At 63.2% G+C, this 53,674-nt stretch carries 62 protein-coding genes and 2 tRNA genes (1 of these 64 cut by a window edge); 46 read left to right on the top strand and 18 right to left on the bottom strand.

Features of this window, described 5'->3' with window-relative positions; translation table 11 throughout:
* Both AC4FS3_RS17480 and AC4FS3_RS17475 read left to right on the top strand, forming a co-directional pair.
* A protein-coding gene (locus tag AC4FS3_RS17480; protein ID WP_491021598.1) for a hypothetical protein crosses the window boundary here: on the top strand, positions 1-128 show its 3' portion. It extends 751 nt beyond the left edge of the window; 128 of the gene's 879 nt are visible here — the last part of the coding sequence; its start codon lies beyond the left edge, outside the window; its stop codon occupies positions 126-128.
* Between the two features lie 273 nt (positions 129-401).
* The gene (locus AC4FS3_RS17475; RefSeq protein WP_491021597.1) at positions 402-1,166 is read left to right on the top strand and encodes a hypothetical protein; all 765 of its coding nucleotides are present in this window, start codon (positions 402-404) and stop codon (positions 1,164-1,166) included.
* 118 nt (positions 1,167-1,284) lie between these two features.
* On the opposite strand, the gene AC4FS3_RS17470 is transcribed toward AC4FS3_RS17475, so the two are convergent.
* The 3 genes from AC4FS3_RS17470 to AC4FS3_RS17460 form a co-directional block, all read right to left on the bottom strand.
* Positions 1,285-2,079 (bottom strand): heme-dependent oxidative N-demethylase family protein, encoded by a 795-nt coding sequence (locus AC4FS3_RS17470; RefSeq protein ID WP_283177552.1) that lies wholly within the window; start codon positions 2,077-2,079, stop codon positions 1,285-1,287.
* Between the two features lie 167 nt (positions 2,080-2,246).
* Positions 2,247-3,581 carry a trigger factor gene (gene tig / locus AC4FS3_RS17465; protein WP_491021596.1) on the bottom strand — a complete coding sequence of 445 codons (1,335 nt, stop codon included), beginning with the start codon at positions 3,579-3,581 and terminating at the stop codon, positions 2,247-2,249.
* A 24-nt stretch (positions 3,582-3,605) separates the two neighbouring features.
* A tRNA-Leu gene (locus AC4FS3_RS17460) sits at positions 3,606-3,690 on the bottom strand.
* Between the two features lie 282 nt (positions 3,691-3,972).
* Here AC4FS3_RS17460 and AC4FS3_RS17455 point away from each other — a divergent pair.
* On the top strand, positions 3,973-4,455 hold the full coding sequence (locus tag AC4FS3_RS17455) for a Hint domain-containing protein (protein WP_491021595.1): 483 nt from the start codon (positions 3,973-3,975) through the stop codon (positions 4,453-4,455).
* Positions 4,456-4,508: 53 nt separating this feature from the next.
* On the opposite strand, the gene AC4FS3_RS17450 is transcribed toward AC4FS3_RS17455, so the two are convergent.
* Positions 4,509-6,182: an NAD(P)H-hydrate dehydratase gene (locus tag AC4FS3_RS17450; RefSeq protein ID WP_491021594.1), complete on the bottom strand. Its 1,674-nt coding sequence runs from the start codon at positions 6,180-6,182 to the stop codon at positions 4,509-4,511.
* Positions 6,183-6,359: 177 nt separating this feature from the next.
* Between AC4FS3_RS17450 and AC4FS3_RS17445 the strand changes: the two genes are divergently transcribed.
* Positions 6,360-6,698, top strand: a complete 339-nt coding sequence (locus AC4FS3_RS17445; protein WP_092896596.1) for a P-II family nitrogen regulator — start codon at positions 6,360-6,362, stop codon at positions 6,696-6,698.
* 91 nt (positions 6,699-6,789) lie between these two features.
* Complete coding sequence (gene glnA / locus AC4FS3_RS17440) at positions 6,790-8,199, top strand: type I glutamate--ammonia ligase (protein ID WP_092896598.1); 1,410 nt, start codon at positions 6,790-6,792, stop codon at positions 8,197-8,199.
* Positions 8,200-8,250: 51 nt separating this feature from the next.
* On the opposite strand, the gene AC4FS3_RS17435 is transcribed toward glnA, so the two are convergent.
* The 4 genes from AC4FS3_RS17435 to rpsF form a co-directional block, all read right to left on the bottom strand.
* On the bottom strand, positions 8,251-8,922 hold the full coding sequence (locus AC4FS3_RS17435) for a ZinT family metal-binding protein (protein WP_491021593.1): 672 nt from the start codon (positions 8,920-8,922) through the stop codon (positions 8,251-8,253).
* Between the two features lie 197 nt (positions 8,923-9,119).
* Positions 9,120-9,692, bottom strand: a complete 573-nt coding sequence (gene rplI, locus AC4FS3_RS17430; RefSeq protein WP_283177556.1) for a 50S ribosomal protein L9 — start codon at positions 9,690-9,692, stop codon at positions 9,120-9,122.
* Between the two features lie 13 nt (positions 9,693-9,705).
* Positions 9,706-9,933 carry a 30S ribosomal protein S18 gene (gene rpsR, locus AC4FS3_RS17425; protein ID WP_022704737.1) on the bottom strand — a complete coding sequence of 76 codons (228 nt, stop codon included), beginning with the start codon at positions 9,931-9,933 and terminating at the stop codon, positions 9,706-9,708.
* 28 nt (positions 9,934-9,961) lie between these two features.
* On the bottom strand, positions 9,962-10,354 hold the full coding sequence (gene rpsF / locus AC4FS3_RS17420) for a 30S ribosomal protein S6 (protein WP_092896604.1): 393 nt from the start codon (positions 10,352-10,354) through the stop codon (positions 9,962-9,964).
* Positions 10,355-10,655: 301 nt separating this feature from the next.
* Here rpsF and AC4FS3_RS17415 point away from each other — a divergent pair, with 301 nt between their 5' ends.
* Complete coding sequence (locus AC4FS3_RS17415; protein WP_491021592.1) at positions 10,656-11,237, top strand: YceI family protein; 582 nt, start codon at positions 10,656-10,658, stop codon at positions 11,235-11,237.
* Between the two features lie 200 nt (positions 11,238-11,437).
* Here AC4FS3_RS17415 and AC4FS3_RS17410 read toward each other — a convergent pair whose 3' ends face one another.
* Positions 11,438-12,670: a cytochrome b/b6 domain-containing protein gene (locus AC4FS3_RS17410; protein WP_491021591.1), complete on the bottom strand. Its 1,233-nt coding sequence runs from the start codon at positions 12,668-12,670 to the stop codon at positions 11,438-11,440.
* A 166-nt stretch (positions 12,671-12,836) separates the two neighbouring features.
* Between AC4FS3_RS17410 and fabD the strand changes: the two genes are divergently transcribed.
* The 3 genes from fabD (at position 12,837) to AC4FS3_RS17395 (ending at position 15,120) form a co-directional block, all read left to right on the top strand.
* Positions 12,837-13,769 (top strand): ACP S-malonyltransferase, encoded by a 933-nt coding sequence (fabD, locus tag AC4FS3_RS17405; RefSeq protein WP_491021590.1) that lies wholly within the window; start codon positions 12,837-12,839, stop codon positions 13,767-13,769.
* A gap of 150 nt (positions 13,770-13,919) precedes the next feature.
* Positions 13,920-14,657 (top strand): 3-oxoacyl-[acyl-carrier-protein] reductase, encoded by a 738-nt coding sequence (gene fabG, locus AC4FS3_RS17400; protein ID WP_092896612.1) that lies wholly within the window; start codon positions 13,920-13,922, stop codon positions 14,655-14,657.
* A gap of 229 nt (positions 14,658-14,886) precedes the next feature.
* Positions 14,887-15,120, top strand: a complete 234-nt coding sequence (locus AC4FS3_RS17395) for an acyl carrier protein (RefSeq protein ID WP_092896614.1) — start codon at positions 14,887-14,889, stop codon at positions 15,118-15,120.
* Here the strand turns inward: AC4FS3_RS17395 and AC4FS3_RS17390 are convergent.
* Complete coding sequence (locus tag AC4FS3_RS17390; RefSeq protein ID WP_491021589.1) at positions 15,101-15,682, bottom strand: hypothetical protein; 582 nt, start codon at positions 15,680-15,682, stop codon at positions 15,101-15,103. The two genes, AC4FS3_RS17395 and AC4FS3_RS17390, sit on opposite strands and share 20 nt — an antisense overlap.
* 206 nt (positions 15,683-15,888) lie before the next feature.
* Here AC4FS3_RS17390 and fabF point away from each other — a divergent pair, with 206 nt between their 5' ends.
* From fabF to AC4FS3_RS17275, 23 genes are all read left to right on the top strand, one after another.
* Positions 15,889-17,148, top strand: a complete 1,260-nt coding sequence (fabF, locus tag AC4FS3_RS17385) for a beta-ketoacyl-ACP synthase II (RefSeq protein ID WP_491021588.1) — start codon at positions 15,889-15,891, stop codon at positions 17,146-17,148.
* A gap of 3 nt (positions 17,149-17,151) precedes the next feature.
* Entirely contained in the window at positions 17,152-18,333 is a 1,182-nt protein-coding gene (gene mltG / locus AC4FS3_RS17380; protein ID WP_491021587.1) for an endolytic transglycosylase MltG, read from the top strand.
* Between the two features lie 159 nt (positions 18,334-18,492).
* Positions 18,493-18,921, top strand: a complete 429-nt coding sequence (locus tag AC4FS3_RS17375) for a permease (protein WP_491021586.1) — start codon at positions 18,493-18,495, stop codon at positions 18,919-18,921.
* Complete coding sequence (locus AC4FS3_RS17370) at positions 18,872-20,215, top strand: DNA-packaging protein (protein ID WP_491021640.1); 1,344 nt, start codon at positions 18,872-18,874, stop codon at positions 20,213-20,215. Before AC4FS3_RS17375 ends, AC4FS3_RS17370 begins: the two co-directional genes overlap by 50 nt.
* Before the next feature lie 128 nt (positions 20,216-20,343).
* Positions 20,344-21,576: a phage portal protein gene (locus AC4FS3_RS17365; RefSeq protein ID WP_491021585.1), complete on the top strand. Its 1,233-nt coding sequence runs from the start codon at positions 20,344-20,346 to the stop codon at positions 21,574-21,576.
* Positions 21,573-21,818 (top strand): GTA head formation protein, RCAP_rcc01685 family, encoded by a 246-nt coding sequence (locus AC4FS3_RS17360; RefSeq protein ID WP_198836494.1) that lies wholly within the window; start codon positions 21,573-21,575, stop codon positions 21,816-21,818. The genes AC4FS3_RS17365 and AC4FS3_RS17360 overlap by 4 nt, the downstream gene beginning before the upstream one ends.
* 9 nt (positions 21,819-21,827) lie before the next feature.
* The gene (locus AC4FS3_RS17355; RefSeq protein ID WP_491021584.1) at positions 21,828-22,391 is read left to right on the top strand and encodes an HK97 family phage prohead protease; all 564 of its coding nucleotides are present in this window, start codon (positions 21,828-21,830) and stop codon (positions 22,389-22,391) included.
* Between the two features lie 40 nt (positions 22,392-22,431).
* Positions 22,432-23,625 carry a phage major capsid protein gene (locus AC4FS3_RS17350; protein ID WP_491021583.1) on the top strand — a complete coding sequence of 398 codons (1,194 nt, stop codon included), beginning with the start codon at positions 22,432-22,434 and terminating at the stop codon, positions 23,623-23,625.
* 74 nt (positions 23,626-23,699) lie between these two features.
* A complete protein-coding gene (locus tag AC4FS3_RS17345) occupies positions 23,700-24,299 on the top strand; it encodes a head-tail connector protein (RefSeq protein WP_491021582.1) in 600 nt (199 codons plus the stop codon).
* Positions 24,296-24,634 carry a head-tail adaptor protein gene (locus tag AC4FS3_RS17340; protein ID WP_283177569.1) on the top strand — a complete coding sequence of 113 codons (339 nt, stop codon included), beginning with the start codon at positions 24,296-24,298 and terminating at the stop codon, positions 24,632-24,634. Before AC4FS3_RS17345 ends, AC4FS3_RS17340 begins: the two co-directional genes overlap by 4 nt.
* Complete coding sequence (locus AC4FS3_RS17335; protein ID WP_283177570.1) at positions 24,631-25,026, top strand: DUF3168 domain-containing protein; 396 nt, start codon at positions 24,631-24,633, stop codon at positions 25,024-25,026. Before AC4FS3_RS17340 ends, AC4FS3_RS17335 begins: the two co-directional genes overlap by 4 nt.
* A 31-nt stretch (positions 25,027-25,057) precedes the next feature.
* On the top strand, positions 25,058-25,471 hold the full coding sequence (locus tag AC4FS3_RS17330; protein ID WP_283177571.1) for a phage major tail protein, TP901-1 family: 414 nt from the start codon (positions 25,058-25,060) through the stop codon (positions 25,469-25,471).
* On the top strand, positions 25,471-25,791 hold the full coding sequence (locus AC4FS3_RS17325; RefSeq protein WP_491021581.1) for a gene transfer agent family protein: 321 nt from the start codon (positions 25,471-25,473) through the stop codon (positions 25,789-25,791). Before AC4FS3_RS17330 ends, AC4FS3_RS17325 begins: the two co-directional genes overlap by 1 nt.
* Positions 25,788-25,985 (top strand): rcc01693 family protein, encoded by a 198-nt coding sequence (locus AC4FS3_RS17320; RefSeq protein ID WP_491021580.1) that lies wholly within the window; start codon positions 25,788-25,790, stop codon positions 25,983-25,985. The genes AC4FS3_RS17325 and AC4FS3_RS17320 overlap by 4 nt, the downstream gene beginning before the upstream one ends.
* Before the next feature lie 12 nt (positions 25,986-25,997).
* Positions 25,998-26,651, top strand: coding sequence for a phage tail tape measure protein (locus AC4FS3_RS17315; protein ID WP_491021579.1), 654 nt, complete (start codon positions 25,998-26,000; stop codon positions 26,649-26,651).
* Between the two features lie 10 nt (positions 26,652-26,661).
* Positions 26,662-27,291: a phage distal tail protein, Rcc01695 family gene (locus AC4FS3_RS17310; protein ID WP_491021578.1), complete on the top strand. Its 630-nt coding sequence runs from the start codon at positions 26,662-26,664 to the stop codon at positions 27,289-27,291.
* On the top strand, positions 27,288-28,202 hold the full coding sequence (locus tag AC4FS3_RS17305; RefSeq protein ID WP_491021577.1) for a DUF2163 domain-containing protein: 915 nt from the start codon (positions 27,288-27,290) through the stop codon (positions 28,200-28,202). The genes AC4FS3_RS17310 and AC4FS3_RS17305 overlap by 4 nt, the downstream gene beginning before the upstream one ends.
* A complete protein-coding gene (locus AC4FS3_RS17300) occupies positions 28,189-28,644 on the top strand; it encodes an NlpC/P60 family protein (protein WP_491021576.1) in 456 nt (151 codons plus the stop codon). Before AC4FS3_RS17305 ends, AC4FS3_RS17300 begins: the two co-directional genes overlap by 14 nt.
* An 18-nt stretch (positions 28,645-28,662) precedes the next feature.
* A complete protein-coding gene (locus AC4FS3_RS17295; protein ID WP_491021575.1) occupies positions 28,663-32,562 on the top strand; it encodes a baseplate multidomain protein megatron in 3,900 nt (1,299 codons plus the stop codon).
* Between the two features lie 106 nt (positions 32,563-32,668).
* Entirely contained in the window at positions 32,669-33,475 is an 807-nt protein-coding gene (cysE, locus tag AC4FS3_RS17290; protein ID WP_283177575.1) for a serine O-acetyltransferase, read from the top strand.
* Positions 33,476-33,520: 45 nt separating this feature from the next.
* A complete protein-coding gene (locus AC4FS3_RS17285; protein WP_283177576.1) occupies positions 33,521-34,156 on the top strand; it encodes a lysophospholipid acyltransferase family protein in 636 nt (211 codons plus the stop codon).
* The gene (locus AC4FS3_RS17280) at positions 34,153-35,094 is read left to right on the top strand and encodes a phosphatidate cytidylyltransferase (RefSeq protein ID WP_198836509.1); all 942 of its coding nucleotides are present in this window, start codon (positions 34,153-34,155) and stop codon (positions 35,092-35,094) included. Before AC4FS3_RS17285 ends, AC4FS3_RS17280 begins: the two co-directional genes overlap by 4 nt.
* Before the next feature lie 18 nt (positions 35,095-35,112).
* Positions 35,113-35,799, top strand: coding sequence for a CDP-alcohol phosphatidyltransferase family protein (locus AC4FS3_RS17275; protein WP_491021574.1), 687 nt, complete (start codon positions 35,113-35,115; stop codon positions 35,797-35,799).
* Between the two features lie 101 nt (positions 35,800-35,900).
* On the opposite strand, the gene AC4FS3_RS17270 is transcribed toward AC4FS3_RS17275, so the two are convergent.
* The 7 genes from AC4FS3_RS17270 to AC4FS3_RS17240 all read right to left on the bottom strand — a co-directional run bounded on the left by AC4FS3_RS17270 (position 35,901) and on the right by AC4FS3_RS17240 (position 42,804).
* Positions 35,901-37,226, bottom strand: a complete 1,326-nt coding sequence (locus AC4FS3_RS17270) for a pyruvate dehydrogenase complex dihydrolipoamide acetyltransferase (protein ID WP_491021573.1) — start codon at positions 37,224-37,226, stop codon at positions 35,901-35,903.
* 13 nt (positions 37,227-37,239) lie between these two features.
* Positions 37,240-38,637 (bottom strand): pyruvate dehydrogenase complex E1 component subunit beta, encoded by a 1,398-nt coding sequence (locus AC4FS3_RS17265; RefSeq protein ID WP_491021572.1) that lies wholly within the window; start codon positions 38,635-38,637, stop codon positions 37,240-37,242.
* Positions 38,638-38,651: 14 nt separating this feature from the next.
* Entirely contained in the window at positions 38,652-39,638 is a 987-nt protein-coding gene (pdhA, locus tag AC4FS3_RS17260) for a pyruvate dehydrogenase (acetyl-transferring) E1 component subunit alpha (protein WP_198836512.1), read from the bottom strand.
* A gap of 131 nt (positions 39,639-39,769) precedes the next feature.
* Entirely contained in the window at positions 39,770-40,177 is a 408-nt protein-coding gene (locus AC4FS3_RS17255) for an NUDIX hydrolase (RefSeq protein ID WP_491021571.1), read from the bottom strand.
* A gap of 21 nt (positions 40,178-40,198) precedes the next feature.
* Entirely contained in the window at positions 40,199-40,501 is a 303-nt protein-coding gene (locus tag AC4FS3_RS17250; RefSeq protein ID WP_491021570.1) for an FtsB family cell division protein, read from the bottom strand.
* 123 nt (positions 40,502-40,624) lie between these two features.
* Positions 40,625-41,518: a fructose bisphosphate aldolase gene (locus tag AC4FS3_RS17245; RefSeq protein WP_491021569.1), complete on the bottom strand. Its 894-nt coding sequence runs from the start codon at positions 41,516-41,518 to the stop codon at positions 40,625-40,627.
* A 95-nt stretch (positions 41,519-41,613) separates the two neighbouring features.
* Positions 41,614-42,804, bottom strand: a complete 1,191-nt coding sequence (locus AC4FS3_RS17240) for a phosphoglycerate kinase (protein ID WP_491021568.1) — start codon at positions 42,802-42,804, stop codon at positions 41,614-41,616.
* A 185-nt stretch (positions 42,805-42,989) separates the two neighbouring features.
* Between AC4FS3_RS17240 and AC4FS3_RS17235 the strand changes: the two genes are divergently transcribed.
* From AC4FS3_RS17235 to AC4FS3_RS17210, 6 genes are all read left to right on the top strand, one after another.
* Positions 42,990-43,499, top strand: coding sequence for a peptidylprolyl isomerase (locus tag AC4FS3_RS17235; protein ID WP_092896672.1), 510 nt, complete (start codon positions 42,990-42,992; stop codon positions 43,497-43,499).
* Entirely contained in the window at positions 43,489-44,256 is a 768-nt protein-coding gene (locus AC4FS3_RS17230) for a peptidylprolyl isomerase (RefSeq protein ID WP_491021567.1), read from the top strand. The genes AC4FS3_RS17235 and AC4FS3_RS17230 overlap by 11 nt, the downstream gene beginning before the upstream one ends.
* 137 nt (positions 44,257-44,393) lie before the next feature.
* Positions 44,394-45,698, top strand: a complete 1,305-nt coding sequence (hisD, locus tag AC4FS3_RS17225) for a histidinol dehydrogenase (RefSeq protein ID WP_283177585.1) — start codon at positions 44,394-44,396, stop codon at positions 45,696-45,698.
* A gap of 158 nt (positions 45,699-45,856) precedes the next feature.
* Positions 45,857-46,336, top strand: coding sequence for a UPF0262 family protein (locus AC4FS3_RS17220; protein ID WP_283177586.1), 480 nt, complete (start codon positions 45,857-45,859; stop codon positions 46,334-46,336).
* A 2-nt stretch (positions 46,337-46,338) separates the two neighbouring features.
* Positions 46,339-46,800, top strand: coding sequence for an arsenate-mycothiol transferase ArsC (locus tag AC4FS3_RS17215; protein WP_491021566.1), 462 nt, complete (start codon positions 46,339-46,341; stop codon positions 46,798-46,800).
* Positions 46,801-47,002: 202 nt separating this feature from the next.
* The gene (locus tag AC4FS3_RS17210; RefSeq protein ID WP_491021565.1) at positions 47,003-47,551 is read left to right on the top strand and encodes a hypothetical protein; all 549 of its coding nucleotides are present in this window, start codon (positions 47,003-47,005) and stop codon (positions 47,549-47,551) included.
* 48 nt (positions 47,552-47,599) lie between these two features.
* On the opposite strand, the gene AC4FS3_RS17205 is transcribed toward AC4FS3_RS17210, so the two are convergent.
* Complete coding sequence (locus tag AC4FS3_RS17205; RefSeq protein WP_491021564.1) at positions 47,600-48,022, bottom strand: winged helix-turn-helix transcriptional regulator; 423 nt, start codon at positions 48,020-48,022, stop codon at positions 47,600-47,602.
* A gap of 105 nt (positions 48,023-48,127) precedes the next feature.
* Between AC4FS3_RS17205 and AC4FS3_RS17200 the strand changes: the two genes are divergently transcribed.
* The 8 genes from AC4FS3_RS17200 (at position 48,128) to AC4FS3_RS17165 (ending at position 53,108) form a co-directional block, all read left to right on the top strand.
* Positions 48,128-48,961 carry an SDR family oxidoreductase gene (locus tag AC4FS3_RS17200; protein WP_491021563.1) on the top strand — a complete coding sequence of 278 codons (834 nt, stop codon included), beginning with the start codon at positions 48,128-48,130 and terminating at the stop codon, positions 48,959-48,961.
* 114 nt (positions 48,962-49,075) lie between these two features.
* Entirely contained in the window at positions 49,076-49,486 is a 411-nt protein-coding gene (locus AC4FS3_RS17195) for a ketosteroid isomerase-related protein (RefSeq protein WP_491021562.1), read from the top strand.
* Positions 49,483-50,070, top strand: coding sequence for a GNAT family N-acetyltransferase (locus AC4FS3_RS17190; RefSeq protein ID WP_491021561.1), 588 nt, complete (start codon positions 49,483-49,485; stop codon positions 50,068-50,070). Before AC4FS3_RS17195 ends, AC4FS3_RS17190 begins: the two co-directional genes overlap by 4 nt.
* A gap of 184 nt (positions 50,071-50,254) precedes the next feature.
* A complete protein-coding gene (gene infA / locus AC4FS3_RS17185; protein ID WP_045389309.1) occupies positions 50,255-50,473 on the top strand; it encodes a translation initiation factor IF-1 in 219 nt (72 codons plus the stop codon).
* A 9-nt stretch (positions 50,474-50,482) separates the two neighbouring features.
* Positions 50,483-51,058, top strand: coding sequence for a Maf family protein (locus tag AC4FS3_RS17180; protein ID WP_491021560.1), 576 nt, complete (start codon positions 50,483-50,485; stop codon positions 51,056-51,058).
* Positions 51,055-52,095 carry a ribonuclease E/G gene (locus tag AC4FS3_RS17175; RefSeq protein ID WP_491021559.1) on the top strand — a complete coding sequence of 347 codons (1,041 nt, stop codon included), beginning with the start codon at positions 51,055-51,057 and terminating at the stop codon, positions 52,093-52,095. The genes AC4FS3_RS17180 and AC4FS3_RS17175 overlap by 4 nt, the downstream gene beginning before the upstream one ends.
* Positions 52,092-52,277, top strand: a complete 186-nt coding sequence (locus tag AC4FS3_RS17170) for a DNA gyrase inhibitor YacG (protein ID WP_491021558.1) — start codon at positions 52,092-52,094, stop codon at positions 52,275-52,277. Before AC4FS3_RS17175 ends, AC4FS3_RS17170 begins: the two co-directional genes overlap by 4 nt.
* Positions 52,278-53,032: 755 nt before the next feature.
* Positions 53,033-53,108 (top strand) — tRNA-Phe (locus AC4FS3_RS17165).
* Positions 53,109-53,674 lie beyond the last annotated feature (566 nt).

Below are 53,674 nucleotides of genomic sequence, written 5' to 3'. Positions count from 1 at the left end.
CCGATATCCTCGCGGCGGCGCCGATGCGGGCGCTGGCACTGGCCATTCTCGGCGGTCGCGACATGGGCGGGGTGATGCCGATATGCGAAACGCCCCCGGTGTGGCATTCGGAGATGGTGGCCGGGTAGTGTGCGCAAACTGATCCGGGTGTTGCTCGCTTTCGGACGGTAAGCCGGTCCGGCACGAACTGCCTGTAAGACCCGGAACAATGCCATGATTGTGCCAGTTTCAGGTCTTTTTCCAGGCGCATTCCTGCCGCCTGACTGATTTTTTCCGGATCTTGCCGCCTGACATTCCTGGCAGGAGGGGCCCTGGGCAGGGAACCGTCCGGGGCAATAAGTGATGCAAGGGCCGGGGCCGCTGGTGCGGTTTCGCGAGTTATGTGAGCGACGGATTTAAAGATGATGAAAAGTGACAGTGATGAGTCTCGTCCGGCAATCTGGGCCGAGGGCAGTCAGAAGCCCCCGTTTGAGCCGCGCGCTTTTGCCCGTGTCGCGCTGAAGATCGGGCGCGAAACCGTGTCCGGCATCCTTGCGCGCTGTGGCAGCAATGCCAAAGACATCGGCGGCGATCTGCGCGCCGGAAGACTGCGCATCCCTGAGGAGCGGCTCGGCCATACCGGGCGCTTTCTGCCTTCGGCATCCAGCACTGGGCGCGCGGTTCTGGGCGGGGCCGGAATTTTGCGCCGTGCGTCAGAGCTTACCCGGCCCAATGCTAATGTCAGCGTGCCGAAAGATATCGACGCCGCGTATCGCGATCTGTTTCGGGGGCGAGTCGCACCCGCCAGCGCCGCGCCATCGGCGCAGAACACAGCGCTCAGCGCAGGTCAGGCCGCCTCCACGGCCGGTCAGCCCGATCCTGCCGGGGGGCTGACCGACCCGTATGAGCTCGCCGCGATCCGGGATAAGCTGCGTAATCCGCAGCAAGGGGCGGAGGAGACCGCAAGAAAACCGGGCGGCAGTGACGAGGCTTTGGCACAGCCACATCGGGCAATGGCCAGGAGCCTCACTCTGACCCAAAGGCTGCGCCATGCGGCCGGGGAAGGGGCTGCGCGTATTCTTGGTTACTGGATGATCGCTTTTGCGATTCCCTATGGTGCGATCCGTGCCGGGCTTGCCCATTTCAGGGGCGAAGACCTGCGCGAGACACGCGGCAGCGGCGAATAATCCGCAGACTTTGCGGGCGGGGCGAGGGGCCCGTCCGCCGACACCGGAGCTTCAGGTGCCGGGCCCGCGTGTTTCTTGCCATTTCAAGAGGCAGATCCGGGCCTGAGCCTGACGCTGGTCAATGCACCGCCGCCAGCAAGGCCGCATGTTCATCGGCCGTCACCGTATCTGACCGGACCAGCCAGGTGTGAATCGCGAAGACCACCGCCCTGGTGACCGGCAGCCGGATCAGCGCCTGTTTCTCGCAGCGGATATAGCGATGCTCTTGTGGCCGCGGTCGCGGCTGGCTTTCGGGGCGCGGCTGATGCAGCTCCGGATCGTCATAGGTCAGGTAATTCATCCGCCAGAGCGGCTGCTCCGGCCGGATCGCATCAAAGAGCCGCTGCACCCCACGGGCAAGGCGCTCATCATAGGGCTCGACCGGCTCATGGATGCGCAAAAGAGAACGGCCGATCTTTTGCGAGAGCGTCCAGCCCGCCGGGAAACACAAAAGCGCGCCGGTCAGGCGATGGCTGTCCTCGCCGGTCTCTAAGATGCAGAGATCCTCCTGCACCAGCCGCCCGAGCGTCAGCAGCGGCTGCTCAGGATCGGGGCGGATCGTGCCGCCATCGGGGCGTGTGATCACGGCACCGTCCTGCGCAAAGCGGTAGCCGGGATCACGGCCAAGCCGCGCCAGCACCATGTCATAAAGCTCGCGCGCGGCTGGTTCTGCCTCGGGCAAAAGCGCGTGGACACGGTCGGGGATATCAGAGATCAGCGCGTCGCGTCGCGCCATCTGGCCGGCGAAAGCCTCGTCGCGGGCGATCCAGCTGTCATCGGTGAGGGGCTGGATGCCGGGCAGGCGGCTGCTGCGCGGATCCATCCAGGGCAAAAAGGGCAGGCGGGTCTGCAGGATGGCGGGATCGGCTGTCACTGGCGCGTCGGTCTCAAAGGGGCATCGCCGGAGACCCTAATCCGGCTGGCCGCGCCAGGGCAAGGCCAGAGCAAAGTCAGAGCCGGACCAGCAACCGGCATGGCCCCCGGCCAAAGAAAAAGGCCGCCCCCCGAAGGAGCGGCCCGTTTTAACCACTGACCGGAAGATCAGAGCTCGTCCAGAGCTTCGACCGCCTTTTGCAGGTCGTCTTTCGAGACGTCCTTCTCGGTCACTTTCGCGAGGCCGACGATGTGATCGACAACCTTGTCTTCGAAGATCGGCGCGCGCAGCTGCTGCTGGATCTGCGGGTTCTTCTGCACGAATTCGAAATAGGCGCGCTCCTGGCCCGGATACTGACGGGCGGTCTGGATCACGGCCTGGGTCATTTCGGCATCGGACACGGTGACCTCAGCCTTGCGGCCGATTTCGGCGAGCAGCAGACCCAGACGCACGCGGCGCTCGGCGAGCTTCTTATGCTCGTCGGTCGCTTCGATATTGCCGTGGTTATGGCCATGCTCTTCCGGGTGCTCTTCATGCCAGAGCTGATGCGCGATCTGGCTGGCTTCCGCCTCGACCAGTTTCGACGGCAGCTCGAACGACACGAGACCATCCAGCTGGTCCAGCAGCGCACGTTTCAGAACGGCGCGCGAGGCACCTTTATATTCGGCTTCGAGGCGCTCACCGATCTGGGTTTTCAGACCTGCAAGATCTTCAGCGCCGAATTTCTTCGCCAGCTCATCATCGATCTCGGCGGCTTTCGGCGCCTTGACCTCATGCACGGTGCATTTGAAGAGGGCTTCTTTGCCTGCGAGATGGGCTGCGCCATATTCGGCCGGGAAGGTCACTTTGACCTCAACCTCGTCACCGGCTTTGGCACCGGTCAGCTGATCCTCGAAACCGGGGATGAAGCTGTTCGAGCCCAGAACCAGCGGATAGCCTTCGCCCTTGCCGCCTTCGAACGCTTCGCCATCGACGAAACCCTCAAAATCGATCACGACCTGGTCGCCCTCTTTGGCTTTCGAGCCTTTCTTGCGGGCTTCGAAATCTTTCGCATTGTCGGCGAGGTTCTTCAGCGCTTCGTCCACATCGGATTCGGCGGCCTTCACGACCAGCTTTTCCAGTGCGACTTTCGCGGTGTCGAGTTCCGGGATCTCCGGCAGGGTCTCATAGGCGACCTCTACCACGACGTCCTTATCGGGGGACCAGCTTTCGCCATCCGCCATCTTGACTTCGGGCTGCAGCGCGGGGCGGTCGCCGGTTGCCTCGAAATGGTCCTTCATGGCACCATCGACAGCATCCTGCATGGCTTCGCCCATCAGGCGGTCGCCAAATTGCTTGCGCAGAATCGCCAGCGGCACTTTGCCCTTGCGGAAGCCTTTGATTTCAATGTCGGGCTGCGCTTCGAGCAGCTTTTCCTGCACTTTCGCATCCAGCTCTGCTGCGGTCACCGTGATGGTATAGCCGCGCTTCAGGCCGTCTTTCAGGGTCTCGGTGACCTGCATCTGTTTACCTTCCCAATCCTCAAATGGTGCGGGTGGAGGGACTTGAACCCCCACGCCGTAAGGCGCCGGAACCTAAATCCGGTGCGTCTGCCAATTCCGCCACACCCGCATCGCTCATGTTCTTCCAGGATAACGAAACGGGGACCAGACCCTGATGTGACAGGCCGGCCCCCGCATATGCCCGGAAAATCCGCGCCCTTCTAGCAAAGGCCCGATTGGGATGCGAGCGGAAAATCATCGCGACAAGACTGCGGGAAAACGGACATTCCGGCCACAAAACCGGTGCATCGGCGGGCAAAAGCCTGGAAATAAGCGCAGCCCTGACCAATTCCTGCCATAGTTCGGCGCGAAACTGGGTCACATAGCGCGAAGATCAGGGATTGAGACCATGATGATCGAAAGCCTTCTCAGCGTCGAAACCGACCTTCCGGCTGTCGAAGTCACCGCGGCGTCCGGTCTTACGGTTGGAACCACCGTTCTCACTCTTGACGGCGATCTGCCTGTCCAGTTTCTTGCGCCGGGCGACCGTGTCGTCACCAGATCGGGCGTAAGGGTTCTGAAATCAATCAAAGTTTCGGTGATGCGCGATGCCGGTATGATCCGCGTCAGCGCCTCGGCGCTTGGTCATGACCGCCCGGAAGCTGATTGCTTCCTTGCGCCGGGCCAGAAGATCATATTGCGCGACTGGCGCGCCCGGGCTCTCTATGGTCAGGACGTTGCCATGATCGAGGCGCAGCGTCTGTGTGACGGCGATTACATCCGCTCTGAGACCGTGTCGGAAATCCGCCTTTTCACGCTGACCTTTGATGACGATGAAGTCATCTATGCAAATGGCATGGAACTGCTTTGCACCGGCGCCAAAATAACCGCCTGATCTCTCCTCCTGGTTCGTAAGCGCGGGTGTGCGACCGGTCGCGCTTTGCCATGTTACCCTGACACAAACAGGCCCGCCGGAGGCGTCCCGAAGGCAGCCAGAGGCTCCCTCCACCGCTCTGTCGCGCGGAGAACCTTTGGCAGCGCCTCGGGCAGATCTTCCGCGATCAGCCCCGGGCCGAAGCTGCGCGCTGCTTCGACATGTAGCCAAGGGCCGAGACAGGCGGCCTCAAAAGGCCTGATCCCGCGCGCCAGAAGTCCGGTGATGATCCCGGCCAACACATCCCCCGATCCCGCTGTCGCGAGCCAGGGCGCCTCCCGCCCATAGGCGGCGGAATTGATGTCTGCACCGCCATCCGGTGCGGCGATCACGGTGTCGTGACCCTTCAGCAAGACGATACAACCCGACTGCCGTGCCGCCGCGCGCGCCGCGTCAATCCGGGAGAAAACCGGCCCCGCGCCGGGCGGCGTCGCCAGTTGCGCCGCGATTTCGGGGAAAAGGCGGCTGAATTCGCCGCCATGCGGTGTCAGGACCGTCTTTTCATGCAGGCGCGCAAAGAGATCCGGATCGGCGGCCAGCAGCGACAGCGCATCCGCGTCCAGCACCGCCGGCCTCCCGGCGTCCAGCACCGCCCGCACCAGATCGGCCTCTCGCGGACCTGTCCCAAGCGCTGGCCCGATGCAAAGCGCGTTGATCCGCTTGTCCTCCAGCAAGGCGGTCAGCACTGCCGCATCCCTGACAGGTGACAGCATGATCGCATCAAGTCGCGCCGCATTTTCGGCCATTGCCTCCGGAGGGCTTGCCAAAGTCACCAGCCCTGCACCGATCCGAAGGGCGCTGCGGGCCGAGAGCCGCGCGGCGCCACTGCGCCCGGCGGCCCCGCCTGCGACCAGCGCATGGCCATGGCTGAATTTATGGCCGCCGGTATCATACCAGCCCTTGTCGAGCCTGCTTTTCTTTCCTGAAAATCCCGGACGCAGTTCACGACCATCTACGATCCAGGTCACGTCCGTAAGATCAAGGCGGGGCCGGGGGCGTTCGCGATTTATACGGCGAAAAAGCCTGGAAGGCGCCTCCGGATCCAGCCCGATATCGGAGCAAAGCAGCCTGCCGCAATGGGATGGGCCCTCGGCGAGAAAATGGCCGCATTTGAAAAAGCCGAAGGTGACGGTCAGATCGACCTCATACAGACTGCCGAAGGCCTTGCCACTGTCAGCGCAAAGCCCTGAGGGAAGATCGACCGCGACCGAGAGCCCCTCTGCAAGCGCCACCGCCTCGCCAAGCTTTTCCAGCGCCGCGAGCATCGGCCCCTGAGCCGGGCGCGAGACGCCGGTCCCCAGCAGGGCATCCACCACCAGATCGGGCCGGATATCCCAGGGATCGCAGGCGGCAGGGTCCTGGACCGGGCCGAGTTGCAGCCAGAGATCGTGGTTGGTGCGCGCATCCGCTGGCATCCGCGCCGGATCGCCGGTCAGATAAACATCAACCTTCCAGCCCTGATCATGCAGCAGGCGCGCGATGACAAACCCGTCGCCGCCATTATTGCCCGGGCCGCAGAAGATCATGGCGCGTCCAGGCAAGGTTTGATCCGGGGCCCGGGCGGCGAGAACCGCGTCAACCACTGCCTGACCGGCGCGCTCCATCAGTTCCAGCCCGGTGACCGCACCCGAGGCAATGGCGTCATTTTCAACCGCCCGCATCTGCGCCGAGGTCAGAACTATGCTCATTTTTTGCCTGTTTGCTGCATGGGCGTTCCAATGTCGCCTGTTTTTGTGACTGTGTGATTAAATATTGTGCATGTCGCGCGAATTTCCGCCCGGCTTGAACGCTTGCCGGGCCATCGCGATTGCCCGTCTGATGTGGAAATGGTCGATGGTCAGAGACAGGAACGGAGGAGTCGGCGGATGAAGAAGGTTGAGGCGATCATCAAGCCCTTCAAACTTGATGAGGTCAAGGAAGCCCTGCAGGAAGCCGGAATCCAGGGGCTCTCGGTCACCGAGGTCAAGGGATTCGGGCGTCAGAAGGGGCATACCGAGCTGTATCGCGGGGCCGAATATGTCGTCGACTTCCTGCCCAAGGTGAAGATCGAAGTGATCCTGGCGGATGACATGGTCGAAGCGGCCGTCGAGGCCATCGTTTCGGCTGCGCGCACCGACAAAATCGGCGACGGCAAGATCTTTGTCTCTCCGGTCGAGCAGGCGATCCGCATCCGGACCGGCGAAACCGGCGATGATGCGATCTGATCCGGCGATCTGATCCTACAAATTTCCGAATACGGGCAGGCGCAGATGGCGCAGACCCGGCGAGTGTTAACCCTGAACGAAAGGCAGTCAGATGAGCGCGGTTGCGAAGGCTCTCAAACTGATCAAGGACGAGGAAGTCGAATATGTCGACGTCCGCTTCACCGACCCGAAAGGCAAGCTCCAGCATGTCACGCTGGTTGTTGATCTGATTGATGAAGACTGGTTCGAAGAAGGTTTCATGTTCGACGGCTCGTCGATCGCGGGCTGGAAGTCGATTGATCAGTCCGATATGAAACTGATCCCGGATCCGACCTCGATCTATCTCGATCCCTTCTATGCCGAGAAAACGCTTGCGGTGCATTGCAACGTGGTCGAGCCCGACACCAATGAGGCCTATGACCGTTGCCCGCGTCAGACCGCGACCAAGGCAGAGGCCTATCTGAAAGCCACCGGGATTGGCGATACGGCGTTCTTTGGCCCGGAAGCTGAATTCTTCATCTTCGACGACGTGCGCTATTCGATCACGCCGCAGAAGGTCTCGTTCCAGATCGACGCCGAAGCGGCTGCCTGGAATACCGATGCCGAAATCGAAGGCGGCAACCTCGCCCATCGCGCTGGCCATAAGGGCGGCTACTTCCCGGTGAACCCGGTGGATGAGGCCCAGGACCTGCGCGGCGAGATGCTCTCGACCATGAAGCGCATGGGGATGAAGGTCGACAAGCACCACCACGAGGTCGCCACCTGCCAGCACGAGCTGGGGATGATCTTCGGGGGTCTGGTCGAACAGGCCGACAACATGCAGAAATACAAGTATGTGATCCACAATGTGGCGCATGCTTACGGCAAGACCGTGACCTTCATGCCCAAGCCCATGAAGGGCGATAACGGCTCGGGGATGCATGTGAACATGTCGATCTGGAAGAACGGCAAGCCGCTGTTCGCAGGCGATAAATATGCTGACCTGTCACAGGAAGCCCTGTGGTTCATCGGCGGCATCCTGAAGCATGCGAAAGCGCTGAACGCGCTGACCAACCCCTCGACCAACAGCTACAAGCGTCTGATCCCGGGCTTTGAAGCGCCGGTTCTGCGGGCCTATTCGGCGCGCAACCGCTCGGGTTGCGTTCGTATTCCGTGGACGGAATCGCCGAAGGCAAAGCGCGTCGAAGCGCGGTTCCCCGATCCGGTCGCGAACCCCTATCTGGCGTTTGCAGCGCTGCTGATGGCTGGCCTTGATGGCATCAGGAACAAGATCGATCCGGGCCCGGCATCGGATAAAGACCTCTATGACCTGCCGCCCGAAGAACTGGCAGCGATCCCGACCGTTTGCGGCTCGCTTCGTGAGGCTCTGGAAGAGCTGGAAAAGGATATGGACTTCCTGGTCGCAGGCGATGTGTTCACCAAAGACCAGCTGCAATCCTATATCGCCCTGAAATGGGAAGAGGTTTATGCCTATGAGCATACGCCGCACCCGATCGAGTATGCGATGTATTATTCCTGCTGATCCGCAGGGAAAGATCGGAAAGGGCGGCCCGATGGGCCGCCCTTTTTCGTTTCAGTGCGCGGTCATTTCGGTGACGATCTCTGCCCCGCTGAGCGCGGCGGGGTAATAGGTCGGCCAGTTGGTCAGTTCCTGCAGCAAAGCCGCGCGGTCATCGCCGAAATAAAGATGGAAATGCCCGGATTTTTCGGGCGCGATGATATGGTCGCTGAACTGGATGAAGCCTGGCGCGCGTGCGTCGCCGGCGGTCTTTCTGAAGATGAAGCGAACGCCGCGATTGCCCTTTTCATAGGTCAGGATCTCATAACCATCCGCAGCATAGGTGCCGGTCGCCGTACCGTCAGCGGTTTTGAAGGTGATCTGGTCGCCGGTGATGGTGATGCGGTCGGTTTCGGTGGCATAGCCAGTCTCGTAATAGGCTTTGTAGTCGGCCGCAGATTTGTCGCCATGCGCGGCCTTTTCGGCCATAACGGGGTCGAGCGTGCCGTCTTTCAACAGCGGCCAGACCGATTGCCAGTCACCTTCCCAATCGGAAAGCGCGCGGTTGCCGATCTGGCTGTCTTCGAAATATCCCTTGTAGATCTGGCTCTTCGCCGCGTCATGGCTGTGGGAATGGCCATGCGAGTGGTCATGGTCTTTCTTTGCAGTATCGGCCATGGCAAGCGAGAGCGAGGCGGTGAAGGCGAGCGCGCCGAGGAGCAGCGGGCGGTGAAGGAAGGCGGCCATGGACTTTATCCCCTGGATCGGGCGGAAGATCCCGCGATTCGTTATGTGATACTATAACTATTTATGACTACCGAGCCGCGCAGGGCGGGGCAAGAGAAACCTGCCGGCCGGGGCAGGGATCCGCCGCAGGGATCCGCCAATGAAAAAGGCCGCGCCCGGTGGGGCGCGGCCTTACCGATCCGGAGCGGCGGATCTGATTATTCGTCGTCCGACGCGGCAGAGCCCATGTCGTCGAACAGCTCGGAGATCTCGAATTCCGCCTGGGCTTCCGCCTCGGCTGCGAGTTCCTGGACCGACTTGCCCGAAGCCTGCAGCGCAGCTTCTTCGACCGAACGGGCCACGTTCACCGAAACGCTGACCGAGACTTCCGGATGCAGCACGACGGTGATCGGGTGGATGCCGAGATACTTGATCGGCTGATCCTGTGCGACCTGGCCACGGCCGATGGTGAAGCCCGCAGCGGTAGCCGCTTCGGATACGTCACGACCGGTGACCGAACCGTAAAGCGCGCCCGATTCGGAGGCCGAACGGATCACGATGAAGGTCTGACCGTCGATCTTTGCAGCGGCGGCTTCGGCTTCTTTTTTGGTCTCGAGGTTGTCAGCTTCGAGCTGCGACTTGCGCGCCTCGAACCCTTTGATGTTGGCCTCATTGGCGCGCAGCGCCTTGCCTTGCGGCAGGAGGTAGTTGCGGGCATAGCCCGGCTTGACGTTGACGACTTCGCCCATCTGGCCGAGTTTCGCCACGCGCTGGAGCAGGATCACTTGCATGGTTCGGTGCTCCTCACTTCACGGCATAGGGGAGAAGCGCGAGGAAACGTGCGCGCTTGATGGCCCGTGCCAGTTCGCGCTGTTTCTTCGCCGAGACGGCGGTGATGCGCGACGGAACGATCTTGCCGCGCTCGGAAACGTAGCGCTGCAGGAGACGGGTGTCTTTGTAGTCGATTGCCGGAGCATTGTCGCCCGAGAAGGGGCAAACCTTGCGGCGGCGGAAAAACGGTTTATTCGCCATGGTTTATGGACCTTTCTTCAGGCGTTGATCAGCGACGCTCGCGGCGTTCGTAACCGCCACGGTCGCCGCCTTCGCGGTCGCCACGGCCTTCACGCTCGTCACGTTTCTGCATCTGAACCGAGGGGCCGTCGGTGTGCTTATCGACCTTGATGGTCAGGATACGCATCACGTCGTCATGCAGACGCATCAGACGTTCCATTTCCTGCACTGCAGCCGCCGGAGCATCCGACTTCAGCAGGGTGAAATGGCCCTTGCGGTTCTTGTTGATCTTATAGGCCATCGTTTTGACGCCCCAGTACTCGTGCTCGACGACTTTGCCGCCGTTATCTGCGAGAACCGTGGAGAAATGTTCGATGAGGCCTTCGGCCTGCGCGTTGGAGAGATCCTGGCGCGCGATGAAGACATGCTCGTAAAGCGGCATGAGGCTTCCTTGCTGACAGGGCGGCTTCATAGGACGGGCAAAGACCTTTCCGGGCCCGTCCACGAGAGGCTACGCCGGTTCATGGGTATTCGGAAAGGATGGGGCCTTATACAGGGAAAGCGGAGGGGCGCAAGGAAGAAGGGGGCGGAGGGGACAATGGCAAAAGCCCGCCGTTCACGGAAGGTCTGGCGGGATTGTGACTGTTCACAGGTGCAGGGATGCTGTTCGCTCCTGCCGGATTGTGCGTCTGCAGCATGACCGGCACTCTCGCGACATCTTAAGTCCATTCATGGAGACTGGTATGAACCGCCCGCTTTCTTTCGCTCTTGCCGCCGCCCTGGCTGCTTTCACCGCCCCCGCTTTCGCAGAGGCTGTGAAATACAATGTCGATCCGGGGCACAGCCAGATCGTTTTCAGCTATAATCACCTTGGCTTCTCGACCAATTACGGCATGTTCTCGGGTTTTGAGGGCCTGGTGAATTTCGATGCGGATGCACCGGCGGACTCGTCGGTGGAAGTGTCCTTCCCGGTTTCGACCCTGATTACCGGCTTCCAGGCGCGCTATGATCACTTCATGACCGCAGATTTCTTCAATGCCGAAGTGAATAAGGACGTGACCTTCAAATCGACCTCGATCGAGGTGACCGGTGAGAAGACCGCGAAGATCACCGGAGATCTGACGCTGAACGGTGTGACGAAAGCGGTGGTGCTGGACACCGTGCTGAACCAGGCCGGCGAGCATCCGATGGAGAAAAAGCCGTGGATCGGCCTGACCGCAACCACCACGCTGATCCGGTCTGAATTCGGGCTGGGCATGGTCGCGCCCTTCGTCAGCGACGAAGTGCCGGTGACGATCAACCTCGAGGCCGGCAAGGCCGACTGACCGGTTTCGACGCCGGAAGATCTGAGGCCGTCCGGAGAGATCCGGGCGGCCTTTTTCTTTGGCGGGCCGGGGATGCCTCCGGCGGGAGTATTTTTTTCAGGAGGAAGGTGCGGCTTGTGTGTTTTGCGGAAGCTGGGGGGCGCACGAAAACGCGCGCCCGTGGAGGAGGGCGCGCGTATAAGTAGCCAGGCTGGGATCTGTCAGTTCTGGCGTTTGGCAGTCAGCCCGATGGTGACGAGGACCGGGAAGCCGACCTGGGATTCGTCGCCGAAGCTGGCGCCCATGCCGAAATCACGGCGGTCGATTGTGGTTTCGCCCTTCATCACGGCGGTGTCGCCGGTGATCGTGAGGCTGAAGGGAAGGCTGACCGGTTTCACCTGGCCGCGCAGATCAAGCGTGCCTTCGGCGATATAAGCCTTGCCTTCGGGGCGGATGGTTGCGGTGAAGGTGGCGCCGGGATGGTTGGCCACGTCAAAGAAATCCGCGCCTTTCGCCTGGTCGGAGACCGAGCCGAGGCTGAGGCTCGTGGTGTCGATTTTCACTGTGACCTGGCCGTTGCGGCCTTCGGTCGGGGTCTCATCGAAGGTGATATCGGCGGACCAGGTGGCGAACTGGCCTGCGACGGCGCTGCCCATTTGCTGCACCGAAAGCGCGAGGCTGCCGCTTTCAACCTGCCAGGTGGCGGTGCCGTCTGCTGCGGGGGCCTTGGGCTGCGGTTGCGCCTCCTGAGGGGGGGCAGAGGCTAAGGCCGTGTTGGGCAGGGTAGTGGCGGGGCGGCTGATCTCCCATGCGGCAAAGCTGGCGGCGGCCCAGAGCAGGAGTGCGGCGAGGACGGGCGCGCGGGCCTGATGCGGGTGACCTGCCATGGAGGGCGTGCCCTTGACCATGCGCGCCAGCGTCACATCGCGGTCGATGATCACATGTTTCAGCGCCCCGGCGATATGGAGGACCAGCGCGGCCAGCAGGATCCAGACGAAAAGCCCGTGGGCCGCGCCGAAGACCTGGCCGATGGTTTCGGATTTCGGCACCAGGGGCAGGTTTTGCCCGAAAGGCCACAGGATCGGGGCGAAGCCCTCGACCGCCGCGTGATGGATCCAGCCTGTCAGCGGCACGAGCACCAGCGAGATATAGAGCGACCAGTGCACCGTTTCGGCCGCAAATGTCTCGAGCCTGCGGCCGGGATGGACCGGCGCGGGGCGGGTCTCGGTCAGGGCCCAGACGATGCGGGCCAGCGCCACGAAGAACACCGTGACCCCCAATGTCTTATGGACCGAGAAGAGCTGTGCCTTGAGCGCGAGCTCTTCCGAGGTGGCATAGGGCAGGTTTTCGGCGATGAGGCCGAGGGGGAAGGTCGTGATGATCAGGGCGGCGGTCAGCCAGTGGAAGATGCGGCTGACGCGGCCATAACTGGCAACCGTGTTGCGGGCTTGCATTATGGGCTCCGGGATTGGTCTGGAGAGGACTTTGACCGGCAGAATAGCAGGATCGGGGCGCGGAGACATCGCGGATCAGGGCACAGCGACTGTGCGGCGCTTTTGCTCAACATTGCGAGAGGGGGGGGATCGCGCTATCTGAGAGGAAATTCATGGAGGATCACGCATGAGCCGTGCATTTGTTTTTCCCGGTCAGGGCGCTCAGGCGATCGGGATGGGAGTGGAACTGGCCGCGACCTGGCCGGTTGCGCAAGCCGTCTTTGATGAGGTGGATGAGGCTTTGGGCGAAAAGCTCTCGGTCCTGATCCGCGAGGGGGATATTGCCGAACTGACGCTGACGCAGAACGCGCAGCCGGCGCTGATGGCGACCTCGATTGCGGCAGTGCGGGTGCTGGAGGCGGAGGGCTTTCCGCTGAAGGGCACGGCGGATTTCGTCGCCGGGCACAGCCTTGGCGAATATTCGGCGCTTTGCGCGGCGGGGAGCCTGAGCCTGACCGATACGGCACGGCTGCTCCGGGTGCGCGGTGTGGCGATGCAGGAGGCGGTGCCGGTGGGCGTGGGGGCGATGGCGGCGCTTCTCGGGCTTGATTTCGCGACGGCCTCAGAGGTGGCGGCAGAAGCGGCGCAGGGCGAGGTCTGCCAGGCGGCGAATGACAATGACCCCGCCCAGGTGGTGGTGTCGGGCCATAAGGCGGCCGTCGAGCGTGCGGTCGAAATCGCAAAAGCGCGTGGCGCGAAGCGGGCGATCCTTTTGCCGGTCAGCGCACCTTTCCATTGTGCCCTGATGCAGCCTGCGGCGGCCCGGATGGCGGAGGCGCTGGCCGGGGTGGTGATTTCCGACCCGGTGGTGCCTTTGGTCGCCAATGTGCGGGCCGAGGCGGTGACGGAGGCATCGAAGATCAGCGATCTTCTGGTGGCGCAGGTGACCGGCTCGGTCCGGTGGCGGGAATCGGTCCTGTGGATGGAACGTGCGGGCGTCACGGAATATTGGGAAGTCGGCGCCGGCAAGGCGCTGGCGGGGATGATCCGGCGGATTCAGAAAGAAGCCGTTGTGAAGCCTGTGGGCACGCCTGCGGATGTGGCGGCGCTGAAGGGCTGAGCCTTTCGAGAGGGGGCACGGGCCGGGGGACGGCCCCCGGCGGCCGATGGTGTCCCGAACCAGTGGCGGAACCCGTGGCGCTGGCAATGGTCCCGCCCCGGGATGTTTAAAGACAGATGAAAAGGCCTCAGGCCTTTGGGAGAATGGTTTATGTTTGATCTGACGGGAAAGACGGCGCTGGTGACCGGCGCTTCTGGCGGGATCGGCGCAGATATTGCACGCGCTTTGCACAAGGCGGGCGCTGTCGTCGGGCTGTCGGGGACGCGGGTTGCGCCTTTGGAGGCGCTGGCGGCAGAGCTTGGCGCGCGGGCGCATGTGCTGGAATGCAATCTTTCGGTTGCGGAAGAGGTCGAGGGCCTTGTGAAACGCGCAGGCGAGGCGATGGGATCGGTCGATATCCTCGTCAACAATGCCGGGATCACCCGTGACGGGCTTGCGATGCGCATGTCGGATGAGGATTGGGCCAGCGTCATCGACGTCAATCTGACCGCGAGCTTCCGCCTGTGCCGTGCCGCGATCCGGGGGATGATGAAGGCGCGCAAGGGGCGGATCATCAATATCTCTTCCGTCGTCGGCACCACCGGCAATCCGGGCCAGGCGAATTACTGCGCCTCGAAAGCGGGTCTGGTGGGGATGTCGAAAGCCCTTGCGACGGAAGTCGCAAGCCGGGGCATCACCGTGAACTGCGTGGCGCCGGGCTTCATCGAGACCGCGATGACCGACAAGCTGAACGAGGCACAGAAGGGGGGGATTCTCTCGGCGGTGCCTGCGGGGCGGATGGGGCGCCCCGAAGAGATTGCGGCGGCGGTGATTTATCTGGCCTCGGATGAGGCGGGCTATGTCACGGGCGCCACTTTGCATGTGAATGGCGGAATGGCGATGATCTGAGCCCGGACAGAAGCGCTGATATGAGGTTTTCTGGGCCTTCGGATAGGGTCGGCAGGGTGTCGGCACTTGACCTTTGGCCCGGAAAGCATTTGCCATGGAGCGCGGCTGTGCTATAGCGCCCGCCAGAATCCGGGGGCTCGCCCCGGTGCTGCCGCGATCGGGGAGACCATCTCTGGCGCGGATAACCAGGCCGGGGGCATGACCCCGCGAACGGAGTAGAGGACGAAACATGAGCGACATCGCAGATCGCGTGAAAAAGATCGTTGTCGAGCATCTCGGCGTTGAAGAGGATAAGGTCACCGAGACCGCTTCCTTTATCGACGACCTGGGTGCTGACTCGCTGGACACGGTCGAGCTGGTCATGGCTTTCGAAGAAGAATTCGGCATCGAGATTCCGGATGACGCCGCTGAAACCATCCAGACCTTCGGCGATGCGGTCGGCTTCATCTCGAAAGCTGTCTGATCGTTTTGTCCCTTTCGGGATAAGAAAGGCTCCCCGGTTTCGGGGAGCCTTTTTGTTTGTGCAGGCTTTGCGGCAGGGGCTCAGCCGGGGCTGAGGAACTCCGCAAGGCGGGGATCTTGCAGCAGGGCCGCGTCAAAGAGGGCGAAGACCGTTCGCGCGAAAACGGTGCTGATGACCGCGTCGCTTTGCAGCGCGTGGCCGCCAGCTCGCTGTGGGCGCTCTGGCGGCTGGCGGCATCGATCACCATCACGCCAGGGCCGGAATCACTGTCAAAGCGGATGAGAGAGACCGCGCATCGCGCGTTGTGCGCCGCTTCCGAATCCCTGGGGCCGATAATGAGATCGAAATCCGCGGGATGGGTTTTCAGCGAAGCCCCGGGCGTCCATTGCATGAAACAGGCCGCGATGGTCGGCCCGGATTTCAGATGCAGATAGCCGGAGACATCGCGGCTTTTGCTGGCGCAGCAGTCGCAGAGCGTCTCCCGCTCGTCCAGAGGCTCGGCTTCGCAATCAGCCGGGGTGATGGAGAGGCTGTCGAAACGGGCGCGTAGCAGGCGGTTCATGGTTGCCCTGACGGAGGTGGGCTCAGGTAGATTGGAAAGTTCTCTCATGACGCAGCCTCTGATCCGGAGAATTCCGGAGGCAGGCGGGGCGTGTGGCATCCGGTTGGTGGCATGGCTTTGCCCGCCTTCTACCCCTTCTGTTGCGGGCGCGCGGGTGCGCGTGTATCAGGCGAAGGGAAATGATCGCCTTGCGAGGGAGTGCACATATGCGCCGTGTAGTCGTTACGGGTCTGGGAATGGTCACACCGCTGGCCTCCGGGGTGGAAGAGACCTGGAGCCGCCTGCTGGAGGGAAAATCCGGCGCAGGCCCGATCACGCGGTTTGATGCGTCGACTGTGGTTACGCAATATGCCTGTGAGATTCCGCGCGGCGACGGCAGCGATGGCACCTTCAATCCTGATGACTGGATGGAGCCGAAAGAGCAGCGCAAAGTCGATGACTTCATCCTTTACGGGGTGGCGGCGGCGGTGCAGGCAGTGCGGGATTCTGGCTGGGAGCCTGAAACTGAAGAAGATCGCGAGCGCACCGGTGTGATGATCGGATCGGGAATCGGCGGGCTTTCGACAATTGCCGAAACCGCGATCCTGATCAAAGAAAAGGGGCCGAAGCGGGTTTCGCCCTTCTTCATCCCGGCCTCGCTGATCAACCTGATCTCGGGCCAGGTCTCTATCCGCTTTGGCTTCAAGGGGCCGAACCATGCGGTTGTCACGGCCTGTTCGACCGGGGCGCATGCGATTGGCGATGCGGCGCGGCTGATCAGCTTCGGCGATGCCGATGTCATGGTGGCAGGCGGCGCGGAGAGCCCGATCTCGGAAATCGGGATTGCCGGGTTCAACGCCTGCAAGGCGCTGTCGACGAAGCGCGGCGATGAACCGACAAAAGCGAGCCGGCCCTATGACGCGGACCGCGATGGATTCGTGATGGGCGAGGGCGCGGGCGTCGTGGTGCTGGAGGAATATGAGCACGCAAAAGCCCGTGGCGCGAAGATCTATGCCGAGGTGCTGGGCTATGGGCTTTCGGGCGATGCCTATCATATCACCGCACCCTCGGAAGATGGCGATGGCGGCTTCCGGTCGATGAAGGCGGCGCTGGCCCGGGCCGGGATCACGCCCGACCAAGTGGATTACATCAATGCGCATGGCACCTCGACCATGGCGGATACGATTGAGCTGGGCGCGGTGGAGCGCCTGCTGGGTGATGCGGCGGGGAATGCGGTGATGTCCTCGACCAAGTCCTCGATTGGTCACCTGCTGGGGGCGGCCGGCGCGGTGGAGGCGATTTTCTGTATCCTCGCGATCCGCGACCAGGTGGCGCCGCCGACGATCAATCTTGATAACCCGGCAGTGGCGCCGAAGCTGAACCTGGCTGCGAACAAAAAGGTCGAACGCAAGATCGATATCGCTTTGTCGAACAGCTTTGGCTTTGGCGGCACCAATGCCAGCCTTGTTCTTGGTAGGGTCAAGTAATCTATGTGGAAAAGTATCGCCTCTAACGCGCTGACGTTTTTCATCGTTCTGTTGATCGCGGCGGCGGCGCTGGTGGCCTGGGGGCGCAATGTCTATGTCAGCCCCGGGCCGCTGACGGAGGCGGTCTGTGTGCAGGTCGAGCGGGGCGCGAGCCTCGCCTCGGTCTCGCGCACCCTGGAGACGCGCGGCGCTGTGGCCGATGCGCGGATCTTCCGGATCGGCGCGGAATATTCGGGGCGGGCCAAGGATCTGAAATTCGGCTCTTACCTGATTCCCCCCGGCGCCACGATGGATGACGTCCTGGGGGCGCTGACCCTGGGCGGGGCCTCGACCTGCGGGCAGGAGATCCAGCTGGTGATCGGTGTGGCGAGCGCGAATGTGGTGCTGCGCGAGCTGGACCCCACGACCAACCGCTTTGTCGAAGTGGCGAAATTCGCGCCCGATGCGGTAGAGCGGCCGGCGGATTATACCGAAGCGGCGGCCAAACCCGATATGCGGTTCACGGTGACGGTGGTGGAGGGCGTGACCTCCTGGGCGGTAGTTGATGCGCTGAAGAAGGTGGATTTCCTGTCGGGTGAGATTTCCGGCGTGCCACCGGAAGGGTCCCTTGCGCCACAAAGTTATGACGTGGTGCGCGGCGGCGACCGTGCGGGCCTGATCGCGCAGATGAGCGCCAATCAGGAACGGATCATGGCCGATCTCTGGATGGGGCGTGATGAGGGGCTGCCCTATGACACGCCGGAACAGGCGATGATCATGGCCTCGATTATCGAGAAGGAAACCGGCGTTTCGGAGGAGCGCGGGCTGGTCGCCAGCGTCTTTGTCAACCGGCTGCGGCAGGGGATGCGGCTTCAGACCGACCCGACGGTGATCTATGGCATCACCAAGGGAGAGGGCGTGTTGGGCCGGGGGCTGCGGCAAAGCGAGCTGCGCCGTTCAACCCCTTACAATACCTATGTTATTAATGGGTTGCCGCCGACCCCGATTGCCAATCCGGGGCGGGCATCCATTGCTGCGGCGCTGCATCCGGAACAGTCGGATTATGTGTTCTTTGTTGCGGATGGCACGGGCGGACACGCCTTTGCGGTGACCCTTGCGGAGCATAACGCGAATGTCGCGCGCTGGCGTGAGATTGAGGCGCAGCAGGGGCAGGCCGGTCAGGGCGGCGTGCAGAGCGCAGAGTGAACGGGGTTGCGTTCTTAACAAAACGTAAACGCGACGTTCCTTTAAGTGACTGGTTTAATTGATATTTTTCTTGACTCTGCGTCCGCTCTGACGTAGGGATTATGACATGCTGAAAGAGGTGTGAAAGCGGCCAGGGGGCGACCCCGGGGCCGCTTTTTTATGTCGCAGGTTTGCTGGCCCGAGACGGCCCGCAACCGGCAGGGCTGGCTTTTGAAGGAGCGGCAAAAGGGCGGGCTGGCATCTATGACGATCATATTTGCGGAAGGGGGCGGCGACCCCGCCCGCGCGAGCGAAGCGGCGGGTGCGCTGAACCTGACCGAAGAGCTCTACCGGATCGCGGTGGAGGAGCTGAACGAGGCTTTTGCGGGGATCCGTCAGGGCCGGTTCGAACTGGCAAAAGAGGGTCGGCGGGCGGTCAGGGATCTGGCCGATCTGTCAAAGGCGCTGCTGGAGGAGAGAAGGAATGTCGAGAAACTCCGCAAAGAGCTTGCCGGAGGGGGCGCAGGAGACGGCGAACTCGACCTCGGGGCGGCGCGCGATGAGATCGGGCGCCGACTGGCTCGCCTCCGCGCTGCCCGGGGAGATTGATGAATTTCTGGGCGGTTTGAGTGACAATGCGTTGCGGGCGCTGCCGTGGATCTTCGATTTCTGGGCGCTGCCGCATCAGATGCCGCCCGAAGGCGCGTGGAAGTCCTGGGTGATCATGGGCGGGCGCGGTGCGGGCAAGACGCGGGCCGGGGCGGAATGGGTGCGCGCCATGGTCGAGGGTGACACGGCCCTCGCCCCGGGACGGGCGCGGCGGGTGGCGCTGGTTGCGGAGACGCTGGAACAGGCGCGCGAAGTGATGGTGCTGGGAGAAAGCGGCATTCTGGCCTGTTCGCCCCCGGACCGGCGGCCGAAATGGATGGCCTCGCGCAACCGGCTTGAATGGGCGAATGGCGCGGTGGCGCAGTTGTTTTCAGCCCATGATCCGGAGCGGCTGCGGGGGCCGCAATTCGATGCGGCCTGGGCGGATGAACTGGCGAAATGGCCCAAAGCCGCAGAGACCTGGGATCAGCTGCAGTTCGGGCTGCGGCTGGGGGAGAACCCGCAGCAGGTCGTGACGACGACACCGCGGAATGTGGCGGTGCTGAAGGCGATTTTGCAGAACCCCTCAACGGTGGTGACCCATGCGCCCACCGAGGCGAACCGGGCCTGGCTGGCCGAGAGCTATCTTGAGGAGGTAAAGGCGCGCTATGGCGGCACCTCGCAGGGGCGCCAGGAGCTTGAGGGGCTTATGATCGAGGAGGCCGAGGGGGCGCTCTGGTCGCGAGCGATGATCACCGCGGCGCAGGCGGCGGCAGAGATCCCGCCGATGCGGGTGGTGGTGGCGGTCGATCCGCCGGTGACGGCGACCAAGAAATCCGACGAATGCGGTATAGTGGTGGTGGGCGCGGATACGAGTGGAGCGCCCGGCGAGTGGCGGGCGGTGGTGCTGGCAGACCGTACGGTGCGGGGGGCGAGCCCGGATGGCTGGGCGCGGGCGGCGGTGGCGGCGATGGAAGAATTCGGCGCCGAGCGGCTGGTCGTCGAGGTGAACCAGGGCGGCGATCTGGTCGCGGGCGTCGTGCGCCAGGTTGATCCGCTGGTGCCGGTGCGGGAGGTACGGGCGATGCGGGGCAAGATGCTGCGGGCCGAGCCGGTGGCGGCTTTGTATGAGCAGGGCCGGATTGCGCATCGGCGGGGGCTCGGCGATCTCGAGGAGCAGATGGTTAAGATGACGCGGACCGGCTGGCAGGGGCAGGGAAGCCCGGACCGGCTGGATGCTCTGGTCTGGGCACTGACCGAGCTGATGATCGTACCTTCCTCACGGATCGGACAGCCGGGCGTGCGCATGATCTGAGGCTGGGCTGCGGGCGGCGGCCGGGGACGAGCCTCCGGACCCCAGGAATATCTGGATCAAGAGGAAATCAGCGGCGGGCTGTCTTTTTTTGGGGCGGTTTTCGCGTGGCTTACAAGAGGAGCGGCTTTGTGTTCGATTTCCTGAAGGGCAGGTCGAGGGTGCCGCTGGTGCCAGGGCAGAAGGCGAGCGCGACGGGACGGGTGATTGCCCGAAGCGTGGTCACGGGAGGCGGTGGCCGGGTTGCGGGCGGAGTGCGTGATGCCGTCTCGCTGACCCGGGCGGGGTTTCAGGGCAATCCGGTCGGGTTTCGTGCCGTCAGGATGATTGCCGAGGCGGCGGCGGCTTTGCCGGTGATCTGTCAGGATTGCGAGCGTCGCTATGAGGCGCATCCGGTGCTGGCGCTGCTGGCGCGGCCCAATGGGGCGCAGGGGCGGGCGGAGCTTCTGGAGGCGGTTTACGGCCATCTTCTGCTCAGCGGCAATGCCTATGTGGAGGCGGTGCCCGGGCCGGGCGAACCGGGAAGCGGCGCAGTGCCGGGGGAATTGCACGCATTGCGCCCCGACCGCATGTCGCTGGTGCCGGGGGCGGATGGCTGGCCGGTGGCCTTTGACTATTCGGTGGCGGGCCGGGTGCATCGCTTTGATGTCACAGAAGGGCTGAGCCCGGTCTGTCATATCCGCAGTTTCCATCCGCAGGATGACCATTATGGCCTGTCGCCGATGCAGGCGGCGGCGGTGGCGGTTGATGTACATAATGCGGCTTCGGCCTGGTCGAGGTCACTTCTGGACAATGCGGCGCGGCCTTCGGGGGCGATCATCTATAAGGGCGCCGACGGGCAGTCCGTTCTGACGCCGGACCAGTATGACCGGCTGGTTTGCGAGATGGAGGCGCATCACCAGGGGGCACGGAACGCCGGGCGTCCGATGCTGCTGGAGGGCGGGCTGGACTGGAAGCCGATGGGGTTCTCGCCCTCGGACATGGAGTTTCACGAGACGAAACTCGCGGCAGCGCGCGAGATTGCGGTGGCCTTCGGGGTGCCGCCGATGCTGATGGGGATCCCCGGCGACGCTACTTACGCCAATTATCAGGAGGCGAACCGGGCCTTTTACCGGTTGACGGTCTTGCCGCTCGCGTCGCGGGTGCTGGCAGCGCTGTCGCATTGGCTGGCGGGATTTGGCGGCGAGGCGGTCGAACTGCGGCCTGACCTTGATCAGATCCCGGCACTGGCGATGGAGCGCGACCAGCAATGGGCGCGGGTCGGCGCGGCGTCTTTCCTGAGCGAGGCGGAGAAACGCGCGCTTCTGGGCCTGCCGCCTCTGCCGGAGCCGGAGGAGGAACCGGGCGATGAGGGGAGCGCATGAACCAGCGCAAAGAGGGGGCGGGGTCGCGCTTTGTCTTTGACAGTTTCGACGCCGCCCATGCCCGGATCGAAGCCAATGAGCGGGTGATGGAGGAGCGTTGGGCGGGGCTGGAATTTCGGCTTGGCCAGATCGACGCGGCGCTGGAGCGGCTGGAGCGGCGGATCTGGCTCGGGGTCTGCGGGGGGGCGGGGTTTTTGCTGGCTCAGGGCGCCGAGGCGGTGATCCGGGCGGCGATGAAATGAGGGTGAGCGATGCTGGAACATAAATTCTGCCGGCCCGAATCGGGGCTGACCCTGAGCGAGGGGCGCGAGCTGTCGGGCTATGCCTCGCTGTTCGGGGTGAGGGACCAGGGCGGTGATCTGGTGGCGCCGGGGGCCTACGCGAAATCGCTGGCCCGACTTAAGGCGAAGGGCGGCAAGGTGCGGATGCTGTGGCAGCATGATCCGACCCAGCCCATCGGAATCTGGGACGAGGTCCGCGAAGACGCGACCGGGCTTTGGGTCAGGGGGCGGCTGCTGACCGAAGTGGCAAAGGGGCGCGAGGCAGCGGCTTTGCTGGAAGCGGGCGCGCTGGACGGGCTGTCGATCGGCTACCGGACGCTGCGCGCGGAGCGCGATGGTGCCGCGCCGGGCCAGATCGCCTGGCAGTGCAAGGGGCGCAGGCTGTTGGAGCTTGAACTTTGGGAGGTCTCGCTGGTGACCTTCCCGATGCTGAGCGAGGCGCGGGTGGCGGCGAAATCCGAAGAGGTGACGTCGGTTTTCGACGGGCTTGCCGCGCTGTTTGAGAGCGCAAGGCGTGACCTTGCGAGGCGCTGAGCGCGCGCCCGAGAATTCTGTCTGACAGAAGGAATTACGGATGACGGAGAGAGAGATCCGGGCCGGGGAGATTTTCCCGGGCCTGAACCCGGCTGCGGAGGTGAAAGCCGCCATGGCCGGATTCCTGAAGGAATTCAGTTCCTTTCAGGCTGACGTGAAACAATCGCTGCAACATCAGGAAGAGCGACTGACCATGCTTCAGAAGAAAACCATGACCTGGGGCCGCCCGGTGCTTTCCGCCGTGCCGGAGGAAAATGCACCGCATCGCCAGGCGTTCAATGCCTATCTGCGGTCGGGCGATGACGAGGGATATCGCGGCCTGAGCCTTGAGGGCAAGGCGATGTCGACTGCGGTGGCGGCGGATGGCGGTTATCTGGTTTCGCCGCAGACGGCCGATCAGATCCGCTCGATGCTGATCTCGACCTCGTCCCTGCGCGCGGTGGCCAATGTCGTGCAGGTCGAGGCGACCTCGTTCGACGTGCTGGTGGACCGTTCCGAGGCAGGCTCGGGCTGGGCGACCGAGGCGGTGGCGACGACCGAGACGGCGACGCCCACGCTGGAGCGGATCCAGATCCGGCTGCATGAGCTCTCAGCCATGCCGAAGGCCAGTCAACGGCTGCTTGATGACAGCGCCTTTGACGTGGAAGCCTGGCTTGCGGGTAAGATCGCCACGCGTTTCATCCGGGCCGAGGCTTCGGCTTTTATCAACGGGGATGGCGTTGATAAGCCGAAGGGCATCCTTCTGCCGGCCAAGGTGGCGAATGCCTCCTGGACCTGGGGCAATCTCGGCTATGTGCCGACGGGGGCCGCCGCCGATTTCGCGACCACCAACCCGGCAGATTGTATCATCAACCTGGTCTATTCTCTTGGTGCCGATTACCGCGCAAATGGCACTTTTCTGATGAATTCGAAAACTGCCGGCGCGGTCAGGAAGATGAAGGATGCCGATGGCCGTTTCCTGTGGTCGGATGGTCTGGCGGCGGGGGAACCTGCGCGTCTGATGGGCTATGCGGTGCTGATCTGCGAGGATATGCCCGACGTTGGCGCGAACAGCTTCCCTGTCGCGTTCGGCGATTTCAACGCAGGCTACACCATCGCCGAACGCCCGGATCTGCGCATCCTGCGCGACCCGTTCTCGGCCAAGCCGCATGTTCTCTTCTATGCCACCAAGCGCGTGGGCGGTGACATTGCCGATTACGCAGCCATCAAACTGCTGCGTGTCGCGACCTCCTGACGACCTGATGCCGGGCCCGGCCGTTCCCGGCCTGGCCCTCTTTTAAGGGCCGCGAGCAATTGGGGGCGCAGGGTATGAGACTGACGGAAGAGACGGTGGTGCCGGTGGCGAGCCTGCCGCTGGACGCGCTGAAGGAACATCTGCGTCTTGGCAGCGGGTTTGCGCTGGCTTTGGGGCAGGATGCGCTGCTGGAGAGCCATCTGCGCGCGGCGATTGCGGCGATCGAGGGGCGGGTCGCCAAGGCGCTGATCCGGCGCCGGTTTCTGCTGGAGATGGAGGCCTGGCGCGATGCCGATGCCCAGGCACTGCCGCTGGCGCCGGTCTCGTCTTTGGTGAGTGTCGAATTGGTCTCACCGACGGGTGTCGCAACTGCGGTCAACCCGGCGCGCTACCGGCTGATCCAGGATCAGCACCGCCCGCGGGTCGCAGGTACGGGCGCGGCGCTGCCAGAACCTGCGACCGGGGGCGGGGTCAGGGTGCTGTTCGAGGCGGGGTTCTCGGTGACCTGGGCTGGCGTGCCTGCCGATCTGCAACAGGCGGTGATGCTGCTTGCGGCGGAGTATTACGAGTTCCGGCATGATCCGGGCACGCGTGGCGCGGGACTTCCCGGCGCGGTCGAGAGCCTGATCGGGCGCTGGCGGCTGATCCGCGTGCTGGGCGGGGGGCGGCGATGAGGGTACCGCAACTGCGCCAGCAACTCGCGCTGGAAGAGGCGAGCCGGTTTCCGGACGGCGTCGGAGGGTTCACGCTGAGCTGGGCGCTGGTGGGTCTGCTTTGGGCAGAGATGGTTTCGGGCAATGGCCGAGATGCTTCGGGTGAGGAGGTGATCCTGACCTCGGTGGCCTGGCGGATCACGGTGCGCGGCGCAGCCGCAGGGACGCCCGCCCGCCCGCGCCCCGAACAGCGGTTCAGACTGGGGGCCCGTATTTTTACCATCCTCGCGGTGGCTGAGAATGACCCGGGCGGCCTCTGGCTGACCTGCACCTGCCGCGAGGAGGCGCCGAAATGAGCTACGCAGCAGCAGCAGCCCTGCAGACGGCGATCTTTCAGCGGCTGAGCACGGCGCCGGCTCTGGCAGGCGTTGCCGTGCATGACGCGCTGCCGCCCTCGCCGCCGGGGCTTTTCGTACTGATCGGGCCGGAGGAGGTCCGCGATGCTTCGGATAAGTTGGCAGAGGGCGCGGATCACCGGCTGGTCCTCAGCGTGATCAGTGATGCCGAGGGGTTTTTGGCCGCGAAAACTGTTTCGGTACTGATCTCGGATCTCATGGCGGGGCCGATGCCGGCGCTGTCGCGCGGGCGGCTGGTGCGTCTTTCCTTTGACCGCGCTGTGGCGAGACGGATCGGCGAGGGTGCTGTGCGGCGCATTGACCTGACCTTCCGGGCGCGGATCGAACTCTGATCCCCGTATTCACTTTTTCAAGGAGACAACCATGGCAGTTCAGGCCGGGAAAGACCTTCTGATCAAGATCGACCAGACCGGCGATGGCCAGTTTGAAACCATTGCCGGCCTTCGGGCCACCCGCGCCAGTTTCAACGCCGAGACGGTCGAAGTCACCAGCCTTGAGAGCTCGGGTGGCTGGCGCGAATTGCTGGCGGGGGCGGGGGTGAAAACGGCGAGTATTTCTGGCTCGGGCGTGTTTCGTGATGCTGAAACCGATGAACGTGCGCGTCAGATCTTCTTTGACGGTGAGATCCCGTCCTTCCAGGTGGTGATCCCGGATTTCGGCGTGGTGCAGGGGCCGTTCCAGATCACCAGCCTTGAATATTCCGGCAGCCATAACGGCGAGGCGACCTATGAAGTCTCGCTCGCCTCGGCGGGCGCCCTCAGTTTTACGGCGCTCTGATGGTGAACCCTTACGCAGGGGAGGTGGAGATCACGCTGGACGGGGAGCCACATGTGGCGAAGCTGACGCTTGGCGCGCTGGCGGAACTGGAGGCGGGGCTGGGCGAGGCCTCGCTGATGGATCTTGTCGAGCGGTTCGAGGGGGGGCGGTTTTCGGGCCGCGACGTGCTGGCGCTGGTGGTTGCGGGCCTCAGGGGCGGCGGCTGGAAGGGGCAGGCGGGCGATCTGGTCGCCGTTGAGATTGGCGGCGGGCCGGTGGCTGCGGCAAAGGCCGCAGCGGAGCTTCTCGCCCGGGCGTTCTCGCTCGGGGAGACGAAATGAGCCGCAAATTCGACTGGCCGGGGCTGATCCGGGCTGGGATGCACGGGCTGGGGCTGGAACCGCGCGTGTTCTGGGGCCTCACGCCGGTCGAGTTGCGGATCATGCTGGGGGCGGAGCGGGGGGCTCCGCCCCTGACGCGGGCGCGGCTGGCAGAACTCGCCGCATCTTTCCCCGACAGGGGGGCGAGCAAATGAAAGGCGACGAAGATGGCGGAACCGGATCTGCTGGCGGAACAGCTGGCGGGGCTTGAGGAAAGGCTGGGGGCCTCGGCTGCGATGGTCGCGGCTTTTGATGGCGAACTGGCGCGACTGAGGGACAGCGCGACCTTCACCTCGCGCGAAGTCTCGACCTTGTCGAATGGTATTTCAGGGGGTCTCAGGCGGGCGTTTGATGGGCTGGCCTTTGACGGGATACGGCTCTCGGACGCGCTGAGGGGGGTGGCTCAGACGATTGTGGATTCGGTCTATTCGGTGACGATGCGGCCGATCCACACTGCGGTCGGCGGTGCGATTGCCAATGGGATCAACGGGTTGATGTCGGGGCTGATGCCCTTTGCCAAAGGCGCGGGCCTTGCGCAGGGGCGAGTGATGCCCTTTGCCAATGGCGGCGTGGTCTCGGGCCCGGTGTCGTTTCCGATGCGCGGAGGGCGCGGGCTGATGGGCGAGGCCGGGCCGGAGGCGATCATGCCTCTGTCCCGCGGCGCGGACGGGAGGCTCGGGGTGCAGACCCAGGGCGGCGGGCGACCGGTCAATGTGGTGATGAACATTTCCACGCCCGATGTGACGGGGTTCCGGCGTTCGGAAAGCCAGATCGCGGCACAGATGGGCAGGGTGCTGGCGCGCGGTCAGAGGAACAGGTGAGGAGAGGCGCATGTTTCACGAAGTAAGGTTCCCCGCCAATCTGAGCTTTGGCTCGGTCGGAGGGCCGGAGCGGCGCACCGAGATTGTGACGCTGGCCAACGGGTTCGAGGAGCGCAACACGTCCTGGGCCCATTCGCGCCGCCATTATGATGCAGGCGTAGGGCTGAGGTCGCTTGATGATCTGGAGGCGCTGATCGCGTTTTTCGAGGCGCGGCGCGGGCAGCTGCATGGGTTTCGCTGGAAGGACTGGTCGGATTACCGCTCCTGTCTGCCATCGGGCAAGGTTGGTCCCCTGGACCAGCTTCTCGGACATGGGGATGGGGCAACAACGGCTTTCCCGCTTCTGAAGGCTTACCGTTCGGGCGAGGAAGGCTATTCGCGACCGATCCGCAAGCCTGTGGCCGGCTCCGTGCTGGTCGCGCTGGCAGATGATCCGAAGGTCGAGGGCATCGAATTCACGGTCGACAGCGCGAAGGGCGAGATCCTTTTCGAAGTGCCGCCTCCTTTGGGCACAAGGGTTACGGCGGGGTTTGAATTCGATGTGCCGGTGCGGTTCGACGCCGACCGGATCCAGGTTTCCGTCGCGAGCTTTCAGGCCGGCGACGTTCCGAATGTCCCGGTGGTGGAGATCAGACTGTGACACTTGCGCTTCACGACCATTTACAGACCGGGGTGACTGGCCTTTGCCATCTGTGGACCGTTGCGCGGCCGGATGGAGTGGTCCTTGGTTTCACCGATCACGATTGTGATCTTGCTGTAGAGGGGGTGATCCATCGCGCGGGGTCGGGGCTGACCGCCAGCGCATTTCAGCAGGCCACGGGGCTTGCGGTGGACAATTCCGAGGCTGTGGGGGCGCTCAGTGCTGCGGCAATCACGGCAGAGGATCTGGATGCGGGGCGGTATGACGGCGCCGAGGTGCGGATCTGGCTTGCGATCTGGGCACAGCCCTCAGAGCGGCGAGAGCTGTTTCGCGGCTCGCTGGGCGAGGTGAGCCGGCGTGGTGCGGCCTTTCGGGCGGAGTTGCGCGGGCTCGCTGAACCGCTGGGGCAGCCGGGGGGCTTTGCTTATGCGCGAAGTTGTTCGGCCGTGCTGGGGGATGTCCGCTGCAAGTTCAGCCTGCAGACCCCGGGCTATTTCTGCGACATCGGGGTGCAGCAGGTCAGCGAGGAGCGGAGAGAGTTCATCTTTGATGCGTTGCCGGGCTTTGATCCGCGCTGGTTTGAACATGGCCGGCTGGAAGTGCTCAGCGGTGCTGCAGCTGGTCTCAGCGCGATGATCCGCTCGGACGATCTGCGGCCCGGGGGGCGGCGCGTCGTGCTTTGGGAGGGCATTCGCGCGCCACTGATGGTGGGGGATCAGCTACGGCTGTTTGCCGGTTGCGATAAGCAGGCTGGAAGTTGTCGCGCTAAATTCAGCAATTTCAATAATTTTCGAGGATTTCCTCATCTTCCGGAGGAGGATTGGCTGACAAGTTACCCCCGCTCTGACCGACCCGCGACCGGGGGGCGGCGCGTCATGCCGATCTGGGCGAATACCAATGGCAGAAACTGAAGCGACGGATCGCACGGCATTGCGCGCGGTTGGTGAGGCGCGGCTCTGGCTTGGAACACCCTATGTCCATCAGGCGAGTTGTGCCGGCGCCGGCGCCGACTGTCTTGGTCTGATCCGGGGCATCTGGCGCAAGCTTTATGGGGCAGAGCCCTGTGCGCTGCCAGCCTACAGCGCCGACTGGGCCGAGGCCGGCGCGGGAGAGGTTTTGCACGAAGCCGCCAGCACCTGGCTGATCGCTAAAGCCACCACGCCCGCCATTGGTGATGTGCTTTTGTTCCGGATGCGGGACGGGGGGGCGGCAAAGCACCTTGGGCTCCAGTCGGCCACGGGCCGCGATGCACGGTTCATCCATGCCTTTTCCGGCCATGCGGTCACTGAAAGCGCACTCACATTACCCTGGGCGCGGCGCATTGCTGCGCGCTTTTCATTTCCGCCGATCTGACAGACGGAGCGATACACAATGGCAACGCTTTTGCTCTCGGCGGCCGGAGCCGCATTTGGTGCGGGCTTTGGCGGCACTGTTCTGGGCCTTTCGGGCGCCGTAATCGGGCGTGCAATCGGGGCGACGGTAGGTCGGGTCATTGACCAGAAGATCCTGGGGGGGGGCGCGGATGCAGTTGAGGTTGGTCGCATTGACCGGATCCGGCTGATGAGCGCGGGTGAGGGTAAAGCCATCGCAAAGGTCTGGGGCCGGATGCGGCTGGCTGGCCATGTTATCTGGGCCTCGCAATATGAGGAGCACAGTTCTTCGCGGCGCGGCGGCAAGGGGGCGCCGTCCGGGCCGTCGGTGACCGAGTATTCCTATACGGTCAGCCTCGCGATCGGGCTTTGCGAGGGGGAGATCCTGCGCGTTGGTCGTATCTGGGCCGATGGCACCGAGATTGAGCCGCGCAGCCTTTCGCTCCGGGTCTATCATGGCACCGAGGACCAGCTGCCCGACCCCAGGATCGAAGCGATTGAGGGCGAGGGGGAGGTGCCGGCGTTTCGCGGTCTTGCCTATGTGGTGATCGAGGATCTCGACGTGACCGCTTATGGCAACCGGGTGCCACAGTTCAGTTTCGAGGTGGTGCGCAGTGCGCAGGGGCCGCATGTGGCGCCTGAAGATACGCTTTCCGGCCTGGTGAGCGCGGTCGCTATGATCCCCGGAACCGGAGAATATGCGCTGGCGACGACCCCGGTCCATATCAGCTATGGCCCGGGCGAGAATGTCGCGATCAACAGCACATCGCCCTCAGGCCTCACCGATTTCCGGACAGGGCTCGATCAGCTCTCGGGCGAGTTGCCGAACTGTGGTTCGGTATCGCTGGTCGTATCCTGGTTCGGAAGCGATCTGCGCTGCGGCAGGTGCGAGATCCGGCCCAAAGTCGAACAGCGCAACCATGATGGTCAGGGGATGGCCTGGCATGCGGGAGGCGTGACACGGGCAACAGCCGGCGAAGTGCCCAGACGCGACAGTGGTCCGGTCTATGGCGGAACGCCAACCGATGCCGCGGTCATCGAGGCGATACGCGCCATCCGGGCGGATGGGAAAGAGGTGATGTTCTATCCGTTTATCCTGATGGAACAACAGCCGGAGAACCGGCTTCCCGATCCCTGGTCAGCTGCGGCGGATCAGCCGGTCATGCCCTGGCGCGGACGGATCACCACCGATCAGGCACCGGGACGCCAGGGGAGCACGGATCGAACGGCACTGGCCGATGACGAGGTCGCGGCTTTTTTTGGCACGGCACAGCCGGCGCATTTCAGCGCGGCGGGCAGTCATATCCTGTATTCTGGCCCGGAAGAATGGCGCTATCGCCGCTTTATCCTGCATTATGCGCATCTTTGCGCCCTTGCCGGTGGCGTCGACGCTTTCTGTATCGGGTCTGAGATGCGCAGCCTGACGCAGATCCGCAATGGAGACGACGCTTTCCCGGCTGTGGCAGCGTTGATACAGCTTGCGGCTGAGGTGCGGGTGATCCTCGGGCCGGCGGTGAAGATCAGCTATGCCGCTGACTGGACCGAATATGGCAGCTATGTCGCGGATGGAAACCTCTACTTCCCGCTGGATGATCTCTGGGCGCATCCGGCGGTGGATTTCATCGGGATCGACAATTACATGCCGCTTTCCGACTGGCGCGATGGCGAAGATCACGCCGATGCCGCCTGGTCGGCGGTCTGGAACCCGGACTATCTGAAGGCCAATATCGAGGGCGGCGAGGGGTTCGACTGGTATTACGACAGCCCGGAGGGGGAGGCGGCCCAGGTCCGGCTGCCCATCACAGATGGCGCCTTTGAGGAGCCCTGGGTTTTTCGGGTCAAGGATATGCGCAACTGGTGGCAGATGCCGCATCACAGCCGGGCAGGTGGGGTACGTGCGCCCACCCCGACGGCATGGGAGCCGCAGTCGAAACCGATCCTCTTTACTGAATATGGCTGTGCGGCAATCGACAAGGGCACCAACCAGCCGAATAAATTCCTTGATCTCATGTCTTCGGAATCGGCCTTACCCCGGGCCTCGAACGGGGCGAGGGATGATCTGATCCAGATGCAGTATCTGCGCGCCATGAACAGCTATTGGCGAGATCCGGCGATGAACCCTCGATCCTCGCGCTATGACGGGCGGATGATAGATATGAGCCGCGCCCATGTCTGGGCCTGGGATGCGCGGCCTTTCCCGGAATTCCCTGGCCGCGTGGATAAGTGGACCGACGGGCCGGCCTATCTGCGCGGCCACTGGCTGAACGGGCGGGCGACCGGACAGCCGCTGTCAGCCGTGATCAGAGAGATCTGCGGCTGCCATGGCATCGGGATGGCGGATCCTGCGACGGCGCAGGCTGTAGTGCGCGGCTATCTGGTCGATCAGGTGCAAAGCGGGCGCGCAAGCCTGCAACCCCTGCTGCAGATATTCGGCGTCGATGCTTTCGACCTTGATGGTAAACTGGTCTTCCAGCGCCGTTTGCCAGGCATTGATCACCGGCTCGCCTCCGAACTCTATGCGGTGGACGAGCTGGAAGGCCAGGCCGAAGTGACGCGCGCGCCAGAGGTCGAGACCGGCGAGTCTATCCGTCTTGGCTTTATCGACGCGGAGGCAGGTTACGAGGCGCGGATGGCGGAGACCCGGCACCCCGGGGACAGGTTGCACCGTGTCGCGGGGACCGAAGTTTCGCTTGCGATGACATCGTCCGAGGGGCTTGGCGTCACCCGGCGCTGGCTGGCAGAATCGCGGATCGCGCGGGATGGCTTGCGCCTCAGCCTGCCGCTTTCGCGCATGGATGTCGGGCCGGGGGATCGGATATCAACGCAAGATGGCTCGGTCTGGCGGGTGGAGCGCGTAGAGCAGACCGAACAGCGCCGTATCGAGGCGGTGCGAATTGAGGGTGGGATATATGAGGTCCGCGATGAAGGCAGCGTGCCGCCCGCCCTCGCGCCCTTTGTCTCGCCGGTGCCGGTCTGGCCGGTGTTTCTCGACCTGCCGCTGCTCAGGGGGGATGAAGAACCGCACCGGCCCTATATCGCGGTGGGGGCACGGCCCTGGCCGGGTGCAGTCGCGCTCTGGTCGCAGACTGCGGTGGGCGGGTTTACCCTGAACCGCCTTGTCACAGCACCTTCGGTCATCGGGCGTACCGAAACCGAACTTCTCGCGGCGCGGCCGGGCGTCTGGGACCGGGGCGCGCCGCTGCGGATCCGGCTGAGTGCAGGCGTGCTGAGCGCGGCCGATCCGCTTGCGGTGCTCAATGGCGCCAATGTGATGGCGATTGGCGATGGCACTGCCGGCAATTGGGAGGTGCTCCAGTTTGCCGGGGCCGAGCTGGTCGCGCCCCGGACCTGGGAGGTTTCTCTCCGGTTGCGCGGCCAGGCGGGGACGGATGGGGTCATGCCTGCGGCCTGGCCCGTGGGCAGTACGGTCGTGCTGCTGGACGGGGTGCCGTCGCAAATGGAGCTCTCGATGGATGCGCGGGGCCTCTCGCGCCGCTACCGGATCGGGGTATCGGGGCGCGGCTATGATGATCCGAATGTGGTCGAGATCGCGACGGCATTCGACGGGATCGGCTTGCGGCCAATGCCGGTAAGCCATTTGCGCGGCACTGCGCGGGCGGGCCAGGATCTGAGCCTCAGCTGGATCCGGCGGACGCGGATCGGGGGCGACAGCTGGCAACAGACCGAAGTGCCGCTTTCCGAAGAAAGCGAGGGATATATGGTGCGAATTCTCGTCGCGGATGTCATCAGGCGCGAGGTGACAACATCCGCGCCGCACTATGCCTATCCGCTGGCACAACAGGTCCAGGATGGCGCCCAGGCCGGCTTTACGGCGATGGTCGCCCAGCTGTCGCCATCCTTCGGAGCGGGTCCGTTTCGGTCACTGGCAGTGGCCCCCTGAGCATGGCCGGAACATCTTCCTTTCCGGATTGCCGATTCTGCCCGCATCGGAGATAATCCTTGCTGTTTCCGCCCGCTGATTGCGGCGGCTCGTTACGGGGATTGCCATGGCCGAAACCAGACAACGTGTCACGACGCTCGATCCGGTCTGGACGAGGATTTGCAGCGAAGCGGTGGAGGCTGTCCGCGCCGAGCCGCTGCTGGGTGCCCTGATCCATTCGGGCCTGCTGCACCACGCCACTTTTGAGCGCGCACTGGCTTACCGCTTTTCGCTAAAGCTCGCCTCGGGTGAGATGAGCGAACAGATCCTGCGCGAAATCGCCGATGAGGCCTATGGTGCCGCGCCCGAACTTGGCGCGGCGGCGCGTGCCGATCTCATGGCGGTCTATGAGCGCGACCCGGCCTGCCATCGCTACCTGCAGCCCGTCCTGTTCTTCAAGGGCTACCAGGCGGTGCAGGCCTACCGGATCGGCCATTGGCTTTGGCAGAAGGGTCGTGTCGATCTGGCCTATTTCGTGCAGATGCGGGTGTCCGAGGCTTTTGGCGTCGATATTCACCCCGCCGCCCGGATCGGCAAGGGCATCATGATCGACCATGCGCATTCCATCGTGATCGGAGAAACTGCGGTCGTTGGCGACAATGTCTCGATGCTGCATTCGGTGACACTCGGCGGCACTGGCAAGGAAGACGGCGACCGGCATCCCAAAATTGGCAATGGTGTGCTGATCGGGGCGGGCGCCAAGGTTCTCGGCAATATCCGGGTCGGCAATTGCTCGCGGATCGCGGCCGGTTCAGTCGTGCTCGAGGAGGTACCGCCGGAAACCACCGTCGCCGGGGTACCCGCGCGTGTGGTGGGAAAGGCCGGCTGCGCCCAGCCTGCTCTGAGCATGGATCAGCAATTCAGGGCGGAGTGAGCAGGGCATTTGACGGCAGGTATTGGTTCCGGGGGTAAGGCCTTTTTGCGCAGAGCGGCAGCCGCTTTTGCCGGCAGCGCAATCACTCTTTTTGCGCGGATCGTTACCGCGCCACGCGCCATCTGGTCAGGGATCGAGCCGCTGCCAAAGCAGCGGGTCTATTTCGCCAACCACACTTCCAATGCAGATTTCGTGCTGCTCTGGACGGTGCTGCCGCCGATGCTTCGGTCGCGAACCCGGCCGGTCGCGGCGCTGGAATACTGGCTGAAAACCCCGCTTCGCGCCTTTATTGGCCGCGACGTCTTCAACGCCGTGCTGATTGACCGCCGCCCGGAAGAGCGGGTCGAGGATCCGGTCGCCCTGATGGGCAAGGCCCTGGCTGAGGGCTCGTCGCTGATCCTCTTTCCCGAAGGCGTCCGCAATATGACCGAAGAGCCGCTCTTGCCCTTCCGCACCGGCCTTTACCATCTTGCGAAACAAAATCCCGGAATTGATCTGGTGCCGGTCTGGATTTCGAACCTCAACCGGGTGATGCCCAAGGGGGAGATCATTCCGCTGCCGCTGATTTGCACCCTGACCTTCGGCGCCCCGCTGCATCTGGGCGAAACCGAGGAGAAGGCGGATTTTCTCGCCCGCAGCCATGCTGCGCTGATCGCGCTGAAAGAGACGGTGCCGGCATGAGCGCAACCCCGCATCTCATCTGGCTTTTGCTTGGAGTGGGGGTGATCCTGGTGATCGCCACCCTGATCGGCGAAATCCTGCGCGCAAGGATCGCACCTGATGGTGACAATCCGGTGATCGAAAACCTGAACGCCCGGATCTCGGCCTGGTGGGGGATGGTGATCCTTTTGTCGCTGGCCTTCCTGGCCGGCAGGCCGGGAGTGGTGATCCTTTTCGCGGTGCTCTCCTTCTCGGCGCTCCGGGAGTTTCTGACGCTAACGGCCAAGGCGCGCGCCGATCACTGGTCGCTGGCCGGGGCGTTTTTCATTGTGCTGCCGGTGCAATACTGGCTGGTAGGTCTCGACTGGTACGGTCTCTATGCGATCTTCATCCCGGTCTATGCCTTCCTGCTGATGCCGGTCGTCTCGGCGCTCAGGGGCGAAACAAAAAGCTTCCTGACCCGCGTCGCCGAGACACAATGGGCGCTGATGATCTGCGTCTATTGCGTGAGCCATGTGCCCGCACTTCTGACGCTTCATATCGAAGGGTATGAGGGCCGTTCGGTTATCCTGATCGCCTGGCTTATCTTTACGGTTCAGCTGTCAGATGTGATGCAATATGTCTGGGGCAAGCTGTTTGGCAGCCGCCTGGTGGCACCGCAGCTCTCGCCCTCGAAAACCTGGGAAGGGCTGATCGGCGGCGTGATGACGGCGACCACCGCCGGGGCCGCACTTTGGTGGATGACGCCTTTCACCATGCTCCAGGCGGCCGGCATGGCGCTTGCGGTGACGCTGATGGGGTTCTTTGGCGGATTGGTGATGTCTGCGATCAAACGCGACAAGGGCGTGAAGGATTGGGGGCACCTGATCGCCGGCCATGGCGGGTTCCTCGACCGGCTTGATTCGGTTGTCTTTGCCGCGCCGATTTTCTTCCATCTCACCCGCTGGTTCTGGACCTGACCCATGACAGATGACGACATGCAAGATCCTCGTGCCATCTTTCAGGCCGAACCCCAGGCGGAAGCAGAGGGCACGAATCGTCGCCCAATCCGGGCCCGCCGCAACCGGCTGATGGTCCGCCTCGCGCAATCCCTGGTGCAGCGCCAGATTACCCCGAACCAGATTTCCCAGGCTTCGGTGGTCTTTGCTGCACTTGGGCTGCTCTTTTTCTGGGCCGCCTCGGCTTCGGGGCCGATCGGGCAGAGCCTCTTGCTGGTGCTTGCCGCCCTGACGATCCAGCTGCGGCTTTTGTGCAATCTGCTCGATGGCATGGTTGCGGTTGAGGGGGGCACGGCGACCCCCTCTGGCGCCTTCTGGAACGAAGCCCCGGACCGCGCCGCTGATCTGTTGCTCTTCTGGGGCGCAGGGCTGTTTGCTGCGGTGCCGGCACTCGGTCTTGGGGTTGGAGCGCTCGCGCTGATCACTGCCTGGCTGAGGGAGCTTGGCCGCGCCGAAGGCTTTGCGCCCGATTTCCGTGGCCCGATGGCGAAGCCGCACCGGATGGCTGCGCTGACCTTTGCCGCTTTGCTTGCCGCGTTTTTGCCGGTCAGCACAGATGGTGCGACCCTGATGACCTGGGCGCTCTGGCTGATCGGGGCGGGCGTCATTGCAACTGTCGCGCGCCGCAGCATCACTTTGTTGCATCGCCTCGAAGCACGTGGCTGAGTTCATCTGTCCGTAAATATCCCGGGGGAGCCTTCGCATTGAAAATGCGAAGGCGGGGGCAGAGCCCCCGCCTTGTGCGGTTTTCCAGATATTCTGCTGGTTCAAGCCAGCATGGTGACCGGGTTCTCAAGCGCCTCGACCACCGCCTTGAGGAACTGAGCCCCCAATGCGCCGTCAATGACGCGGTGATCGACGGAAAGCGTCATCGACATCATCGTGGCCACGCCAATCGAGCCATCCTCAGCCACAACCGGCTTTTTCAGCCCGGCCCCGACCGCAAGGATCGCGCCATGCGGCGGGTTGATCACGGCGTCGAAATTCTCAACCCCGAACATGCCGAGATTGGAGATCGCAAAGCTTCCGCCCTGATATTCATGCGGCGCGAGCTTTTTCGACTTTGCCCGATGCGCGAGATCTTTCATCTCGGCGGAAAGGGTCGAGAGCGATTTCTTATCCGCATCGCGCAGCACTGGCGTGAAGAGCCCGCCTTCAATCGCCACGGCAACCGCAACATCTGACGGCTTCAGCCTGAGGATCCGGTCGCCGGCCCAGACCGCATTGGCATCGGGCACTGCCTGCAATGCGATGGCACAGGCCTTGATGATGAAGTCATTGACCGAAAGCTTTACGCCGCGCCCGGTGAGGGCATGGTTCAGCTCAGCGCGGAAGGCCATCAGTGCGTCGAGATTCACGTCGCGCCGCAGATAGAAATGCGGGATCGTCTGTTTGGCTTCGGTCAGGCGGGCGGCGATCGTGCGGCGCATACCGTCAAGCGCGATCTCTTCGAAAGCGCGGTCCTGATACATTTTCAGAACCGTTTCGGGTGAGAGCCCGGCCGATACCGCCTTTGTCGGGGCCGGGGTCGCCGTCGCTGCGGGCATCGAGCCCGCATTGACGGCCGCTGCCGCAGACGCTGTGGCCGGCGCAGTCCCCGATTTCGCCTGTTCCACATCGGCTTTGACGATGCGGCCATGCGGGCCGGTGCCCTTCACCGCAGTCAGATCGACGCCTTTGTCTTTGGCAATCCGCCGCGCGAGCGGCGAGGCAAAGACGCGCGCGCCGCTGGCCACCGGTGCCGCTGCTGGCGCCGGTGCTGCGGTCGGAGCCGTTTCGGCCGGGCTTGCCACCGCCGCTGCCGCGGCTTGCGGGGATGCAACGGGGGCAGAGGCTGCCGAAGCATCCTCACCCTCTTCCAGCAGAACAGCAATCGGGTCATTGACCTTCACACCGGCACTGCCTTCCGCGATCAGGATCTTGCCGATCACACCCTCATCGACCGCTTCGAACTCCATCGTCGCTTTATCGGTCTCGATTTCGGCGATGACCTGGCCCGACTTGACCAGATCGCCCTCTTTCACCAGCCATTTCGCCAGCGTGCCTTCCTCCATGGTCGGGGAAAGCGCGGGCATCAGGATCTGGATTGCCATCTTTTTTCCTCCCTCAGCGGTAGCAGACCGATTTCACGGCGGTGACGATTTCAGCAGGCGTGATCAGCGCCAGCTTCTCCAGGTTGGCCGCATAGGGCATCGGCACATCCTTGCCGGTGCAGGTCACGACCGGCGCGTCCAGATAGTCAAACGCGCGCTGCATGATCGTCGAGGCGAGGTGATCGCCGATGGAGCCCACCGGGAAGCCCTCCTCGACCGTCACGCAACGATTGGTCTTCTGCACCGAGGCCAGCACCGTGTCATAGTCAATCGGTCGCAGGGTGCGCAGGTTGATCACCTCAGCTTCGATCCCCTCTTTGGACAACAGCTCCGCTGCGGCCAGCGAATGGGCAACCCCGATTCCGAACGAAACCAGCGTTATGTCTGACCCCGCCCGCATCACCGAAGCCTTGCCAAAGGGGATGGCGAAATCATCACCCACAGGCACCTCGAAACTCCGGCCATACATGATCTCGTTTTCGAGGAAGATTACCGGGTTGTTGTCGCGGATCGCCGTCTTCAGCAGGCCCTTCGCATCCGCCGCCGAATAGGGCATGGCGACTTTCAGCCCCGGGATCGCCGCATACCATGCCGCATAGTCCTGGCTGTGCTGGGCGCCAACCCGTGCTGCCGCCCCGTTCGGGCCACGGAACACGATGGGAGATCCCATCTGACCGCCCGACATATAAAGCGTCTTCGCGGCCGAGTTGATGATATGGTCAATCGCCTGCATGGCGAAGTTGAACGTCATGAACTCGACGATCGGTCGGAGCCCCCCCCAGGAGGCGCCGACCGCGATTCCGGCAAACCCATGCTCGGTGATCGGGGTGTCGACCACGCGCTTCGGGCCGAACTCGTCCAGCAGACCCTGACTGATCTTATAGGCGCCCTGGTACTCACCGACCTCTTCCCCCAAAAGGAAGACATTGCCGTCCCCGCGCATCTCCTCCGCCATGGCCTCGCGCAGCGCTTCCCGCACGGTCATGGTCTTCGTCGCCACACCTTCGGGCAGGTCGCTGTGCGGCCAGCCTTTGGCGGCTTCCACCACCGCCGGGCGCGCGGCAGCTGCCGCCGGGACGGCCTCGATGGCCGGCGCGGCGGCGGCCCCCGGAGACGCAGTTGGAACCGCGACCGGGGCAGGGGCGGCAGCCACGGCATCCGCGCTTTCGCCCTCTTCCACCAGAACCGCAATCGGCGTGTTCACTTTCACGCCTGCGGTGCCCTCGGTCACCAGCAACCGGCCGATGATCCCCTCATCCACCGCTTCGAATTCCATCGTCGCCTTATCGGTCTCGATCTCGGCAATGACCTGGCCCGATTTGACCACGTCACCCTCTTTCACCAGCCATTTCGCCAGCGTGCCTTCCTCCATCGTCGGAGACAAAGCCGGCATCAGAACTTCAACTGCCATGATCTCTCTCCCCCTCAGACGGTAATATCGGTCCAGAGATCGCTCAGCGGCGGCTCCGGGCTTTCTTTCGAGAACTCAGCCGCCTCATTCACCAGCGCCTTGATCTCTTTGTCGATGTTCTTCAGATCGTCTTCTGAGGCGAGACCGCCCTGCAGCAGCAGATCGCGGACATGCTCGATGCAATCCTTCTCGGTCTTGATCTTCTCGACCTCTTCACGCGTCCGGTATTTCGCCGGATCCGACATCGAGTGGCCGCGATAGCGATAGGTCATCATTTCGAGAATATAGGGGCCCTTGCCGGCACGGCAGTGGGCCACGGCCTTCTCGCCTGCCGCCCTGACCGCGAGCACATCCATGCCGTCAACCTGTTCCCCGGGGATGCCGTAAGCCACGCCGCGCTCAAAAAGCGTGGTCGATTTGGTCGAACGTTTCACGCTCGTCCCCATGGCATACTGGTTGTTTTCAATGACGAAAATCACCGGCAGATCCCAGAGTTCCGCCATGTTATAGGTCTCATAGACCTGACCCTGATTGGCCGCGCCATCGCCGAAATAGGTGAAGGTCACATTGTCATTGCCAAGATATTTATCGGCGAAAGCCAGCCCCGCGCCCAGCGGCACCTGCGCGCCCACAATGCCATGGCCGCCGTAGAAATGCTTCTCTTTCGAGAACATATGCATCGAGCCGCCCTTGCCCTTCGAGTAGCCCCCGATACGGCCGGTCAGCTCTGCCATGACGCCTTTGGGGTCCATGTCGCAGGCCAGCATATGGCCGTGATCGCGGTAAGAGGTCAGGCGCTTGTCACCCTGCTTGGCCGCAGCTTCCAGCCCCACAACCACGGCTTCCTGACCGATATAGAGGTGACAGAACCCCCCGATCAGCCCCATGCCGTAAAGCTGGCCCGCCTTTTCCTCAAAGCGGCGGATCAGCAGCATCTCGCGGTAATATTTCAGCAGCTCTTCTTTCGAGACATTGGGTCTCGCATCGGGCTTGCGTGCCATTGGGCTCCTCCCCGGAGTAGGTTCAGCAAATGGTTTAGCGTTAAACCATCTATACAGCATCGGAGATTATTGGGTCAAACGCGAAATAGCGCGGCCTGCAGTGCGGTGAAATGTTGCTGAAAGAGAGAAGATCAGTGCCAGATCAGCGGCAAAATCCGCTCGCGCGTCAGCGGCGCAAGGGGCAAAGCAAGGGCCTCATCCTGCGAGACCCATCGGGCTTCGGCGATCTCTGCGGCAATGCTCACTTCTGCCGCAGCGGCCATGAGGTAGAGATCGGCTTCGACGATATGGCCTGGTTCATTGGCGGCAGAGGCGGAAAAACGGCCAAGCGAATGCGGCTTTTCGGCATCGAAATCGGCGGCGATCCCCGGGCCCAGCTCTTCCTCAAGTTCGCGGCGCAGGGCGGTAAGCGCATCTTCGCCCGGCTCGTATTTGCCGCCGGGCTGCATGAAGGCGTCCGTGCCGCGCTTGCGGACAAGCAGCATCCTGCCATCGTTGCGCAGGATCACAGCGGCGGCGATGCGGATGATGGCTGTCATGTACGGGGGGGGGGGGGGCGTTCAGCGGATCACGATCTCATCGGCGCGCATGTAGCCCAGCACATCGCGGGCACGCTCATCAAGCAGATCCATATCGAGATAGTCATCCGACAGCCGATGCGTCAGATTCCGCATTTCGGCAAGTTGCACCGCCAGTTTGTCACGCTCCACCGCCAGCCCGGCGGCCTCGGCGCGGATTTCGACCCGGCGGAATACACCATAGTCGCCCTGAACAGCGGCAAAGGTGAAATAGGCACCCAGAGTGAACATCAGGGCGAAGTAGATGAGCCCGCCCATATTATGGCGCCGTTGTTGCCTGGTCATGTCCTGTCCGTCTCATCTGTCACCCCTCTTATCGGGGGGCCTTGCGAAAAATCATGCCATGAAACGAATCAGAAGGGAATCCCCCATGTGGCGGGATTCCCTTCAGTTTTACGCAAAAGCTGTTCAGCCCGCGATTGAGGCTGCATGGATCGAATCGACCGCCGCTTTCAGCGTGGCGTCGAATTCGGTTTCGGATTGCCCGGCATTCAGGCCTTCCGAGAGCGCGCGCGAGAAGGACGCGATCATGCCGCGGTTCTTTGCCAGAGCCGCATTGGCCTCGTCACGCGAATAGCCGCCCGAAAGCGCCACCAGCTTCAGAACAGCCGGGTGATCGACCAAGGCTGCGTAGAAATTCGCCTCCGACGGGATGGTCAGTTTCAGCATGACCTGCGTGCCCTTGGGCAGCGCGTCCAGATGCGTAAGGATCTCGCGGCGCAGGATCGCTTCGGCGGCGGCTTTATCGGTGATCGAGATCGTCACTTCCGGCTCGACGATCGGCATAAGCCCGTGGCTGATCACCTGTTTTGCGATGGCGAATTGCTGATCGACCACCGCCTTGATGCCATCTTCATTGGCGGCGGAAATCACCGAACGTTCCTTGGTGCCATAGATCCCGGCGCGCACGGCCTTTTCCAGCAGCGCATCGAGATCGGGCATCGCCTTCATCACCTGGCAGCCATTGACCTCGGTCTCGAGCCCTTTGTCGATCTTCAGAAACGGCACCACGCCGCGCTTTTCCCACAGATAGGTGGCGGTCGGGATGCCGTCGATAGCGCGGTCCATGGTCTGCTCGAACAGGATGGCACCGATGACCTTCTCGCCGGTAAAGGCGGGCGATTTGATGATGCGGGCGCGCATGGCATGGACCAGGTCGAACATGCCGGCCTCGTCGGACCAGGCATCGGCCTCAACGCCGTAAAGTTTCAGCGCCTTGGGGGTCGAGCCGCCGGACTGGTCGAGAGCTGCGATGAAGCCCTGGCCTTTGCCGATCTGCGCCGTCATCTTTTCCGTGGTCATCGTCGTCTTCCTTTGCCGGAGCCAGATTAGGTTTTGCACGCGCCATAGCCTTTCCGCCGGGCTGCGTGCAATGCTGTTAGCGCGAGCAGCCGCCCTCAGGCGAGCAGTGCCGCCACGCCCGGCAATTCCTTGCCTTCCATCCATTCGAGGAAGGCGCCGCCTGCGGTCGAGATGAAGGTGAACGCCCCCGCAGCCCCGGCCTGGTTCAGCGCGGCAACGGTATCGCCACCGCCTGCAACCGAGATCAGCCTGCCGGCCTCGGTCAGCCTTGCGGCCTCTTTCGCCGCCGCCACTGTGGCCGCGTCAAAAGGCGGGATCTCGAAGGCGCCGAGCGGGCCGTTCCAGATCAGTGTCGCAGACTGGCCCATGACCGCTTTCAGCCGCGCCACCGTTTCCGGGCCGGCATCAAGGATCATCGCATCGGCAGGGCAGCCTGAGGCATTGGTGATCTGGCTGGCCGCGCCCGCTTTGAACTCGCGCGCCACCACCACATCGACCGGCAGATGGATCTGGCAGCCGGTCTCTTCGGCCTTTTTCAAAATCGCGCGGGCGGTGTCGGCCATATCGCGTTCCGCGAGTGATTTGCCGACCTCGATGCCTTGCGCCACAAGGAAGGTATTCGCCATGCCGCCGCCGATCGCCAGGTGATCAACCTTGCTAACAAGGTTCCCCAGCAGATCAAGCTTGGTCGACACTTTTGCGCCGCCAACAACGGCGATCACCGGGCGGACAGGGGTGCCAAGCGCTGCGTCCAGCGCTTTCAGCTCGGCCTCCATCAGCCGGCCTGCCGCATGAGGGAGCGCGCGCGCAAGGGCTTCGGTCGAGGCATGTGCCCGATGCGCGGCCGAAAACGCATCATTCACATAGACATCACCAAGCGCCGCAAATTCCGCCGCAAGCGCGGGATCGTTCTTTTCTTCGCCCGCATGAAACCGGGTGTTTTCCAGCAGCACGACATCGCTTTGCGACGCCGAAGAAATCGCGGCCTTTGCCACAGCGCCCGTGCTTTCCGCCGCGAAAATCACTTTGCGGCCCAGGCTTGCCTCAAGGGCCGGGGCGATGCGGCCAAGGCTCATCTCCGGGACGACCTTGCCTTTGGGGCGGTCGAAATGCGCCAGCAACACCACTTTTCCGCCACGCGCGATGATATCCTCGACCGTCGGGCGGATCTTGTCGATGCGGGTGGTATCAGAGACCCGGTCCCCTTCCATCGGCACATTGATATCGACCCGCGTCAGCACGGTTTTGCCGGCCAGTGCGATATCATCCAGCGTTTTCCAGCTCATCGGTCTCTCCCAATATGCATCATTCGGGGTGGTTTAGCGCTAACACACGGGGTGCATCCTGCGTTTCGCGCAATTCTTTCCGCGCATTTTGCCGTCCCGTCAACCGATCACGCCCATTTGCCCTTCCCCCCTGAGGCGCTTGCGGTTAATTTCCCGCCCGACCAGAAGCCTGCAAGGGAAGCACAATGGCCGAGATCAAGGACCCCGAGAACACCATCATCCTGACGCTGAAAGACGGCGAAGTGGTGATCGAGCTTCTCCCGGATGTCGCACCAAAGCATGTCGAGCGTATGAAACAGCTCGCCCGCGACAAAGCCTATGACAATGTGGCTTTCCACCGCGTGATCGAGGGCTTCATGGCCCAGACCGGTGATGTAGAGCACGCCAATATGGAAAAAGACTACAATCCGCGCCGTTCGGGCACGGGTGGGTCGCAATATGATGATCTGCCGGCAGAATTTTCGAAACTGCCGCATGATCGCGGCACGATCGGCGCCGCGCGCTCGCAGAACCCGAATTCGGCAAACAGCCAGTTCTTCATCAATTTCAAGGATAACTCCTTCCTGAACGGCCAGTATACCGTTTACGGTCGGGTGATTTCCGGGATGGAATTTGTGGACAAGATCACCCGGGGCGAGCCGCCGGTCACCCCCGATCGCATGATCACTGTAAGGGTTGCCGCCGATGTTGCGTAAGGTTCTCGTTGCCACGCTTTTGCTGGGCGCGCCTGCTTTCGCGCAGGATGTTCCCGATCTGCCGGGCCCGAATCTGGTGCTCGACATCCAGGGCGAGGCCAATGGCCGCGTGGTCATTGACCTGCTTGACGATAAGGCGCCGAAGCATGTGGCGCAGATCGTCCAGCTCGCGACAGAGGGCGCCTATGATGGTGTGGTCTTTCACCGCGTGATCGACGGTTTCATGGCCCAGACCGGCGACGTGCAGTTCGGCAAACCGGCTACGCTGGCCGAAGAGCTTGCCAAATTGCCGAAAGGTGCGGCTGAAGGCACCTATAAGCTCCATGGTATGGAGATCCCGGCGGAATTCGTCAGCGCCGGCATGGGTGGCTCGCATCTGCCTGATATTCCGGCAGAGTTTTCGGATGTCTCGTTCCAGCGCGGCATCGTCGGCATGGCGCGCAGCCAGGATCCGAATTCGGCCAACAGCCAGTTCTTCATCATGTTTGCGCCGGGCGATTTCCTTGACGGCAATTATACCGTTGTCGGTCGGGTGATTTCGGGCATGGATGTGGTCGATAAGATCAGGCGCGGCCCGGCCGAGCAAAATGGCGCGGTTGCCGAGAACCCCGATGTGATCGTCAAGGCGAGCATCGAGGCCGCGGCAGCAGTTCCGGCAACCGGCACCGAGCCGGCAGAAGCCGCTCCGGTTGAAGCGCCCGCAGAAGCTCCGGCTGAAGCACCCGCAGCGGCCCCTGTGGACGCTCCGGCGCAATAAGTCAGGGCTGACAATCAGAAAGGGCGGCGCGCATGGACCATGCGCGCCGCCCTTTTCCATATGGCGCTGTTTACCTCGGCCACAGCGCGGGATATGCGCGAGCCAAGACTGGCGGCAATCACGCGCGGAGGCCCGCAATGGCGCATTTCCTTTCCACCCGGGATCCGGGCTTCGAGGCGGATTTTACCGCTTTCCTTGGCATGAAGCGCGAGGACAGTCCCGAAGTGGATGATGTCGTCGCTGCGATCATCGCGGATGTGCGGGCGCGGGGCGATCTGGCGGTGACCGAACTGACCGCACGCTTTGACCGGCTCTCGCTGACACCGGGCCAGCTGGCCTTCACGCCTGAAGAGATTGAGGCGGAATGCGCGAAAGTCTCGCCCGAGGATGCGGCAGCGCTGACGCTCGCGGCGGAACGGATCCGCGCCTATCATGTCCGCCAGATGCCCCAGGACCAGATGTGGACCGACCCGGAAGGCGCAACGCTTGGCTGGCGCTGGACGCCGGTCTCGGCGGCAGGGCTTTATGTGCCGGGGGGGCTCGCCTCATACCCGTCTTCAGTTCTGATGAATGCGATCCCGGCCCGGGTGGCCGGGGTGGAGCGTCTGGTGATCACCTGCCCGACCCCGGGCGGCGAGGTCAATCCGCTGGTGATCTTTGCGGCCCGGCTCGCCGGGGTCGATACGATCTACCGCATCGGTGGCGCGCAGGCGGTGGCGGCTTTGGCCTATGGCACCGCGACGATCCGCGCGGTCGATAAGATTACCGGGCCGGGGAATGCCTTTGTCGCGGCCGCGAAGCGGCGGGTGTTCGGCAAGGTGGGGATCGACATGATCGCAGGCCCTTCCGAGATCCTCGTGATCGCCGATGGCACGGCAGACCCGGATTTCGTGGCGCTGGATATGCTGAGCCAGGCCGAGCATGACGCCTCGGCCCAGGCGATTCTGGTCACGGCGGATGAGGCTTTTGCCCGTGCCTGTGTGGCGGCGCTGGAGAAGCGTCTTGAGACGCTGGAGCGGCGCGAGATCGCGCAGGCGAGCTGGCGCGACAATGGCGCGGTGATCCTGGTGCGCGACCTCGCCGAGGCCGCAGAGCTTTCGAACCGTGTCGCACCCGAGCATCTGGAGATCTGCACCGAAGACCCGGAGGCGGTCTCGGCGCTGATCACCCATGCCGGGGCGATTTTCCTCGGCCAATGGACCCCCGAGGCTATCGGTGACTATATCGGCGGCCCGAACCATGTGCTGCCAACGGCGCGTTCGGCGCGGTTCTCCTCGGGGCTGTCCGTCCTTGAATTCCTCAAGCGCACCACGATTGCGAAAATGACGCCGGCTGCGCTGGCGGCCATCGGGCCCGCGGCAGAGCGCCTGGCGAAGTCGGAAAGCCTGGAGGCGCATGGGCTGAGTGTGCGGGCGCGGCTCGACCGGCTGAACGCGGGGTGAGGCGGCGCAGCTGGGGGTTTTCCACCCCCAGACCCCCGGAGGATATTTAGAGACAGATGAAAAGCGCCCGCTGACTTCCGTCGGATGGGTGGGTGCTGTGCTTGCTTGTGGACGCGCGCTCGGGCATCAAGGGGCGACGCATTTTCCGGAACGCCCGCATGACCAACCGCATCTGCCATATCGAGATTGATGAGAAAGGTCTTGTGCGCCCGACGCCGGAGATCGAACAGGAGCGCAAAGTCGCGATTTTCGATCTGCTGGAAGAAAACAGCTTCGGTCTTCCCGCCCGTGAGGGCCGCGAGGTGCCGCCCGGCCCCTATCGCCTGGCGCTGGCAATCCGGGAGGGGCGGCTGGTCTTTGGGATTGCCCGCGAAGATGAGGCCCAGGTCGGTGAGTTCCATCTGAGCCTCGGTCCGTTCCGCCAGGTGGTGAAGGATTATTTCCAGATCTGCGAGAGCTATTTCGAGGCGGTGAAGCGCCTGCCGCCCAGCCAGATCGAGGCGATCGACATGGCGCGGCGCGGGATCCATAACGAGGGGGCCGCGATCTTGCAGGAACGGCTCGAGGGTAAGGCCGAGGTCGACCGTGATACCGCCCGGCGCCTCTTTACCCTCATCTGCGTGCTGCACTGGGGGTAAGCTTGGTCGATTTCCCGCAGTCCATCCTGTTCTGCTGCGACCATAATGCGGTGCGCTCCCCCATGGCCGAGGGGATGGCGAAGAAATTTTACGGCCAGCGCGCCTATGTGCAATCGGCGGGCGTGAAGAATGACATGGAGGTGGATGGCTTTTCGGTCGCGGTCTGCCAGGAGATCGGGGTGGAACTGTCGCGCCACCGCGCCAGGTCCTTCGAGGAGATGCAGGAATGGGGCGATGATCTGGGGCAGTTCGATCTGATCGTGGCGCTGTCGCCGGCAAGCCAACGCCAGGCGCTGGAGCTGACGCGCTGGCATCATCTTGAGGTTGAATACTGGCCGATACTCGATCCAACCGGCCTTGGCGAAAGCCGCGAGGCCAAACTTTCCGCCTATCGCCAGGCGCGCGATCAGATCCGTGACCGCATGATCCAGAGATTTGGCCCGCCGGTGCCGGTCGGGGGCTGAGCGCCCGGATCCCACGCGCCAGAGGACCGGGGAGGGAGTGACGCCGGGCGGGGTGCTGCGCATAACGCCGGTGTGCTTTCCGGGGGAGTGAGGCGGATTGCGTCTTTTTGCCCCGCAAACATCAGCTTTGCGCCGAAGGCGTGCCACATTGTCCTGCCATTCAGACGCCAGTGGTCGCATCGTTCAGGACGCGGGGAAGCTTATGTCTGGTATTCCGGGATCATCTTATACCCTTCTGGCCTTCTATCTTTTGCTGACCGCTGCCAGCTGTTTCCTGATCGGAGGGATCGCGCCGATGATGGTGCTGCTTGCCGGTCTGTGGATGACCATTCGCCGCAGCGATTTGCGCCATCTGAAAAACGCGGGCCTGCTCATCAGCTGGTTCTATGCCGTGGCAGCCATCGTCTCGCTGCTGGTCGCGGCAAGCCATGTCGCCTCGCTTTCCAGCCCGGCTCTGCGGGGGCTGACCATGGTGGAACACCAGTATTTCGTGCGGGTCTTCGGCATGGCGGTGCTGCTGAGCGCCTTTGGCTGGGCGATGACCAGACATGCGCTTTTGCCGGCCTTTCAGCCCTATGGCCGCGCGATTGCCGTTCACGGCTTCTGGGGAAACCGCAATCGTGATAGTGCTATGGCGCGCAACCGGCTTGCGGCGGAACTGGCGAAATGGGGCGAAATGCAAAGCGAATTCAGGGTCGCCGGGGAGAAAGACGGCCCTGATTCCCCTGACGGGGCGCGGGTCGCCGCCTGATTCGGCCTGCTGCGCTGATTTGCCGGAAAGGCAGCACGGTCCGGGCTTTCAGCCCCGGGCAGTTTCGCTTTCAGACAGATCTGCGTCGCTGTCGAAGCCTGTTTTACGTGCAGCGAGAATAGTCTCCAGCTCTGCCTCGATCCAGCCGACCAGACCGATCAGCCGCGCCGCCGCCGCCTGACCAAGGGCTGTCAGCTCATACTCGACATGCGGCGGCACCACCGGATGCGCTGTCCGCAACACGAAGCCATCCGCCTCAAGATCCTTGAGCACCTGGGCCAGCATCCTTTCGCTGACCCCCGCCACCCTGCGCCGCAATGCGGCAAAACGATGTGGCCCGGTGGCCAGCGCCACCATCACCAGAACGCCCCAGCGGCTGGTCAGATGTTGCAGGATGCGCCGTGACGGGCATTCGGCGGCAAGGACATTGCCCTCGCGCCAGCCCTGCATCAGGCGCTGTGCATCTGTCATGATGAGGCTGTGCGTCATTGTTTTATACTTACAAAATGGTGCGTACTTATTTTTCGTAAGTATTATGTTATTGTCTACCTGTCAAATCCGGAACAGGAGAATCCAATGACCATCGCCATCACCGGAGCCACCGGCCAGCTGGGCCGCCTCGCCATTGCCGCGACGAGGGCCCGGGGCGCCAGCCCCCTCGCTCTTGCCCGCAGCCCGGAAAGGGCTGCTGATCTGGGCGTCGGGACCCGCGCTTTCGACTATGACAAGGCAGATCCCGCCGCGCTGAACGGCGTCGATACGCTGGTGCTGATCTCGGCCAATGAGGTGGGCAGGCGTTTTGCCCAGCATAAGGCGGTGATCGATGCCGCCAAAGCCGCCGGCGTGAAGCGGATCATCTATACTTCGCTCCTGAAGGGCGACGCCTCGCCGATGAAGCTTGCGGCTGAACATGTCGAAACCGAAGCGGCGCTGAAGGAATCGGGGATCGCTTACACGATCCTCAGGAATGGCTGGTATACCGAGAACCTGACCGGCGCCCTGGCGCCCGCGATCGAACATGGCGCGATTATCGGCTCGGCCGGGGAGGGGCGCTATTCGGCGGCCGCGCGTGCGGATTATGCCGAGGCGATTGCGGTCACCGCGATTGAGGCGGGCCATGAGAACAAGGTCTATGAGCTTGCCGGCGATACCGGCTTCACCGGTGCCGATCTGGCCGCCGAAGTGGCCAGACAGGCCGGGAAGGCGGTTGCCTATGTGAACCTGCCCGAGGCTGACTATGCCAAAGCCCTTGAGGGTTTTGGTCTGCCGGCGGAATTCGCCGCAATCCTCGCCGACAGCGATGCCCAGACCGCGAAGGGGGCGCTGTTTGATGACAGCAAAACGCTCTCGCGCCTGATCGGCCATCCGACCACGCCGCTGACTGCGACCGTGGCCGCCGCGCTGGCCTGATCGCTTTCCGGGCGGCCTGTCCCCAGGAGCCGCCCGGAGACCCTGAAAGGGCGTTTTCAGGCTTTCCCCTGCGCGGCAACCGGCTATCCTCGCGCCCAAATGAAAGGGAGAGCCATGTCCGCGTCCGCCACCCGTAAGCTGATCGAATCCTATTACACCGCCTTCAACGCGCTGAACCCCGAAGGGATGACGGCGCTTGTCAGCGAGGATATCGAGCACCGCGTCAATGAAGGCGGCATCCGCCGCGGGCGCGAAAAATTCGCGGAATTTGGCTCACATATGGGGGTCTCCTACCGTGAAGAGCTCCGGGATATCGTGATCTTTGTGACCGAAGACGGCAGCCGCGCGGCGGCTGAATTCGTCGTTCATGGCGAATATCTGAAGACCGATCCGGGCCTGCCCGAGGCAAAGGGCCAGAAATACATCCTGCCGGCGGGGTCGTTTTTTGACGTGAAGGGCGGCAGGATCACCCGCATCACCACCTTCTACAACCTCAATGACTGGATCGAACAGGTCTCGAAATGAGCCTGACCGTCCGCGCGCTGAAGGGGGCCGAGCTTGAGGCCGCGCTGGACGATATGGCGCGGCTTCGCATCACGGTGTTCCGCGCCTGGCCCTATCTCTATGACGGTACGCTCGATTACGAGCGCACCTATCTTCAGGCCTATCGCGACAGCCCAGGCGCGCTGCTGGTGGCGGCAATTGATGACGGCAGGATCGTCGGCGCCTCGACCTCAGCGCCGATGGAGGATCATGCGGCTGAATTCGCCGAACCGATGCGCCAGACCGGCCTTGCGCTGGAAAAGATCCTCTATGGCGCGGAATCGGTCCTTTTGCCGGAATATCGGGGCAGGGGCGTCGGGCATCGTTTCTTTGACCTGCGCGAAGACCATGCCCGCAGCCTTGGTCGCAGCCATGTCGCATTCTGCTCGGTGATGCGCCCCGGGGATCACCCGCTGCGCCCTGACGCATATCGCAGCAATGACGCCTTCTGGACGAAACGCGGCTATGCACCGCTGCCGGGCGCCATCGCGCATTTCAGCTGGCGCGACCTTGGGGAGGACAGCGATACTGAAAAACCACTGCAGTTCTGGATCCGCCAGCTCTGAGGTGCGAGTTCTGGGCCGCCAGCACTGAGCTCTCCGCGCGAATGGCAGGCCGAAGAACCCGGCCCTTCGCGTGATCAGCCAGGCGCGCAAACCAGAAAGCCCTTGTAAACCCCTGGCACAAAGCGCATATGCCCGGGGCAGAAGGCCTGCGTTTCCCGCGGGCCCTTTCCTATTCGGAGTGAACATGGCCAAGGAAGACATTCTCGAATTCCCGGGTGTCGTGAAGGAACTCCTGCCCAATGCGACATTCAAGGTCGAACTCGATAATGGCCATGAACTGATCGCAACGATGGCAGGCAAGATGCGCAAGAACCGCATCCGTGTTCTGGCAGGCGACAAGGTCCAGGTGGAAATGACCCCCTACGACCTCTCGAAGGGCCGCATCAATTACCGCTTCAAGTAAGCTGTTATCTTGCGACTGATCCTCGGATCCGCCTCGCCGCGCCGCAAAGAGCTGTTGGCGCAAATGGGGATCACACCCGATCTCATTCTGCCTCCCGATATCGACGAGGATCCCCGCAAAGGCGAGCTGCCGCGCCCTTATGCGGCGCGTCTCGCGCGGGAAAAGGCGCTGGCGGTAGAGGCCGGGCCTGATGATATCGTGCTTTGTGCCGATACGACGGTGGCACTTGGGCGCCGCATTCTCGGCAAGCCCGCAGACGCGGTCGAAGCGGCCTCGTTTCTGGCGCTGCTCGGCGGGCGCCGCCATGAGGTGATCACTGCCATCGCTTTGCGCAAAGGCGCGCGGATCTGGGCGCGGGAAAGCGTCTCGGCGGTCAGGATGAAGCGGCTCTCAGATGATGAAATGAATGCCTATCTCGCCAGCGGCGACTGGCAGGGCAAGGCCGGCGGCTATGGCATACAGGGCCAGGCCGGCGCGTTCATTCCATGGATTTCGGGGTCTTACAGCGGAATCATGGGGCTTCCGGTCGCCGAGACCGCACAGCTTTTGACGGCGGCCGGCTATCCGGTCTGGAGGCAGGTATGAAGGGACGGGTTGTTCTTCTCGATCAGATAGACGGGCGCGAGGCGGCGGCTTTGCTGGTTGACGGGATCCTGGAAGAGATCGCGATCGATCCGGTCAGCGTCGATCTGGCACCGGGCGCGATCTGCCGTGCCATTGCCGACCGGCCGGTCAAGGGGCAGGGCGGCGTTTTTGTCAAACTCCCGGATGGGGCGCGCGGGTTTCTGCGCCAGGTCTCGGGCATCGCGCCGGGCCAGCGGCTGATTGTCCAGGTGTCCGGCCCGGCCGAGCCCGGCAAGGCGCTGCCGGTCTCGATCCGTGTTCTCTTCAAATCCCGTTATGCAATTCTGACGCCAGGCGCGCCGGGGCTGAATGTCTCGCGCCGGATCCGCGACGAGGATCTGCGTGCAGAGCTTGACGCCCTTGCGGGCCGCGCGATGGCAGGGGCGGCGCCTGATCTTGGGCTGATCCTCCGTTCGGTCTGCGATGCGGCGGATCCCGAAGAGATCGCCGAAGATATTGCCAGTCTGCGCGGGTTGACCGAGGCCGTGCTGGCCGATCTCAATGGCGCTCCGGAACTTTTGGTCGATGCGCCCGGGGCACATGAGCTTGCCTGGCGCGACTGGGGCGATCCCGCACCTGACGAGGTGATCGAAGAGCCGGGCAGTTTTGCCGATTTTGGTGTGGCCGATCAGCTGGATGCGCTGACCGGGGCTCGGGTCGGTTTGCCGGGCGGTGGGCACATCTGGATCGAGCCCACCCGTGCATTGGTGGCCGTTGATGTGAATACCGGCCCCGATACCTCGCCCGCGGCCGCGCTGAAGATCAATATCGCCGCCGCGCGGGAGCTGCCGCGTCAGCTGCGGCTGCGCGGCCTTGGCGGCCAGGTGGTGATCGACTTCGCGCCGATGCCCAAACGCGACCGCAATATCCTCGACCAGGTGATCCGCGCTTCCTTCAAGGGTGGCGGCGAGACCAGCCTGGCCGGCTGGAGCGGGCTTGGCCTGTTTGAGCTGACCCGCCGCAGGGAAGGCCTCGCGCTGAGTACGCTCTGGCCATGACCTGTCCGATCTGCGGCAAAAAGACCGAAGCCGCCTCGCGTCCTTTCTGTTCAAAGCGCTGTGCCGATATCGATCTCGGGCGCTGGCTGGGCGATGGCTACCGGATCGGCGGTGCTGAGGATGATCCCGCAGCTGACGTGTCAGAGACAGAGCCGACAACACCGCCGGATCGGGCTCACTGACCGCAGAGCCTGACGGCTCTTTAGTGCGGGCCCCGCCTGTCCGGGCGAGGGTGCAGGGCCCGCAGTACGTTACGCCGGCGCAGTCACGGCCTCGCGGTGGCGTCATCGCCAGGCTGAAACTTTTCGCCCCTCATCTGATGTCTGCCCGGCTTTATGAGCCTCATATTCGGCCAGGCAACGGGATGGGGCGGACCAGCTCAGGAAAGCCGGATTACCGGTAAAGAGGCGACTGTCCCGGGCGCTTTGCTTTCCGGCGGAAAATGTCGCAGCTGCCAATCGCGGGTGTGAAACGTGGCTGGCTCTGTGGCGCCCCGGAACGGCCCGCGCTGTGAGGCACACCTCCTGCGCGCCTGGTCCCTCCCTCCGGCGCGCCCCAGGCCAGCGTCGGACACCCATATTGCCGCACCAGGTGCGTCTCCTGAGCGAACGCCCGTCCCACCTGTGCCCGGACCGTTCTTTGTTGCGCCTGATATCTGAAGCCTGCTTCACGACCCTGCCGGAGTCGCGATTCAGATCAGCCTGTCTGTGGAGACCGGCCCTTGCCAGATCGCAGCTGCCATATCTGTCAGATTACCAGACTCGCTGAGAGCTTTGCGGCTGGCCTGCTGCGACGGCAAGGGTGGGTCTCAATGCTGGAGGCAAAATATGCCGGTCAAAACATTGTTTCAGGACAATGATTTCGCCTTCTTGGAAACTTATTCGTTTTCCCTCTGGACAGCGCCTGACACACTCGGTATCACCCCGCCACCAAGGTTGCCCGGATAGCTCAGTTGGTAGAGCAGCGGATTGAAAATCCGCGTGTCGGCGGTTCAAATCCGTCTCCGGGCACCATCTTTTCAATGACTTAGACTATGTTGTTTTGTCGCCATGTAAATCTGGCAACATGCGTGGCAACATTCGTGTTTCATTCTTGCTCCGTTCCGCGCTTGATTTGTGCAGCCTTTGCTGTAGGGGGGAGTAACATCTGGACGAATTCCCAGAAGTCAGATGAACATCGGAAGCCATTGAAAAACAGCCAAGAAAAGGCATTCCCGATGTGGCGTGGTGTGGTCGCACCATGAAATTAGCTGAACAAAAATGAGCGATATAGGGCTGATGACCGCGCATCTGGTCGACATTTACACTGCATCCGGTCGACATTGCCGCTCAACGGCTAACATGCTGAACCGAAAAGGCTTCCTACACCAAAACCGAAGCCGACCTGCCAGAAATGCCCTTGGGACGATTGGCTGCTGAAACTTCGAAGTGGGAAGATCGTTCCCAGTTCCTGATCTGGCATCCCGGAAGGATGAAAAACTCAATGAAACAAAGGCCGCAGGCCTGGGATGCCCCCACTGAAGTGGTCCACCCACAGGGATATGCTTATCCCGTTTTCAGGAGGACCAGATTATGGCTGG

The sequence above is a fragment of the Pseudogemmobacter sp. TB195 genome, assembly GCF_058313095.1.
This window is presented reverse-complemented; position numbering and strand designations above follow the sequence as displayed.

Excerpts from the sequence above, each read along its gene's own strand:
- AC4FS3_RS17475 (WP_491021597.1), top strand. The coding sequence starts at position 402 with ATGATGAAAAGTGACAGTGATGAGTCTCGTCCGGCAATCTGGGCCGAG.
- tig (WP_491021596.1), bottom strand. The coding sequence starts at position 3,581 with ATGCAGGTCACCGAGACCCTGAAAGACGGCCTGAAGCGCGGCTATACC.
- AC4FS3_RS17455 (WP_491021595.1), top strand. The coding sequence starts at position 3,973 with ATGATCGAAAGCCTTCTCAGCGTCGAAACCGACCTTCCGGCTGTCGAA.
- AC4FS3_RS17450 (WP_491021594.1), bottom strand. The coding sequence starts at position 6,182 with ATGAGCATAGTTCTGACCTCGGCGCAGATGCGGGCGGTTGAAAATGAC.
- AC4FS3_RS17445 (WP_092896596.1), top strand. The coding sequence starts at position 6,360 with ATGAAGAAGGTTGAGGCGATCATCAAGCCCTTCAAACTTGATGAGGTC.
- glnA (WP_092896598.1), top strand. The coding sequence starts at position 6,790 with ATGAGCGCGGTTGCGAAGGCTCTCAAACTGATCAAGGACGAGGAAGTC.
- AC4FS3_RS17435 (WP_491021593.1), bottom strand. The coding sequence starts at position 8,922 with ATGGCCGCCTTCCTTCACCGCCCGCTGCTCCTCGGCGCGCTCGCCTTC.
- rplI (WP_283177556.1), bottom strand. The coding sequence starts at position 9,692 with ATGCAAGTGATCCTGCTCCAGCGCGTGGCGAAACTCGGCCAGATGGGC.
- rpsR (WP_022704737.1), bottom strand. The coding sequence starts at position 9,933 with ATGGCGAATAAACCGTTTTTCCGCCGCCGCAAGGTTTGCCCCTTCTCG.
- rpsF (WP_092896604.1), bottom strand. The coding sequence starts at position 10,354 with ATGCCGCTTTACGAGCATGTCTTCATCGCGCGCCAGGATCTCTCCAAC.
- AC4FS3_RS17415 (WP_491021592.1), top strand. The coding sequence starts at position 10,656 with ATGAACCGCCCGCTTTCTTTCGCTCTTGCCGCCGCCCTGGCTGCTTTC.
- AC4FS3_RS17410 (WP_491021591.1), bottom strand. The coding sequence starts at position 12,670 with ATGCAAGCCCGCAACACGGTTGCCAGTTATGGCCGCGTCAGCCGCATC.
- fabD (WP_491021590.1), top strand. The coding sequence starts at position 12,837 with ATGAGCCGTGCATTTGTTTTTCCCGGTCAGGGCGCTCAGGCGATCGGG.
- fabG (WP_092896612.1), top strand. The coding sequence starts at position 13,920 with ATGTTTGATCTGACGGGAAAGACGGCGCTGGTGACCGGCGCTTCTGGC.
- AC4FS3_RS17395 (WP_092896614.1), top strand. The coding sequence starts at position 14,887 with ATGAGCGACATCGCAGATCGCGTGAAAAAGATCGTTGTCGAGCATCTC.
- AC4FS3_RS17390 (WP_491021589.1), bottom strand. The coding sequence starts at position 15,682 with ATGAACCGCCTGCTACGCGCCCGTTTCGACAGCCTCTCCATCACCCCG.
- fabF (WP_491021588.1), top strand. The coding sequence starts at position 15,889 with ATGCGCCGTGTAGTCGTTACGGGTCTGGGAATGGTCACACCGCTGGCC.
- mltG (WP_491021587.1), top strand. The coding sequence starts at position 17,152 with ATGTGGAAAAGTATCGCCTCTAACGCGCTGACGTTTTTCATCGTTCTG.
- AC4FS3_RS17375 (WP_491021586.1), top strand. The coding sequence starts at position 18,493 with ATGTCGCAGGTTTGCTGGCCCGAGACGGCCCGCAACCGGCAGGGCTGG.
- AC4FS3_RS17370 (WP_491021640.1), top strand. The coding sequence starts at position 18,872 with ATGAGATCGGGCGCCGACTGGCTCGCCTCCGCGCTGCCCGGGGAGATT.
- AC4FS3_RS17360 (WP_198836494.1), top strand. The coding sequence starts at position 21,573 with ATGAACCAGCGCAAAGAGGGGGCGGGGTCGCGCTTTGTCTTTGACAGT.
- AC4FS3_RS17355 (WP_491021584.1), top strand. The coding sequence starts at position 21,828 with ATGCTGGAACATAAATTCTGCCGGCCCGAATCGGGGCTGACCCTGAGC.
- AC4FS3_RS17350 (WP_491021583.1), top strand. The coding sequence starts at position 22,432 with ATGACGGAGAGAGAGATCCGGGCCGGGGAGATTTTCCCGGGCCTGAAC.
- AC4FS3_RS17345 (WP_491021582.1), top strand. The coding sequence starts at position 23,700 with ATGAGACTGACGGAAGAGACGGTGGTGCCGGTGGCGAGCCTGCCGCTG.
- AC4FS3_RS17340 (WP_283177569.1), top strand. The coding sequence starts at position 24,296 with ATGAGGGTACCGCAACTGCGCCAGCAACTCGCGCTGGAAGAGGCGAGC.
- AC4FS3_RS17335 (WP_283177570.1), top strand. The coding sequence starts at position 24,631 with ATGAGCTACGCAGCAGCAGCAGCCCTGCAGACGGCGATCTTTCAGCGG.
- AC4FS3_RS17330 (WP_283177571.1), top strand. The coding sequence starts at position 25,058 with ATGGCAGTTCAGGCCGGGAAAGACCTTCTGATCAAGATCGACCAGACC.
- AC4FS3_RS17325 (WP_491021581.1), top strand. The coding sequence starts at position 25,471 with ATGGTGAACCCTTACGCAGGGGAGGTGGAGATCACGCTGGACGGGGAG.
- AC4FS3_RS17320 (WP_491021580.1), top strand. The coding sequence starts at position 25,788 with ATGAGCCGCAAATTCGACTGGCCGGGGCTGATCCGGGCTGGGATGCAC.
- AC4FS3_RS17315 (WP_491021579.1), top strand. The coding sequence starts at position 25,998 with ATGGCGGAACCGGATCTGCTGGCGGAACAGCTGGCGGGGCTTGAGGAA.
- AC4FS3_RS17310 (WP_491021578.1), top strand. The coding sequence starts at position 26,662 with ATGTTTCACGAAGTAAGGTTCCCCGCCAATCTGAGCTTTGGCTCGGTC.
- AC4FS3_RS17300 (WP_491021576.1), top strand. The coding sequence starts at position 28,189 with ATGGCAGAAACTGAAGCGACGGATCGCACGGCATTGCGCGCGGTTGGT.
- AC4FS3_RS17295 (WP_491021575.1), top strand. The coding sequence starts at position 28,663 with ATGGCAACGCTTTTGCTCTCGGCGGCCGGAGCCGCATTTGGTGCGGGC.
- cysE (WP_283177575.1), top strand. The coding sequence starts at position 32,669 with ATGGCCGAAACCAGACAACGTGTCACGACGCTCGATCCGGTCTGGACG.
- AC4FS3_RS17280 (WP_198836509.1), top strand. The coding sequence starts at position 34,153 with ATGAGCGCAACCCCGCATCTCATCTGGCTTTTGCTTGGAGTGGGGGTG.
- AC4FS3_RS17275 (WP_491021574.1), top strand. The coding sequence starts at position 35,113 with ATGCAAGATCCTCGTGCCATCTTTCAGGCCGAACCCCAGGCGGAAGCA.
- AC4FS3_RS17270 (WP_491021573.1), bottom strand. The coding sequence starts at position 37,226 with ATGGCAATCCAGATCCTGATGCCCGCGCTTTCCCCGACCATGGAGGAA.
- AC4FS3_RS17265 (WP_491021572.1), bottom strand. The coding sequence starts at position 38,637 with ATGGCAGTTGAAGTTCTGATGCCGGCTTTGTCTCCGACGATGGAGGAA.
- pdhA (WP_198836512.1), bottom strand. The coding sequence starts at position 39,638 with ATGGCACGCAAGCCCGATGCGAGACCCAATGTCTCGAAAGAAGAGCTG.
- AC4FS3_RS17255 (WP_491021571.1), bottom strand. The coding sequence starts at position 40,177 with ATGACAGCCATCATCCGCATCGCCGCCGCTGTGATCCTGCGCAACGAT.
- AC4FS3_RS17250 (WP_491021570.1), bottom strand. The coding sequence starts at position 40,501 with ATGACCAGGCAACAACGGCGCCATAATATGGGCGGGCTCATCTACTTC.
- AC4FS3_RS17245 (WP_491021569.1), bottom strand. The coding sequence starts at position 41,518 with ATGACCACGGAAAAGATGACGGCGCAGATCGGCAAAGGCCAGGGCTTC.
- AC4FS3_RS17240 (WP_491021568.1), bottom strand. The coding sequence starts at position 42,804 with ATGAGCTGGAAAACGCTGGATGATATCGCACTGGCCGGCAAAACCGTG.
- AC4FS3_RS17235 (WP_092896672.1), top strand. The coding sequence starts at position 42,990 with ATGGCCGAGATCAAGGACCCCGAGAACACCATCATCCTGACGCTGAAA.
- AC4FS3_RS17230 (WP_491021567.1), top strand. The coding sequence starts at position 43,489 with ATGTTGCGTAAGGTTCTCGTTGCCACGCTTTTGCTGGGCGCGCCTGCT.
- hisD (WP_283177585.1), top strand. The coding sequence starts at position 44,394 with ATGGCGCATTTCCTTTCCACCCGGGATCCGGGCTTCGAGGCGGATTTT.
- AC4FS3_RS17220 (WP_283177586.1), top strand. The coding sequence starts at position 45,857 with ATGACCAACCGCATCTGCCATATCGAGATTGATGAGAAAGGTCTTGTG.
- AC4FS3_RS17210 (WP_491021565.1), top strand. The coding sequence starts at position 47,003 with ATGTCTGGTATTCCGGGATCATCTTATACCCTTCTGGCCTTCTATCTT.
- AC4FS3_RS17205 (WP_491021564.1), bottom strand. The coding sequence starts at position 48,022 with ATGACAGATGCACAGCGCCTGATGCAGGGCTGGCGCGAGGGCAATGTC.
- AC4FS3_RS17200 (WP_491021563.1), top strand. The coding sequence starts at position 48,128 with ATGACCATCGCCATCACCGGAGCCACCGGCCAGCTGGGCCGCCTCGCC.
- AC4FS3_RS17195 (WP_491021562.1), top strand. The coding sequence starts at position 49,076 with ATGTCCGCGTCCGCCACCCGTAAGCTGATCGAATCCTATTACACCGCC.
- AC4FS3_RS17190 (WP_491021561.1), top strand. The coding sequence starts at position 49,483 with ATGAGCCTGACCGTCCGCGCGCTGAAGGGGGCCGAGCTTGAGGCCGCG.
- infA (WP_045389309.1), top strand. The coding sequence starts at position 50,255 with ATGGCCAAGGAAGACATTCTCGAATTCCCGGGTGTCGTGAAGGAACTC.
- AC4FS3_RS17175 (WP_491021559.1), top strand. The coding sequence starts at position 51,055 with ATGAAGGGACGGGTTGTTCTTCTCGATCAGATAGACGGGCGCGAGGCG.
- AC4FS3_RS17170 (WP_491021558.1), top strand. The coding sequence starts at position 52,092 with ATGACCTGTCCGATCTGCGGCAAAAAGACCGAAGCCGCCTCGCGTCCT.